The sequence below is a fragment of the Nonlabens xiamenensis genome, assembly GCF_003865345.1.
GTDB classification, from domain to species: Bacteria; Bacteroidota; Bacteroidia; order Flavobacteriales; family Flavobacteriaceae; genus Nonlabens; species Nonlabens xiamenensis.
The window spans coordinates 346,030-394,848 of sequence record NZ_RMVE01000005.1; the positions used below are offsets into that span (position 1 = coordinate 346,030).

Sequence of the window (48,819 nt, forward strand, 5' to 3'; positions counted from 1 at the left end):
GAAGGGTTTTGAAATTCTACAGCAATTTTTCTATTTGAGTCCATTTTAGTCGAAATAAAAGTACTTTCAAGTTCTTTAATAATCTTTCTAAACTCAATAGAGTCAATAGTTAAAGGGTATTTTTCAATATTAGCTGTAATAAATGAATTAATTGAAATCTTTAAATCTTCTAGTAATACTGGTGTTCCAAGTGTTGAAAGCACTAATAGAGTTATTTGAGAGCCTTTAGAGATGGTGTTTTCAAATGCGTGAAGCCATACACTTTCTGGATTATCGAAAAAAGAAATAAGCTTTTTCGAAAATTCTTTTGGCTCACAGTTTTCCCAAAATTGATTTTTAACAAACGTTTCAATTATTCTTGGGTTGTAACTTTTATGGTCAATCAGTCTTGTGTAGCTTTTAGTTTCTATTAAATTTCGTAAATGTTGTAATGGAATATTTGCGAAAAATAAATGATTAAATAAGATTTCAGCTCTTATGGTTTTTGTGTACTTTGATAAATCGAGTGTACATTTAACAAGGTCTAAAGAAGGTGTGTTTAGAGATTCAAAAGAATTTTTAGCCTGTTTAAGAATGTATTCTCTAGTTGCTAAAATGAATATCTTATTTTTAGAGTTCTTTATTCTGTCTATAAATTTAATAAGCTTACTATCTTCATTTACTTTCAAGCCAGTTTCCAAGAAATTTTTACCTAGAAAATCATCAAAGAAAAATACTTGCTTTTTGCCATCTTCAAAGTAGGAATAGGCATCATTAATACTGTCCGCTACATAAACAAAATCATCAAAGTCTTCTGCTAGTAATCTATATACTAACATTCTTGATAATGTGGTTTTTCCAATTCCAGGAATTCCTGAAATTATCACATAATTGTTCTTTTTTAAAATGCCAATTGCTTCATTAAAACTTTCATTTTGGACATATACTTTTAATGATTCTTTTATTTCATCAAGTTCAAACTTTGATTGATTGTAAACTGTACTATTTATTAGTTTATTCAGAATGTTTGTACTAGAAAGCCAAAGTTTATAGTATTTCTCTTCGATTTTTGGATATAACCCTAATAAGTTATTTAAATCGTCTCGACCAAGAATATCTTCTGTAGAGTGAATATAAGGTTGAAATAATTGTAGAATGACGTCTTTATTGTCTGGTGTCAGACCAACACTAGTAATTAAAATATAACGTACTGGATTTAATTCCTTTACTTTATCTATTTCCGTATTTAAAGTAGATTTTAAATCATTGAAACGAGTATATCGTTTAGCCTGTACAATAATATTTTCATCTAAATTCAAACTTGCTCGTAAATCAACTCCACCATCTTGTCCGCTTGTAAAACTCTCAAAAAACAATTCTAACTTTTCCTGTAGAATATCTCTCGAAAAATTTTCGAATTCAAATGATGATAGATTTAAGAAATTGTATTCATTCATTCAATTATTTCTCTTTAACGGTTTGTTTTAAATGGTAGCTAACGTTACGTGTATGGTGTCGTAGCATCCCGCAGGGTGCTATGCACTATACAAATTGTTAGCCCCAGTTATTTTAATTCATTTATCGTGTTCAACCAACCTATAACTTCGTCTCTTGTATTTGATTCGACTAAATGATGCATTTCAACAGAATCAATATGAGTATTATTAAGTTGGTTTTTGATGTTACCCGTTTTCCTTTTTATGTTCTCTTTATCTAAATCCTCCCAAGCTTTGGGACTATCCGAATTTGCATGATTATGGCGCGCTACTAATTCGGGCACATCAGTTGTCGGCCAATCAATATCTTCAGGAATTTGAACGCCATACAAATGAGTTATTAATGAAGGTGGATAGATGTTTTCCATTTCTCTTAAATTCGTTTCGAAAGCAACATTTCCCTCTCCTTTGGCATTTATTATGTCGGCATAACTTGAATATTTATTTGGATTTTCTGAACCTATATCACTGTCATAAATATGTACTTGATTTAAATTCAATTTGGCGAGATAATCACTGTTTACCCAAAATTGAAGGGTGCTACCACCCATTGGTAGGAATATAATGGATTCTTCTTCCTCCAAATTGATTATGTCTCTTAGTTCAGGTATGTTTCTGCTTATTCCTTTAAGAAAATTGATGTCGTTTTTACCCTCTAAACAAATTGCAAGTTTGACTTTACTAACATCTTCCAATTCAATCGTTGGGAGAACACCAAGTTCGTCTGCAATTCTTCTTAGAATTTCATCATTGGAGTCAGGTATACTAATGTTTCCATCTTGCTTATCAAGGAAAATAATCTTTTCAGGAGCGATTTGTTTTGCTATTCCTGGACTATGAGTTGTTAAGATAATTTGATTATTGGGCTGTAAAGCCAATTCTTTAAACGCTTCTATGAGCATTTTTTGATGATTTGGGTGTTGGGATGTTTCTGGTTCTTCAAGTGCATAAATAACATGAGGTACATTACGACTATCTCTAACTCTTTCTGCTTCTGCCCTGAAGAAATTGAGCAGAATTAGTCTCCTGACTCCACTGCCTCGTTTGTTTAATGGGATGTCATTGTCACTAAATAAATTGAACTTAAATACACTGTCCCATTTTGGGTCAGAGAATCGAGGAGTAAGTGAATCAGCAATTTCGGGATTCATTTCTCTTAACTTGTCCAAAGTTCTACGCGCAACCGCATTTGAAGCCGTTTCAACATGAGTTTTAATCTCGTTTAAACTCTCCTGTAAATCCTGTTCTTTTAGAATGCTAGAAATTACCGTATTCATTGGATTCTGAACTTCCGAATCTTTTTCTTCATTCTTTCTGTCTGATTGGAATAAGGAATAAACTGGGAAATAATTAAGTATCTGTGTCCAAATCTCTTTTGCTGGATTTTGTGTTTTATCGGATGTTTTGAATATTGTTATAAAATTTGCTTGAAGATTTAATTCATCTCCGAACGAGTTCCAAATAGCCTCTCGGATTGATGATGATCTTGTACCATTATAATTATCTTCAGGTATATTTAATTCTTCCGCTCTCGCTCGTAATTCCGCTATCTTGAGTTTTAATAAGTCGTTGCCATTTTCAATTGATGGATGATTTGCGTAAACGTCTATTAGTTTGACACCAGTTGCTCCGAAAGTTTTTCTAATTTCTAAGAAACCATCTTCTCGAAGTAGGTACTCGGATGCTAGGGTTGTTGTTGCGGCAGCATCTACAATAAGTTCTTCTGGTAAATCTGAAAACACGAGAGATATTTTACAATCATTTCCGCCATTGACATTTAAGTCAGCCTTTTCATACGAACTGACAGCTTTTTTATCATTTATAAAAATATCAATGGCTTCTAAAACTGTAGATTTCCCAATATCATTCTTTCCAACGATGACGTTGAAGTCTTTAAATTCAATTTGAGTTCTTGTGCGATATGCACGAAAATTTTCTAGAATGACGGATTTTATTTTCATAGTGTTTTATTGGGGCTAACGGTCGTGGCTATAAGTAGTGCGGGCGCAAACACGCACTTTCATTCGGTTGAGCACAGAGCCAAAACCTTGTTTTCTGGTTTTTAATTTTAATATTTCAAAAAGCCAAAACAAGGTTTTGGTGGTCATTGCAAATTAGCGATTATTTTCGGGTTAAGCACCTAATCCCGCATTACTTATAGCCGTTGTTGTGGTGCCGTTTTTTATCTGATTCCTTTGGTTTTCAATTCAGCATAAACTTCTTGGGTCCCGTGAATTTCTTTTCCGAACGAAATGTCAATATCATATTCAATTCGGTACTCATTAAGCACTTCGTCAATTTTATCTTTTTTGTTTTTCGCTAACGACAGGTCTTGTCGATGTTTGTTTAGTGTTCCAAAAGCCATTCCGAGTGGTGCAAGTCCTACTGCCATAATTATTATAGGAACAGTTGAAATCACACCGCTATCCAATGCATATTTTCCCAATAAATATCCTCCTACAATTACCGCTATTCCGATTACCAGGAAAACTACGAAGTACGTATAAGTCAGCCCTTTTTTCCGCTTAAAGTTTTGGTATTCAATATTGACTTTTTTTAGCTTGTTCTCAAATTTTTCATTCAGTTCAATTTTAGCACAAGTTTTATTGAATTCAGGTTTTCGGTCAGTCAATCCGCAAGTTGTGCCAATTTTTAAGTCAGTTTTTTGGTTATCGCACAATTCGCAATGTCTGGTTAAATCCATTTAATTGAGTTGGTTTTAATTCAATTCGAGTTTGAGTGGTAAATGCACCACAACGATCCAAGCCATGATTTCGTTGCGATGAAAATCCGCCAGGATTTTCGCTCATCACCAAGCCTTTGCTGGCAAGATAGGAATTTTCGGCAGAAAATTCTGCAACAATGAATCATAGGCCTTGTTACCATCTGCAACGCCCGCGACGACATTCAGGACGTCTTTTTGAGTGCCGCGTACTCTTCACATGAGTTGACAGATTCGTTGCCAACTCTAAAGTCCGCAGATGCATAAACACTGGATTTGTATTCGCTATTAACGTTTAATTGTTTGTCTTGGTTCGTTTTGTTCGCTTGCTGATTAGCGGGTCCACAAATGCCGCTGATAGCCGTTAGCAACAAGCTCCTCAGACAGTGCTTTGCAGTGGGCAAGAGTGGTATACTCTGGGACCCAGAATTTAAAAAGATCTGGGCAGCCTAAAACATAGTGAGAATAAGGAATTGAAGAACCTTGGTTGGATCAATCTTGGGCTGGCAAACTATTGGGTAACTTAAAATTGATTAATTGCTTGTTTTTTACCTCAGTTCTTTGATGGCATTTCGTTGTTATTCATCCTTTACTTCTCCTTTACATGAAAATCTTCTCAATTTTTCTATATCATTATTCCAAATAAACGGAGAATCAGCACCATCTAGTTGCTCTGCTTTGCCATCTCTAATTCTAGTTCTGCATGTACTCGATATTAAAATACAAGCTTTAATTGCACGAGTAATACCAACATAATGCAAATTAATATCTTGAGCTGGGTCTTCATTGTATTCATTTGGTAATATCCACTTATATAAATCAAGATGTAAGACTAATTCAAACTCTAATCCTTTGGATTTATGCAATGTCATTATCTGTACTTCATCGTCGGCAGCAGGTTTGTAGGTTTCTAACAATGAAGTATTTGAGACAACTCTATTTAACAAATCAATAGATTCCTGACTCTTTGAATTTGGAGCAATGATTTCAGCAATTTTTATAAAACACTGTACAAGCTTACTTGAATTAAATGATGAAGAGTTAAATTCTTGTATAAGTTCTTTTTTACGTTTATTCAATGTCTCTAATTCTTTTTTCTTAAAGCTATCATATAGTTTAAATGCCTCTACCACCTCAATAAATCTTATTTTAGTGTCATGCACAAAAAATAAGAGATTAGAGAATATTCCAGACCAGATATTAAGATTAGAATCAAGCTCATTAGTTGTTGAGTATTTGTGGGGAATAGTCAAATTATCATTTAGAATATTCCCAGTTCTTTCGCCCCTTACTAAAAGTGCTATTTTATTTTTTTTTGATATCTTAAATTCATTAATTAGAGCATCAATATTTTGGTCTATCCACTTTGATATACTGATTTCATTACCCTCAATTCTAAAAAAGCCAACATTATTTTCTTCCGTTTCAAGAAGGTTAGTATTCGTATTTAAAAAATAATTCGAGTAATTAATAATTGAAGAGTGACATCGATGGTTCTTACTTAAGGTAAAGCTTTTAAAGTTTTCACTTTTATTTAATTCGTCGAGGTATTTTGAACTTTTACCTGAAAAAGCATAAATAGATTGATTTAAATCGCCAACAGCAACAGAAGTAATTCCAAGCTTAGATATTTTTAAAAATAAGTCATGTTGAGCATAACCAGAATCTTGGTATTCATCAATGTATAAATACCTATATCTAGCTTTTAAATATTTTTGGCATGCTAATGAATTATCGAAAATATAATTTGCGAAAACTCCAGTTGTTTCCAATAAAACTATCCCTTTTTTAAAGTAGTAACCAAGTATATCAATGTTTTCAGAGGTTAGTTTGTCAAGCGTTAAATCTCGATTAAACCAACTGAAATTATTTTGGTCTTCTTTAGGTAATTTATCTATAGTTATAACTTCAAAATCTTTTTTAGGTATTCCAAATATATGCTTACCAAAAGGTATTATTATTTCTGAAATGTAGAATCTATCAATAGTTCCAAAGAATGAAGATAATGGATTTTCACCATTCGAAAGGCTTCTGTTTCTTAATTCATTACTTGCTTTATTCGTATAGGATATTGCAATTAATCCTTGATGCTCGCTCAAGCAAGTCAAGTTTGCTTTAATCATATGAGAAAGAATAAATGTTTTCCCACTACCAGGAGTAGCAATTACGACACTGTTTCCAGTGTAATTCAAAATTGCTTCTTGCTGTTTAGTTGGTTCCATAAATTTTCTTTAACGCAATTTCCTGACAAGCAACAAGTGGTTTTGCAATATCTTTATCTTTCAAAATGCCTAATTTTTCTTTTCTTGATTTTAAGAAGGAATACATAAATGAAGCTTTCCTTTTTTGCATTGCAGGAATAATCTCATGAGATTCTAAATCAACAAAATAATCAATTAAGTCTTGCTTTAATTCACTGTTGAATATATCATTTTCCAAATCAACAGAAGAAATGAACATATTGTATGCTTCTAAGTCAGCTATGATTTTTTCACTTCCTTTTACGTTTTCCTCAGGAGGGCTTTGAGCTTCAAAACCTTTTAATAGAGCTTCGTTCTCTTTTAAAATTTCTTCTGTTTCATCGTCACTATTGAAATACATTTTATACAAACTAATACACCTTTGAACACCAGCAAATCTATATTCATCATTTCTCGGTATTTTAATGATATCGTTATCAGTTCTAAGTACCCAATCAATCTCCAAGGCATTAAGTATCTGGACATATGTCGAGAATCCTATGCCATCGACCATTAGCACACTTATATTAAGTTTATCTAAATCTATTCCTATTTGCTTTGATAAAGTTTTATAAAATAAATCTTCAGAAGGCCCTTCTATAAGAAGTACAACATCTGAGAAAAATGCTTCAGCAGGAATAATACTTAAGCGATAGCCAAAGTCTTCAAATGCATCGTCGATTATCTTAGAACAACCATTTGAAGCTACATTCGTTTGCTTATCTTTTGAGTAGAGTCGAACAATTGAATTAGGATTATATTCGCAAGCAATCTGAGGGGAGTGTGATGTTAGTATAACTTGTCCTAATATTTTTGAATTTAAGTATTCAGCTAATTTTCTTTGTTGATGTGGGTGTAAATGGGCTTCAGGCTCCTCAATACAAACAATGCTAACTTCTTTTAAATTCTCCTTTGAAAGTTCATTCTTAGATGCCCATAAGGCTAGATAAATCTGATTCAGTCTACCATCACCTCCAATAACTACATTTTCATCATTATTATTTGACGCTATAGACACATTGTTGATAAAACTGTCAATATTTGACGTACTTGTATCAAATACGACTTTTTCTTTTGTGTGATGAAGTGAAAGTTTCTTTAACTCTTCATTTATTGCAACAGTTGCGTCTGATATGAAATTCAACTTAGGTATTTTAGTATCAATAGATTCTAAATCACCTTTTATTTCAGAATAAAGTTCTTCATCTTTTTTTAATTCATCTTCGCTTCGATTATCCTTGGCAACTTCAAACAAATTTCGTTTCTCCCGATTAATAAAGCTATGAAAGTCTCTGCGACTACTTATATATCTCAGGTTTAAAACTTTTCTATAAAACCTATCTTCTATTTCCTCTAATTTGTCATTTGATTGACCTGCATAAAGTTCGAAAGATTTTACACCTGAAGATTGATCTCTAAACGCTTCATATGCTAATACTAACTTATCATCATTACTAATACGTCCTTTAAGTTTTGAAACGACACAATCTTCAACAACATTTTCAAAAAATAGCTTAATACTAAAAGAATTAGTTTCTTCGAAAGCATAAAAATCAGAATCCTTAGGCTCAATCTGATAGTCATTCAGGCTTCTATCTAATAAAAGCCTTATAGCCCAAATTAAATTAGTTTTTCCGATATCATTCGCTCCAATTACTAATGTTTTAGGATTTACATTAACTGTTATATTCTTAAAGTTTCTAAATCCTTTTATTTTAACTTTCGATAAGTTCATATTTTCTAGATTTTATGTTCGGAGCTTTTTTTAATGAATGCCAACGTTCTCGGCTATGAGTAGTTGCGTGGTTTATCACTTAACTTTACAAGTACACACCAGACTGAAAATCCGCGTCCCGATAGCTATCGGGATTCAGAAGTAGGCGAGAACAAGCAATTACTTATAACCATTGTTGTACATAGTTATTTTTGCACTAGTTTCTTTCTATAATTATCGATTTCCTTATCCATTTCAATAATTATGTAATAGACTTTATTATACTCTTCTATTAAATTATTTGGCGATTTCCTATCAAGTTTTGAAATATTATTTATGCTTGTTTTCAATTCGTCTTTATGTTCTGAAAAATTTCTAAAGCCATCTTTTTCCAAATCAGAACTAGTTCTAACTGTTTTCTCAAAATAGTTAGTCAGACTATTCAAAATATCGTCAATATTTGTACCTGATGGTATTTTTGTTTTGAAAGCTATTTTTTTTATTTGCTTTATTGTAGTTTCGAAATTGTTACTGACTTCTGAATATTTAACTATCTTAATTGCAGAAAATATTTGTTCTTTGGCTTTCTTAATTTCATTCCAATTATACAGTGTCCAAAGCGCACCAAGAATGGAAACAATCGAAGTTGTAATATTTAGTATATCCATTATTAAATCAGATATAAATATTCACTCTTAAAATCAGATGTTATTCCTCCTGCTTCAACAGGATATTTCATAGGTTCCAAAAGAGTGTTCCAAAATTTATCATCAAATGCATTTCTCAAAAACATATATCTAAAAACTGCAATTAACGTATGCCTTGAGATACCTTTAACAGGTTCAATTCTACATTTATAGTAATCTTCATATTCATAAAATGTATAATACCTTTTTTCAAGCCATTCTGTATCTGTATAACTAGTAATTTCGTCTACTTGCTCTCTAGTTATTGAAAAATATGGCTCTAAATCTTCGTGTAAATCGTTTTCGTCTACAATCGGATACAGTTTTTCATACCAAGCATATACATAGTCATTTGGTAATAAATGAGAAGTGTTCGGGTTCAGTTTAGTTTGTAAAATCTGAAATCTCTGCAAATTAAATAATGCTTTTCCAATGTTTTTAATGTCACTCATTTTTCTTGATAATTAAGCCCAACAATTATATACCCCTACAAGTTACTATATTTCTCTTTGGTGTCCACTTCTCCAAATTGGATTTTTAGATCGGTGAATGGGTGATGGGTAGGGGATTAGCTCAGGAATAGTTAGACATGCGATCATGAATAATACGCATTTTAGAGATGGATCATTGTATTTTAAAAATTCGATAAAAAGCAGTTGAACCATCTTTTTGTACGTATCATTTTTTGGTGATAGGGAGGAAGCTCTACCAGGATGAGCTGCCCATGCTTATGGGTCTGCGCTCAATCCTGCGCATAAAAAAACCCTGCGCAAGGCAGGGTTGATATACATGTTGGGGGTTTTGATTATCCCAAATATGATTTAAGGATCTTGCTTCTTGAGTTTTGACGCAATCTTTTAATTCCTTTTTCCTTGATCTGGCGCACGCGCTCACGGGTCAGGTCAAAGGTTTCGCCGATTTCTTCCAGACTCATGGGCTGCTGATTTCCTATACCGAAGTACAACGAAATAACATCAGCTTCTTTCTGAGAAAGTGTTTCCAATGCACGGGTGATCTCAAGGGTTAGAGATTCATGCAATAGATCTTTGTCTGGGTTAGGGGACTCTCCACTGCGCACTACGTCATAAAGGTTAGAGGTTTCTCCTTCCTTCAAAGGTGCATCCATGGATACATGTCTCCCAGCGTTTTTCAAGGATTGCTTAACATCACTCACCGTCATATCTAGCTCTTTGGCCAGTTCTTCTGGTGATGGCGGACGCTCATGCAATTGCTCAAGATGTGAAAATGCCTTATTAATCTTGTTAATGGATCCGATCTTGTTCAATGGAAGTCGCACAATGCGTGACTGCTCTGCTAGTGCTTGTAGAATCGACTGGCGTATCCACCATACCGCATAGGATATGAATTTAAATCCGCGAGTTTCATCAAATCTTTTGGCAGCCTTTACGAGTCCGGCGTTTCCTTCATTGATAAGATCTGGAAGCTTAAGCCCTTGGTTTTGGTATTGCTTGGCAACAGACACCACAAACCTTAAGTTGGCAGTTGTCAGTCTTTCCAGGGCTCGTTGATCACCTTTTTTGATTCGTTGTGCTAGTTCTACCTCTTCCTCTGCGGTAATCAGGTCGATCTTTGAAATGTCCTGAAGGTATTTGTCCAGCGACTTCGATTCACGGTTTGTAACCTGTTTGGTGATTTTGAGTTGTCTCATCTAATAAGTTAAGATTAAAATTTGCATCTGACAGCTCTTGTCAGACAGTTTAGCACATAGCAAAAATCATACCAAACACTTATAAGCTGACACCTATTCAGGCTAGTAATACTGCGAGATTCGCTACGATTTATTAGTCGGGAAAAGTACATTATCGTTACAACTGGATGCCTGGTGATATCGCTTTCGCGAAAGCGAAAATACCCCCAATGCCCAGTAATACAACGTTATAGCTCCCCATCAAAAAAAATGAAAAAAAATGGCTCAGAACCTGGCTCTATCGGCAGATTTAATATTTATAAAGTATTTTCGGCTGACCAAAAAATAATTTATGCGTTATCTGACCCTGTACCTTGTCCTCATGATGTCAGTTCACTTCTGTCAGTCTCAAACCGGGATATCTGACACTGGATTGTGGTCTCAATATATTTTTACCAAGTCTTTAAAAAACCAATGGTTCATCACTGGTGATTTGCAATATCGTACCTACGAACTTACCTCAGACTTTCAACAGTTTATCGCCAGGGCAGGAGTGGGTTATCGTCCCAAAAACACGCAACTGGATTTGGTGGCGGGCTATGCCTATTTTCTCAGCGGCCCGTTTGGGGAAAGCGAAACGACCAGTGGCGAACATCGTTTTCACCAGGATATCTGGTGGGCGAGCAATGTGGCGACTTGTTTCGAACTCAAACACAGGATTCGTATTGAAGAGCGTTTTGTGGAGGACCAGGATTTTAGAAGCCGATTCCGCTATACGCTATTTTTGAATATACCATTGAACCAAAAAACCATTACCGATAAGACCTGGTACCTGGCGTTGTGGAATGAGGTGTTTATCAATGGAGAAACCAGTACCGGACAAGGACAAGTTCAGTATTTTGACCGTAATTGGGCTTTTGGCGGCTTGGGCTATCAACTCAATAAGGCACTTAAATTTCAATTGGGTTATATGCGAGAGGTTACACCAAACATCAGCAAAGGCCAACTGGTCCTGACTGCTTTTCATAAGCTATAACCCATGGTGCCTTCGTGAATCTTCCAGCATTTGACTTCAAAGAAAGCATGAATTACAAATTCTCAAAAATCCGAATGCTAAATCATCTTAAGCCAGCCAGATCATCAACGTTCTCACAACCAGGCGGTATACCCGGCAATAAAGTTGCCCAGTAAGATCATCGCATAAACGATGATGCGCAGAAAATTATAAAACTTGATTTTCCGGATGTGCGCCTCCAGGTTTTGGGCAGTCTCCATCTCTGAATGTAAAGGAATAACGATGGTGAGCAACATGGCCCAGGTGGTCAGCACCAAAATCATGTTGACCAGATTATAGATCAATGCATCGGCATGAACGCTGAATAAAAGGATGCTGCATATAATTTGCGCAATCATCAATGGAACACCTATATAAGCCATGTTCACACTGTACTGACTGTGCCATTCGATCAAGGCTTCTCTTTCGAAATATTTAAATCCGGGATAAACACCATATTGAAAGATGATGACGATAACAAATAGGCTACCGTCCAATGCAAGCTTGATATGATCGATCAGGGTCCAAACCATTGTGCAATGATAGAAAAGAAAAAGTAAGAAAACTCGCTAATTATCGTGGATAAGGATTTCCGCACCACTTTTATCGTTTAAAGGCTCAAAAAATAAACGAGTTGTAGGAAAAAAACGAGATTCCATTGGAGCACCCGCCACCAATTCTGCTTCACCAGGTTTAGACATTCACTCGTATTGTCCTCTTGGGCATCAATGCGTTGGTGTAAAGGAACGAAAACCATCATCGTCAATAACCAGGTGGACAACACCAACAGTCCATGAATAATTTTGATCGTTTCAAAATGATCCATTACAATGATGTTATAAGCCGCTAGGACGATTTGAATGATCATCATTGGTGCAACGATCACAGTTATTTTTTTGGTGTAGATGACGTGCCAATGTCTCAAACCTTCACGTTCAAAATGAAGAAAACTGGGGTAAATCAGCAATTGGACCATCCATATCAATACCAACAATCCAAAATCGACCAACAATTGTAGGAGTTCGCTGAGATGATGTGGACTTACAATCATTACAAGATTATTTTTGGGAAGTTAATTGAAAAATTATTATTCCGTAAAATGCTGTTTTTTTACATCGGATTTTAAGTAATGATACGACAAGAATTTTGGAGGTGCTGCGACTTTACTAATTATTCTTCAGTGCGATCCATCTGAATAAATGTTCAGCTTATTCCAAACGCCCCACCGCATAAGCCCACCAGATCAGCAATGGGTGAATCAAAACCAATCTTACCCATCCTATCCAGGCGGGTATACACATCTCTCCCGCACAATGACCTTGTTGAATAAAATAAATATGTGACCAAGTAAAAGCTGCCAACATCAGGATACATAACCAGCTCCCCAGGCGTCTGTAGGTAGGAATGTAGCGATATAACACATGTTCTGACCCCTTTCGCGACCAAAGGGAAGCGGGAAACAAGACCAAAACAGCGACCAGTAATTCTAACCCACCAGCCAGCCAATTGATAAAATAAGGATAAGGAATGGCAGTTGGGATGACTTCTAAATAAACCGCTGGGGTAAGAAAGTGCATCAGCCCGGCAATGCTATACAATGCCACAAAAGGGTAGAGTAGGAGCCACTTTTTCATGTCAATCGCCAGTGATATTCGGTATGGACTTTATACAGGATAAAACCAAAGGGTATCCACCAAATAAAATCATTGGTGATCAAGGTGTAGAAAAACTCAAAGGGAACGTCTCCTTGTAGATAATTAAAAACAAAACCCAGCGGACCAAAAATCTTCCCTAAAAAACCTACAGCTACAATCGGCCAGTGTCTCATCGGGTCATAACTGGCCCACCAGTATCCCAGGCCATAGACACCTATTACCATTCCCATTCCTTGCCAGATCATAGGATGCTGTAATGGTTCCATTCCTACCCATTCAAAAAAGTGATGGGGAAAGATGACCACCCAGGCTCCCCACAACACATTGTAGATTGCGGCAATTCTTAGGGTCAATTTCATATTTAAATATCTTTGCGATATATACGGCGACGTTTATGTAAGACAGGGTCATAATCCTTCCACAAGGCCTGCACGGCTGTATTATCTTCTAATTCTGGATTGGTCTCGGCCAATTTGATCCCATATCTCTTGAAATTCAGACTGACATTCCTGAACATCATGGCAGTCACCCCTTTTCCTTGTAATTTAGGGTCTATCCCGATCAGATAAAAAGCGGCTCGATCATTTTTCTTTTTTGCTTTTAACAAGTGCATAAAACCAAAGGGAAACATCCTTCCCTTGGCCTGTTGTAAGGCTTTGGAGAAGGAGGGCATGGTAATCGCAAAGGCGACCAACTTACCTTCTTTGTCGACCACACATTCTAAAAAGTCCGGATTGATAAAGGGCAAGTATTTTTCCTTGTATAATTCGATTTGATAAGGTTGAATAGGAACAAAAGTCACTAAGCTAGAGTAGGTTTTGTTCAGTAATTCAAACATCTCATCTACATACGGAAGGATGTCCTTGGTGGAATTGAATTCTAAGGTTCTCAATTCGTATCGCTTAGCGATCAAATCCGCAAACTTGTTGATTTTGGGAGGTATTGGATCCGGTGTGGAGAATTTAAACTCTACCCAATCTGCACTTTTAGTATAGCCTAATTCTGTCAGATGCTCTTTGTAGTAAGGATAATTATACCAGGTAATCATGGTGCTTAATTCATCAAAACCTTCTACGAGCATGCCGGCTTTATCCATATTGGAAAATCCTACGGGACCTTCAACATATTCCAGGCCTTTCTCTTTACCTATACGGTGTACTTCCTCCAATAGTGCTCGGGTTACCTCAATGTCATCGATCATATCCAGCCAACCAAATCGCATTTTTGGTTTCTGTTGCTCATTGATTTCGATGTGGTTGATCAAACCCGCCACGCGACCGACGATTTTACCGTCCTTATAGGCCAAAAACAACCAACATTCGGCGTTTTTAAATACCTGATTTTTGGACGGATCAAAAACAGCCAATTCATCTTTGATAATAGGAGGGACAAAATATGCGTTGTCCCGGTAAAGGTCCATTTGAAACTGGACAAACTTTTTGATATCCTTTGAAGAGGAAATTTGTTTTACTTCTATCATGTCTTAAAGTCCGCGACCATCGTCACCTTCTGTATTCAATTTGTTTTTCTTCTTTTTCTTTTTCTTGGGTTCACCTGTACCATCCCAATCTTTTGTTTGCTTGATCTCTTCATCTTTGTGAAAGTCCAGGCGATAAGACATACCCGCATTGACCTGAAATAGACTGGGTGTATCTTTAAAATTAAGCGTACCGCTCACATCCACTTGCCAGTCTTTATTGATCAGATAGGCAACACCGCCACGACCCAGGTCATCACTGTAAAAATCGGATTTAAAGCCTTGGTACTCTCCAAAAATGGCCCATTTCCCGTTGATACTATGGGTCATGGTCAGGATCCATTCATAGGAGGGAAAATCAGTGGTCACCCTATCGACTATAAAATTCATGACAAATACCCATCGGCCCCAATTGTTCTGCGTGATCAAAGCAAACTTTGGCGATATGGTCGGATCCAGAGGTGGCGTGAATGGGTTGTTTTCACTGAAATTGAGGTTGGCACCAGCATAAACGGACACTGCCGGAATAAGATCACGCCAATCCAGGCTGTGATTGGCTTTCCAACTCAGTAGATTCACTTCTTTTTCTCCAAAAAATACCAGCGGGTCAAAAACGAGGTACTTGGCACCCAGCGTACTACTGGAAAAATTTGAAAATGAGGTTTCTGTGTTTAAGGATCCCAACTGATCCGTTTGGGTAGCTGCATCAAAACTCCCTATATAGGAAAACTCCAGCCTTTCGTTTAAAGCGCCGTAACGCAATTGAAAGCTAAATCCTGCAATATCTCTTTCGTACAACTGTAAATCGTGTTCCTCGGCACGGTAAAAAAGCGAACCTTCTACTTGGGCTACATTTTTACCTACTGCAAAAGCACCTTGAGATCTACCAGGGTTATTGGTATTGATGGTTTCTGTATATTGAGCCACAGACCATTGGGCTGATACCAACAATATAACCAGAAGACTGATGCGTTTAATCGCTATTTCCATAATCACTGAATATGAACCAAATTTAGTATTTCTTATAGAGTAACCTTGAAGCAACTTAGTATTTTTACCAAAACTATTGACAATTGCAGTTTCTTAGAACATTACTTATCATTCTCATCGTATTGGTTGGTCTACGCTTACTCTGGAAAGCTTTTGGCAAACAAATCCTCAGGTGGTTGGGAATGAAGGCCATACAACGCGTTCAAAAAAGTTTTGAAAAGCGTACTGGATTTTCTGGATTTTCTGATCAAGGCCAAGCCTCTTCTTCGGCAGAGCCTGCTCCAAGGATGAAGTCGCGTCCACGTGAAAAGAAAAAGGTGGGAGAGTACATCGACTTTGAGGAAATTGATTAATTTTCGGGTTTCATCGATTCCAATCTTTCATGAGTTTTAATGTCAAAAAATTACTGCCACACCTTGCCGTGTTCGTGGTATTTATCATTGCATCCCTTGCTTATTTCCATCCCGTTCTCAGCGGAAAGAAATTATTTCAAAATGATATCGTTCAGTACAAAGGAAACGCCCGCCAGTTGATCGATCATCGGGAACAAACTGGTGAGGAAACTTATTGGACGGATGCCGTATTCGGTGGGATGCCTACCTATCAATTAGGCGCCAGGTATGATTATGATTGGATTGACCAGCTGGACCGTGGTCTGAGGTTCCTGCCCAGACCGGCAGACTACCTTTTTCTTTACTTTTTTTCCTTTTATGTCCTGATGTTGGTCATGCGCGTGGATTGGAAAATTGGTTTATTGGGAGCCTTTGCCTTTGGATTCTCTACCTATCTGATCATTATTCTCGGTGTCGGCCACAATGCCAAAGCCCATGCCATCGCTTATTTCCCCTTAGTGCTTAGTGGTATCATTCTCGTATTTCAGAAACGCTACCTGCTCGGTTTTGTGGTGACTGCCCTGGCCATGGCGCTAGAACTACAGGCCAATCATCCGCAAATGACTTATTATTTGCTCATTGGCGTTGTTATTCTAGGCCTTGCTTATCTGGTGGACGCCATCAAGAAAAAATGGTTGCCACATTATTTTACGTCTATCGGAATCATGGTGGTAGCAGTGGTACTTGCCTTAGGCACCAATGCGGCTAACCTGATGGCTACTAGCGAGTATTCCAAAGAAAGCACGCGTGGCCCTTCTCCCATTAGTATCAACGCTCAAGGCGAAAATCTAACCCCTACACCTGGATTAGAATACGATTACATCACCCAATATAGCTATGGCCTTTCAGAAAGTCTTAATCTTATGATTCCTAGATTTGCCGGTGGAGGAAGTGGTGAAACCCCAGGTGAAGATTCCCAAACCGTGGAGTATTTGCAAAAGATGGGGCTGCCCAAAGCGGATGCCGTTGACTTTGCCAGCCAAATTCCAACCTATTGGGGCGCGCAACCTATAGTAGAAGCACCAGCCTACCTGGGCGTCAGTGTAGTATTTTTAGCTTTCCTTTCCTTATTTCTGTTACGAGGTCGGCTGAAGTGGTGGACCTTAGGCACGATCGTTTTGGCTTTATTGCTTTCATATGGTGACAACCTGGCCTGGCTGACCAAGTTTTTTATCAATAACATTCCGTTTTATAACAAATTCAGAGCGGTGACCTCCATTCAGGTATTGATCGAACTCTGTGTTCCTATACTTGCTGCGGTAGGACTGTATCAGTTTTTTAATGAACGTAAGGATGACCGTAAAAAAGCCAAGGCCCTGATGCTGGCTGCAGGTAGCTTCTGTGCCTTCTTATTGATATTAGCTGTTGGCGGCCAACTTTTCTTTGATTTTGCGGGACCAATTGATGCTTACCTGTTGAACGATGAACAACTGGGTAGTCCCTTTGTGGATGAGTTGCGCAGGGATCGATTCAATATGATGCAGGAGGATGTCTTTAAAGCTTTATTGTTTATAGGAGGTATCTGCCTGGGGTTATGGCTATATCTTAAAGGTAAATTTGCTCAAGAGTGGACGCTCTTATTGGTTGGGGTAGTAATTCTGGTCGACCTGGTAGGTTTTAATCTGAATTATGTCAATGAGGAAGATTATGTCACTGCCAGAGAATATGCTTTTCCATATCAAAAAACATCCGCGGACGATATCGCGTTGAAAGATGATGGACATTTTAGGGTTTACGACCAACTGGCTGATCCTGTCAACAGCGGTCGTGCTTCCTATTTCCACAATGCATTCGGCGGGTATCACGGTGCAAAACCACACCGCTTCCAGGATATTTTTGATTTTTACATGTTGGATCCGCAAGGACGATCTGCCGGAGTAAATGCAAGAAACATTGAGGTGTTAAGCATGTTCAACGTCAAGTATTTTTTAGGAGCCAATGAGCAGGGCACCATTGCGCAAACCAATCCACAAGCCATGGGCAACGCCTGGTTTGTAAATAAAGTAAAAGAGGTGCCAGACCAAAATGCCGAGATACAGGCTTTAGAACAACTTTCAGGGGATTCGCTGGCGGTCATTACTCGCCAACAAAAGGAAAAGTTGGGATTAAAGCAGGTCAGTAAGGACAGCACTGCCCAGATACAATTGACTTCTTATGATCCCGAGCGCTTGGTATATAAGACACAGAACTCCCAGCCAGGCTTGGCGGTATTTTCAGAAATGTACTACCCACACGGTTGGAAAGCAACGATTGACGGTCAAGAAGTACCAATTGCCAGAGTCAATTATGCCCTACGCGGATTGAATGTGCCAGCCGGTACGCACGAAGTTACCTTTAGCTTTGAACCAGAAGTTGTTGCTACTGGTAGCCTGGTGATGTTATTGAGTAATATTTTACTGCTGTTGGTGATATTGGGAGGTGTGATTTGGTTGTTTAAGAAAAGTTCATCGCCAAAAGTATCTTGATATGAAAAAGGACCTGCTGGTTGTTGCCTATTATTGGCCTCCTGCTGGTGGGCCTGGTGTGCAGCGCTGGCTGAACTTTTGTAAATACCTTCCTGATTTGGGCTATCGACTCACCTTGGTCATACCAAAGAATCCTGATTACCCGATCACCGATCTTAGTTTAAACAGTGAAGTGCCGACTGATATCAAGATCATACAAGTTCCCATTATGGAACCCAGCCGTTGGTTGAGTTCGCTTTCGCGAAAGCGGACCAAAGACCTGCAACGCGGTTTGATCCAAAAAAAGCAAGGAGCCATAGAACGCTTATCCTTATGGATCAGGGGAAACTTCTTTATTCCAGATGCACGTGTAGGCTGGAAAAAGGCAGTGATTAAAGCTACTGAATCTTACGTTGAGCAGCATCCATCTGCCACCGTGATTACTACTGGTCCGCCGCATTCTTTGCACTTGATTGGTTTAACGCTCAAACACAAACATCAGGATATCAAATGGCTGGCAGATTTTAGGGATCCGTGGACGACGATTGGATATCATAAACAACTCAAATTGGGTACAACTGCACGTAAGAAACACTTGCGTCTTGAACAGCAGGTATTGGACCAAACAGACCGATTGATTGTCACGAGCACACACACGGCCAGAGAGTTTGCTTCCAAAACCAGTACTCCGGTGGATGTGATTACCAATGGATTTGATATCCCCATCAATACCGCCAGTGCTCAACCTGAAGGTGATTTTGTTCTTTCACACGTGGGCACCCTGCTTTCTGAACGCAATCCAGAAGTGTTATGGGAATGCCTCAGCGAATTGACAGCAGAAAATGAGGATTTTGCTTCAGATTTTAAATTGAAACTGGCCGGTAATCTGAGTGATACAGTTATTGATAGTATAGGTCAACATGGATTGTTTAAATACGCAGATTTACTGGGCTACCTGCCCCATACCGACTCAGTGCGACTGATGTTTGAATCACAGGCTTTATTACTGATAGAAATCGATTCTGAAGATACCAAAGCCATTATTCCAGGTAAAATATTTGAATATTTGGCGAGTAGAAGGCCCATCATTGCAATTGGTCCTGCACAGTCAGATATGCAAGCAATGATAAAGAACACAAGCAGCGGTCAGTATTTTGGCTATGAGAATAAACAGGGGTTAAAAGCCTTCCTTATTGATATATATAAAGCCTACAAGAAGGGAAAAAATGATCCTGTAACGGCTTCTTCTTTAGCACCTTTCCACCGAAAGAACTTGACCCAACAACTCAGTCAAAGCATCCAGCAAACATGGGAATAGTGATGAAGCATAGCGCCTGGAATCTTGTGATCACTGCCGTAGGCTTTGTATTGGGAGCGATCAATGTGCTTGTTCTTGCCACCACTTACTTAGATGATGAATATTATGGACTGTGGGGCTATATTTTATCTACGGCGTTTCTGATTTTTCCGTTGATGTCCTTTGGGATACATAATACTATTATCAAGTACTACTCAAAATATCCAACCAAGGAAGAACGTGATGTTTTCTTGACCCAAATGTTGTGTTGGCCATTAGGGGTTGTCCTCTTTATAGTGGGGCTGATTTGGATATTTCAAACTGAGCTGCAACTGTTTATATCTTCCCGCAACCAGATGGTAGGTGATTACTTATGGTTGATTGTGGTGATCGGATTCTTACAAGCGTATTTTGAGATTTTTTATGCCTGGGTCAAGGTACATATGAAAACCATTGGCGGTAATTTTCTCAAGGAGGTTTTCTATAGATTTGGGGCAACGATCCTGCTTTTATTAGTCATGTGGGAACAAATTACCCAGGTGCAATTTATATATGCGCTAGCCTTGATCTACTTGTTGCGTATGCTTTTGATGATGTGGTTGGCTTTAAAGACTTATCGACCCCAATGGCGTTGGGGTAGGCTACAGGCGAGAAAGGATATTTTGACTTATTCCATGTTGATGATCGTGGCTGGTTCTGTGGCGACAGCCTTACTGGATTTGGATAAAAATATGATCAACCAATTCAGAGACATCGAATTGATTAGTTACTTCAATGTAGCGGTGTTTGTTGCCACCGTTATTGCAGTTCCAGCCAGGGGAATGGCCCAGATTACACATCCATTGACTGCAACGCACTACAATAACAATGATAGAGCTGCGATGGAAGATCTTTATAAACGCAGTTCGCTCAACTTGAGTATCATTTCAGGCTTTTTGATGGTGATCATTTTATGTAACGCGCAAGAGTTTTACCAGTTACTACCACCAGCATTTGAGGTCGGCATACCTGTGCTATTCTTAATTAGCGTAGTCAAATACACTGAAAATCTATTGGGAAGCAATAATGCCATTCTTTACAATACCGATTTATACAGAGTAACGCTTTGGATGGGATTGGGGTTGGCCTTGCTGGCTTTCCTGCTCAATCTATGGTTGATCCCGCTATATGGAATCATTGGTGCAGCCGTTGCAACTTGTGCGGCTTATGTGGGTTATGCCGCAGCCAAGATTGGTTATGTTAATTATAAACTGGGGATGCATCCATGGACTTCCAAAACCACTGCTTCGGTGTTATTGATTCTGATCAGCTTAGGAACCTTTTATTTTTGGGACTTTCCATGGAATCCATATATCAACATTGGAGCAAAAAGTTTACTCATCTGTTTGTACTACGGGATACTGATGTACTATTTCAATCTCTCTACCGAAATTAACGCCATCATTTTACAGCTATGGCATAAAAAAAGCCGATTTCTTTAGCGAAATCGGCTTTATAATTTGACTACTTGATAGTTTATCCACGGCGTCTGCTGCTGCGTTCTGTTCTATTAGAAGAACCTCTCGAACCACTGCTGGCTTTACTGCGTGACCCTCTTTGCGAACTAGTAGCTCTTGTATTTCCTCTAGGGTTAGTATTTCTTGACGCCCTTTGGGTATTTCTGGAACTATTGGTTCTGGTCGCCCTTTGCGTATTCCTGGAACTAGTCCTATTGGTAGCTTTAGGCGCTCTGGAAGATCTGTTAACTGTCCGCGCTGTGGTATTTCTACTGGTGCGGTTCGGTCTGGATTCTACCCGACTACGAGAATTATCTCTTGAGGTTCTGGCAGATGGTTTATAGACTTCACTTCCTCTGGTCGTATTGGCTCTAGGCTGACGCACCGTTCTGTTGGACTGTGCAGCGTTACCACGATCATTGGTCATTCTAGAACTTCTAGAGGTACGTGCCACATTATTTCTGTTCGCCGTAAGATTATTGTTTCCGACACTGGTCCTGTTACTATTCGTACGAGTAGATCGAGTTGCATTCTCATTTCTGCTACTGGTAGCACGCCCCATTCGGTTGTTGCTACGTCCGGCATTGGACCTGGCACTGGTATTTCTACTGGCCAAAGCTGACCTATTACTCACACTACTTCTTCCACTGTTGTTTCGGGTAAGGCTTTGTCTACCTCTAGAGATGGCTCTGCGGTTATTTCTGACAGAGTTGTTCGCTGCAATAGCACGACCTCTTGAGTTACGACGACCTCTTTCAAAACTACGGTACTGTACCCTGTCATAGGGACGGTAGAAATTTCTGCGTCCTACAGATGTATAACATCCATTATAATAGGTAGGTCTATTCCAGTAAACTCGGTGGTAAGACCATGAATATCTAATCGGATTATAGAACTGTCGGTAAGGCGTAGTATAAACTACACAACGATTAAATACAGGTGGATTGTAGTACACATGCCATGGTCTGTACACATAAACCCTGTTAAAAGGGTTTATGTAACCTACACAGTAATCAATATATCCAGGAGATCTGTAAAAGACTCTCAAATCACCCAATCGGTGAACATAACCATTTCTATAATTGATATTTACGTTACCAATCTGGTTGACCCTACCATAAGCATCATAGTAGATAGGTACTTCTTCTACTTGAATAACAGCTCCATAGGTATCATATTGAACGTAAGGATCATAATCATAGCCCGTATTAAAGGATAACTGCACATTGGGCGTATTGATTGACACGCCAAAATCAGGTCCATTCTGTAGGTAGTTAAAGTCAAACTGCCCATCAGGGAATACGGCAAACTCAATTCCGCCTTCGGTAAAAATAAAATTCTTAGTATAACCGCGGAATCGTGTTTCTTCAGTTGGTGTCTCTGCATAACTGGTGCTTAGTCCAATCAAAAAGACAACCAGTAAGGTAGATAGCTTTTTCATAATTAAGGTATTTATGCAAGACATCATTGTCTAACACTAAATACGAATCAATCAGCGTGCCAAAACACGAAAACGTTTGAGTTTGGTTATAATTACTTTGTTCGAAGAGGTGTTACAACTAATTGTTATAAAGTATTTTAGATAGTTTTATTGAAGTAATTATTGAAGCTTAAATTTTAAGGACAAAAAGAATGAGTATACGTATTCTGTTTGTTTTTATAAGATCTCAGGTCGGACTTTAGTGGTAAATGGATTGGTTTTATCATCGACAACAGCTTTACTAAATAATAATACGATAGTTTTTATCTATAATATTCAAGACAAAGGCAGACAAAAGCTTATTAATTTTAAGGAAATAATAGACCCCACAAACTTTATTAAAATACGCATATGAACAGATCTTCAGAAACAGACGGAAATGTTTGGGATATCAATGATTCCGAAGCAGCAGCCAAATGCCCTTTTATGGGTGGACCTGCCAGCAATACAGCTGGTAAAGGCACGCGCAACAGAGACTGGTGGCCTAACAGCTTAAAATTAAATGTCTTACGTCAAAATGCACCTAAGTCCGACCCTATGGATCCGGATTTTGATTACGAGGCCGCTTTCCAACAATTAGATATGTCGGCGCTGCGAAAAGACCTAACCGATCTGATGACTGATTCACAAGATTGGTGGCCAGCAGATTATGGTCATTATGGTGGTTTGTTTATACGTATGGCCTGGCATAGTGCTGGTACTTATCGCGTAGGTGATGGAAGAGGAGGAGCCAGTATTGGTAATCAGCGATTTGCACCTTTAAACAGCTGGCCAGACAATGGTAACCTGGACAAGGCACGACTGCTTTTGTGGCCAATCAAAAAGAAATATGGTAAACATATCTCTTGGGCTGATTTAATGATATTGGCTGGGAATGTGGCCATTGAGTCCATGGGCTTCCCAAAATTAGGTTTTGCTGGAGGTAGAGTAGATGCTTTTGAACCAGAACAAGATATTTATTGGGGAAGTGAAACCGAATGGATGGGCAATGAGGCTAGATATAGTGATAGTGAGCTCGAGGGAATGTTGGGTGCTACCCACATGGGGTTGATTTACGTGAACCCTGAAGGTCCCAATGGCCATCCTGATCCGCTTGGTTCAGCCAAAAATATCAGAGAAACCTTCGGTAGAATGGCAATGAATGATTACGAAACCGTTGCTTTGGTTGCTGGAGGTCATACTTTTGGAAAAGCACATGGAGCTGCCGATGGGGATCAATATGTAGGTGCTGAACCAGCCGGTGCCACTATGGAAGAAATGAGCATGGGTTGGAAAAACACCTATGAATCTGGCCGTGGAGATCATACCATTACCAGCGGACTTGAAGGTGCATGGACGCCTCACCCCAACAAATGGGATCATGATTATTTCAGGGTGTTGTTGGATTATGAATGGGAATTAACCAAAAGTCCAGCTGGTGCACATCAGTGGAGACCGACGGATGCTTCCAATCCAGATAAGGCGCCGATGGCTGGAGACCCATCAAAAACACAAGATTTGATGATGTCCACCGCAGATATGGCACTAAAAAAGGACCCTAATTACCTTAAGATTTCCAAGCATTTTAGGGAAAACCCAGCGGAATTTGAAGACGCTTTCGCGAAAGCGTGGTTCAAACTTACCCACAGAGATTTAGGTCCGATTTCGAGATATTTGGGTGATGAGATTCCTGAAAAGCAGGAGTTATGGCAAGATCCGATACCTGAATTAGATCATGACTTGATCCATGAAAGTGAGATTGAAGACCTTAAGGAGAAAATTGCTGAGAGCGGGCTGAGTGTAGAAGAAATGGTAACTACTGCATGGGCAAGTGCTTCTACTTTCAGAGGATCGGACAAACGAGGTGGCGCCAATGGAAGTAGAATCCGTCTGGCACCACAAAGCCATTGGGAAGTCAATCACCCAGAACTATTACACCCAGTGCTGAATAAGCTCAAAGACATACAAAAAGAGTACAATGACTCCTTAGGCGGTAACAAAAAGGTGTCTATGGCAGATCTTATTGTCCTTGCCGGAAGCGTGGGGGTTGAGAAAGCAGCTGCCGATGCCGGACACCATATCAACGTACCTTTTACACCCGGAAGAATGGATGCCACCAAGGAAATGACCGATGTAGAGTCGTTTGGCTATTTAGAACCCAGAGCTGACGGATTTAGAAACTTTTTGGGTGACGAGCAAAAGGCCAAAGGAGAAGATTTGTTGGTGGACAAAGCCAACCTCCTCACCTTATCGGTACCAGAAATGACGGTTTTGGTAGGAGGGATGCGTGCAATGAATGCCAATTATGATGGTTCAGACTACGGAATCTTTACCGATCGACCTGGTCAATTGACCAATGACTTTTTTGTCAATATCACGGATCTGAGTACCGTTTGGAAGTCTAAATCTTCGGCAGAACTATTGTTTGAAGGGAAAGACAGAGCTACAGGCGCTCACAAATGGACAGGAACCCGTGCCGATCTGATTTTTGGATCTAATTCTGAATTGCGTGCGATCGCTGAAGTATATGCCAGCGATGATGCCCAGGAAAAATTTGTAAAGGACTTTGTTTCAGCATGGTCCAAAGTGATGCACCTGGACAGATTTGATTTGAAAGATCAATTTTAAGTCACACATAAACTGATAGAAGAGCCTCTGATCATCCTTCAGGGGCTTTTTTATGGCATATCCTTACCGCGGGAGGCAATGTAGATCTCAAACCATTGCTGCAGACTCATATCTACCTCAAAGGATTTGACAGCTGATCTGATGCGCTCGATTTTGCCTGTACCCAAAACCGGAATAATCTGGGATGGGTGCATCAATAACCATTGTAAGAGCAGCTGATCCAATGCCTCTATGCCAATTTGCTCCCCTAAGGCTTGAAGACTTTGATGAATGCGTTTTTCTTTTTCAGTAGAGGGGTTAAATAGTTTTCCTCCTGCCAATGGCGACCAGGCCATCGGTGGTATGTTCTTGCTGATGAGATAATCAATATTCTGGTTTTCAAAATGTTCCAGTTCCAAAGGCGATATCTCAATTTGATTGGTCACCACTGGTTCGTCGCATGCCGACTCCAGGGCTTGTACCTGCAACGGAAGAAAGTTGGACACCCCAAAATGCAATACTTTTCCGCTGGATTTAAGTTGGTCAAAAGCTTTGGCGACTTCTTCTGGCTGGAAAAAGGGTGAAGGTCTATGCAATAGCAATAAATCGATGCGATCGGTTTGTAGCTGTCTTAAGGAGTCTTCTGCTTGTTGAACAATATAGTCAGCACTATAATCATAATATTTGACTCGGCGATCAGGAAACTTATCGGTGGCCAGTTTGATTCCGCATTTGGTGACCAGCTGCATTTGGTCTCTTAGACTGGGTTGCAAGGCTAAAGCTTTGCCGAAAGCGGCTTCACAGGCATGATTGCCATAAATATCTGCGTGGTCAAAAGTGGTGATTCCAGCTTCCATTACCTCTTTTACATAAGATAAAAGCTCCTGGTCGGTCATTTTCCAATCCATCAACCTCCAAAGGCCCAACACCATTCTAGAGATGACAAGCTCTGGGGCCAGTGCAATTTTTTCCATGCTGTTCAATTTATAGCCTGCAAGATAGGGAGGAATTTAGAATGCAACATGGATCAGTGAATTTGATCGCTGACTGAAATGAAAATCAATCCAGTTCATTGTTTATACTCTTGATTGCTGAAAAAGAAAGATTACAGAGTTACATTTATCATATATAAAGCTGTATTTTTGCAGCGCATTTAAAAAAGACAAACAAGAATGGCTAGCAATAGAACATTTACAATGATCAAGCCTGATGCCGTAGAAGACGGACACACAGGTGCTATACTTGAAAAAATCACAGCCAGCGGTTTTAGAATCGTTGCTTTGAAAAAAACACAGATGACTGTGGCTGATGCCCAGGAGTTTTACGCCATCCACAGTGAGCGTCCGTTTTTTGGCGAATTGGTGGAATTCATGACCCGTGGACCAATTGTGGCGGCGGTATTGGAAAAAGAAAACGCTGTAGCCGACTTCCGTACGCTGATCGGCGCTACCAATCCTGCTGAGGCAGCCGATGGCACCATTAGAAAACTCTTTGCTAAAAGTGTTGGTGAAAATGCCGTACACGGTAGCGATAGCGATGAAAATGCCGCAATTGAAAGTTCGTTTCACTTTTCAGGACGTGAGATGTTCTAAATTCAATCGAACTAACTTACAACAAAAGCCCATCTGTGTTCAGGTGGGTTTTTTTATTTCTAGTTGAACTATTGAGTCAAAATGATGGCCATACGATCAAATTGCCGTCTAGAAAGCAATGTTCTATTGTCCAATTCGACCTGTCAAAGTTCTAAACTTATCGGTCTTCAGTGCTTATCTGGCAAGCTCAGACGGACAATTTATTTTTATTGATATGTTGGGTTGTTGGAATTGATTATTGTACCACCAAGGAATTCGTCCTGTGTTTACCAGATCTGCTTCAGCCATTTTCACAGTAATTTTTAAAGCAATCGAGTATATACTGCCATCCCTCTGGACTGTCCATCATCTTATGGTAATTTTCGTATCCTTTTCCGTGGTTTTCAAAGTTGGCGTGTTCCAAGTCCATTAAGCAATGCTCATCCACACTTGAAAATCGAATATGCACTACACTTGCCTGATCAGCATCAGGTACAGGTTCACGCTGCGGACTGATCTGCCAGGTAAAATGAATTGAGCTGGGGGTGTTAACTTCCAACACCCTACCCCAATCACATCTAAAGCCATGTGGGCCAATTTCAGTACAGAAACCATTGGTGACCGGGTCAATAAACATTTGCTGCAAGTGATGCTGGGACCAAGAATATTCCTTTGGCCACCAATCCATCATATTTCCAACGAATAGTTCAAATACTTGATCCTGGCTACGATCGATTTGAATTGATTTCTTAAGTTCCATAAATGTAACTATTTGGCGTGACCCAGCTCTCTGTGTCCCATAGCAGGGAATAGGGGAGCCATTGACTGAATAAAATTAAAGCTCCAACTTTCTTTAAAAATAAATCAAATCTTCGTTCACCTTTAGACGGTCTTCAATGGTTTTGATCTTTAGGTGCATTTTATTAAAAAATTGAGTGCGATCCCTTTCTCCAGCATTGATCAATAACTTTGAATTTTTCATTTGTTTTGCGAAAAATTTGTCCAGTCGCTCGCAAGTAGGGATATGTTCGACTTTAAGATAAGTCAACACAGTAAAAGGGCAGAAGAACAGCTTTTGATTTTTAGTTTTGATCATTACCGTATTGCTCATCGTCAATAAATCGCTTTTATACAAGAGGTATTGGGTTTGATTTTGAGTGCCAGTGATGCTCTGCTCAATACTTTGTCTTTCTACACGATGAATAATTTGTCTCAAATCCTCGCAGATGGTTAGGGCCATTTCCCTGCTCAACAATCCAGCTTCATAAAAGTAAAAAACCTGTTGTAAATTTCCATTGATGGTATTGTCATTCCAGAATTCTATGATATCAATATTGTTGTAAACATCACCCAGGGCTCTTGCACTTTCAAAGAGAGAAGTAGGGGCTTGCTCTGTAAACTCTTGAAAACTCATTTTGGACATCTTTCCATCATCGTCCAAAAATTTGAGCCAGACATAACATTTATACTTTGTCAAATGAGAATCGGATAAAGTGTAAAACAAGGGAATATCTTTGGCTGAATACGTGATGCTGGAACTGCTGAGTTTAGTTAAGGGCTGTAGTTGCTCAAGCGAATTCCTAAAATAGGCCTCAAGCCCGTCTACATCTTGAATAGGAGGGGAGACATCTGCCAAGATGGAGTTTTGCTCGCCTACCTCGTATAACTTATTCAACGAAAGTTTAAAATGTTTGGCCAGATGTACGCTTTCCTCCAAACTCAAAACAGTTTTGCCATTGACTCTTCGATAGGCGGCATCATAACTGATGTCCAACACGTGCGAGATCTCATCGATCACTGAAAGTGTAGGTGGAAGTATTTGACGTATTTTACCTATGAGTAGTTCTTGCATTTTTCAAAGATAAATCGATAATCGTAAAATCGATTTGTGATTTTCGCAAAAAACTGAAGTATAGTGTTGTGTGAAATACAAGACTTGTATTATTTGAAATAATAAGCAGGTGTTTAAGATGGGTCACCCGCCATCCAAGAATGCCTAGACCTTATCTACCAGTTTAAATCTGATAATTTTTGAGGTAATGATAGACCTTAGGCAGCGGTAGCCCCATCACATTATAGTAACAGCCTTCTAGTCGCTCAACGCTAGTATAACCCAGCCAATCCTGCACTCCGTAAGCACCAGCCTTATCAAAGGGTTTGTATTGTTGGATATAATATTGAATTTCATCAGAAGAAAGATCGCCAAAATAAACTCTGGTCATGTCGTGAATGGTCTCCTGATGTTTTGTGCTGGTAAAGCACACCGAAGTAAATACCTGGTGTTGCGCGCCACTCATCGTTGACAACATTTCGGCGGCATGCTCAGCAGATGTAGGTTTTTCCAGTGCTCGACCGTCCATCCACACTATGGTATCGCTAGTGATCAACAATTGATTTTCTCTCAAGTCATGAAAAGCATCGGCTTTTAATTTGGCCAGATAATCGGTGATCTCATGGCCTGTTAATTTGTGGCTATATAATTCCTCCACTGGTCTTGTTTCAATCCTGAATGTGAGATCTAAACCTTTCAGCAATTCCTGACGCCTGGGGGATTGAGACGCTAGAATAATTTCTATATTTTTAAATTTCTCTGCCAGCATCTATAAGTAATATTTGATTCTAAAAATTCCCATTGACAGAATACCCAAAAGCAATATCACTTTCAGCACCACTGATAAGATCTTAAAATCTCTTACCTGGGACGCACTCAATAGTTTGATCCCCACAAATAACAACGGACCAATAATTAGAAAAATAAAGTAATGGGTGGCCCACTGATTCTCGTACAAGAATTCATAGACAAAAAATGCCAGCAGAATAACGACCAGAAATGTAAAGACAGCGATCCACTGCGCAGCTCTGGTTCTCCCTAATACAATCGCAATGGTTGTTCGACCTCCTTTATTGTCCCCATTAACATCCTCACAATCTTTGACCCATTCCCTGATCAGGTTGATCAAAAAGGCCAATACGGCAAATTCCAGCAATCTGGCCAATAAAAATTGAAATAAGCCTTGGGTTTCAGGTGATATAACTGGGTAGAGCTCAAACACTCCAGTAATGACAACGACCAACCCCACCAATAAGGAAATCAAAATATTGCCAATCAACAACATTGCCTTCAGGCTACTCGCATACGTATAAAGCAGGAAAGCCACCACAATGAATACGCTAGCCAATACAGGTTTCCCCAAACTATTGGCCAAAACAAAACCTAAAACTACAGCCAGACTAGTGAATACAATGTACAATCCAAAAGCATGACGCTCGCTCATATGGCGTCCGACAATAATTTTTTCAGGTTTATTGACTTGATCAATCTCCACATCATAAATATCATTGATGATATTTCCACTGGCCGTCAGTAGGGCAGTAGATGCAATGAGCATAAAGAGTTGCCAGTCCGCTAAGCCTAATTGGATACCAGAAGGCACCAATAAACCATACACCACGACCAATTGTGTAAGAATGGTCATAAGCACATTGGGCCAGCGTATGATATTGAGATACTTCTTCATGCGTTTGTGATTCTTTTATATCGAGGGAAGCTTGTTCCCATCTTGTGGATTCCACTTGCCTTGCACTTTAAGTACTTGTTCGATGATATCCCTGACACAGCAATCACCTCCTTTACGGTGGGAAATATACTGGCTTACGGCCTTAATTTCGGGAATAGCATCCTGCGGGCAACAGCCCAAACCGGCATAGCGCAGGGCAGGTACGTCTGGCATATCATCGCCCATATAAACAATTTCCTCAGGTTTTAGATCATATTTGGTGACGTACTCCGTCAGTTGTACCATCTTGTCATGAGCATTGAGAAATACATCTGTAACACCCAACCCCATCAATCTTGATTTAACCCCATCGTTGCGTCCACCAGTGATGATACAAACCTTGTAGCCTTGGTGCAAAGCTGCTTTTATCGCATAGCCATCTTTTGCATTCATTGTACGTAGGAGTTCGCCACTCTCAGAAATGAGCAGGCGACCATCCGTCAGCACGCCATCCACATCAAAAATAAAAGTGCTGATGTCGTGCAGTAATTCTTTATAGCTTTTGGGCATGGGTTTCTTGTATGGATTGGGTAATAGTTTTGTACATAGGGTGGTCAGAAGGTGGTAATAATGCCAAATGGGCCAAGATGGTGGATTGATCTTGGCGCAGTGCCGGTCCAGTTTGTGCATTTTTGGCCCCTAAATTCAAGGCTTTTTGCAAAGTTTCTTCCATCAACGGTTGCAGGAGTCCGCTGGGAATCTCAGCCTCTTGTAAAATAGTTTCTGCTTTGGTGTAGCAATGATTGACAAAATTATTCACATAGACTGCAGCCAGGTGTAATTGACGTCGTTGAAGTGAATCCAGGTGGAATCGCTTTCGCGAAAGCGAACTGGCCACTCGTTCCAATATTTTCATGGTAGATGAATCACTGGCTTCTAAACATAGGGCCAATTGACTGAAATCCACCGAACGCTTTTTGCTAAAGCTCTGGGGTATATAAAAGACTCCATGATTTTCGTGATCGGAAAGCGCTTGCATAGCTACGCTACCACTGGTATGAGCAATTATACTGTTTTGATGACTTAAACTGCTTGATACAGCGGGAACCTGATCGTCAGGAACGCATAATAAAATAAGATCCGCGTCCGGTAGTTGATCCAGGTTTTTGATCAAAGGGGCAGATACGAACTCCAATGGACGACCAGATCGGTTGTAGTAACCTACTAATTCCACTTCGGACACATCAGCCTTTGAACTTTCCGGAATTCCAGAGGCGTCAAACGCCCTGCAAAGATGGGTTCCCAGATTACCGGTGCCTATGACAACTATCTTGATCATCGTGTAAAAATACACATTGAAGGCCGACTCACAAGCTATGGCTGTACGGCTTTTGTGAAGTATCTTTGCAACCTGTAAAAAAGACCTATGAAACAACGTATTGTTGACCTGCTTTTTGGTACGAGAACCATGGCGGTTTTATTACTGGTTTTTGCCGCCAGTATGGCTGCAGGAACTATTATCGAAGATAAATACGATACGCCCACATCGAAGATCTGGATCTACAATACTTGGTGGTTTTCCCTGTTGATGTTGTGGCTCATGCTGAATTTTATAGGCAATATCAAACGTTACCAACTGCTGCAATGGAAAAAATGGGCTACGCTTACCTTGCACCTTTCATGGATTCTAATCATTATTGGCGCAGGAATCACCAGATATATTTCGTTTGAAGGGATGATGTTGATCAGAGAAGGTCAAACCGAAAACAGCTTTTTAAGCGAAGAAACCTATTTCAGCGCTGTGATTCAGGGCGAAGACCCTAATGGCAGACCCATGCAGCGCAAGGTGAAAACACCAGTCCTGTTATCCCAATATGATTACGAACGAGACTTGAGCTTTGATTTTTACGATCAGCAAGTTGAAGTCACCGTGGATAGTTTAATCTTTGATGCAGTAGAAGGCCTGAAGCCTTCAGAAGGTGATCAAGCTGGTCGATATCTCAAAATCGTTGAAGCAGGCAGTGGTACCCGACATGATCACTTGATCAAAGATGGAGAAGAAGCCAGTATTCACAATGTACTATTTGGCGTCAATATCGATCCAGAAGTCGCTGCGCAAAAAGGATTGATCAATATTACTGAGAATTGGAATGGGTATACCATACAAACGCCTTATGAAGGGGAGTTTTTACGTATGGCCGACCAAATGAAAGGTGAGGTCACTAAGGACAGTATTCAACCCCTGCAATTGCGATCCCTATACACGCTGGCAGGAATGCAGTTTGTTATACCAGAACCTATTAAACAAGGTGAAGTAGGGATTGTCAAAAGTCCTGAACCCACAAAAGCCCAAGCACATGGAATCCTGGCCACCATACGCAGTGGAGGAGAAGAAAAACAAATCGAACTTCTGGGTGGAAAAGGGATTATTTCAGACTTTACCGATCTGGAAATAAATGGACTGAAAATTTACTTGAAGTATGGGTCTATTGCCAGAGAGTTGCCTTTTGATATCCGCTTGAACGACTTTATTGCCAAAAAATATCCTGGAACTGAGAAAGCCTATGCAGCCTTTGAAAGTAAAGTCACCGTGATTGATGACGGGCAAGAGAAGGACGAGCATATTTATATGAATCATGTTTTGGATAAAGAAGGATATCGTTTTTTTCAGGCAGGGTTTGATCCAGATGAGTTGGGTACGCACCTCTCTGTGAATCACGACTTTTGGGGAAAGACGGTTACCTATACCGGTTATTTCTTATTGTATCTCGGGCTCATGGCGCTTCTGTTTGACCCCAATACAAGATTCGGCGAACTTAAGCGCCTGATTGATCGTGTAGAAAGCCGTAAGGCCAAGCAAGTTGTTCTAAGTTTAGCCATATTTTTAAGTTGTAGCATAGGGATTGCTCAAGAGGAATTGTCAACCGATCACTCTGGCCATGATCATTCCCAGCAAGAGGCACACTCCACAGCCATCGACAATCGGGAGTCAGTGAGCACTAATCAAGATGCAGCAACCTTGGAACAGCCTGCAACTGATCCTGGTGAAATTGATTTTTCTACCCAAAAAATGCCACCGATTCCAAGAGCATTTGCGGACAGTATCATCGTTGCTAATATGGTACCACTCGCTCAGGCCGAACAATTTGGTAGAGTAGTCGTCCAGGATGAAGGAAGGATGAAACCCATGTCCACTTTGTCCAGCGAGATATTGAGAAGACTCTCTGAAAGGGATTATTATGAGGCTAAAGTAGGTGATAGCGTTGTTCAACTAACACCTGAACAAACCATAATTAGTATGATGCAGTTCAGGGACTTATGGTTTGATGTACCCCTTATAAAATTGAATTACAAGAATGATTCGCTTAAAACCATTTTGGGTGTCGATAAAAGCACCAAATATGCGAGAGGTATGGATTTTTGGAGGAGGGCAGACAGTACGTTGGGAAGCTATAAAATCAGCCCCTATCTGGATGAAGCCAACACAGCTGATGTCAAGACCAGTATTCAGCAAGGATTTATAGATATCAATTACAGTGTAGGTTTATTAGATCAAGTGATTTCTGGATCTATTTTCAAGATTTTCCCTAAGCCAGGAGCTGAGAATAATCGTTGGTTTTCCCCATTGGAATTTGAGGAAGCGAATTACGAGCGAGAGATGGATCGCAATTTCGTGAGAGATTTTATCCCAGCCTACAGTACCTTATTGATCAGAGGGAATGCCACAGATGATTATGTAAATGCTAATGCAGCGTTGAACAGCCTATTTGAATTTCAACGTAATTATGGAGCAGAGGTTATTCCTAGCAAAGAAAAAATAGAAGCAGAAATATTATACAACAAATACAATATATTTAAAAACCTGTTTAAATGGTACGACTGGTTTGGGGTGATCATGTTGATCCTCATCATAGTGGAAATCATACGTCCCATCAAGCAAATGAAATGGATCATCGTCTTTCATAAGTGGGTGATTGTAGGCTTGTTTCTCGTGCATACAGCGGCATTGATCATGCGGTGGTACCTCAGTGGACATGCACCCTGGTCTGATGCTTATGAATCCCTGATTTATGTAGCGTGGGCCACCATGGCTGTTGGATTGATGCTTGGACGAAAGAGCGAAATGACCATAGCGGCTACTGCTTTTGTGGTGTCTATCATTTTATGGGTAGCACAGTTAAATTGGTTGGATCCAGCCATCGGAAACCTACAGCCCGTATTGGATTCCTACTGGCTGATGATACATGTGGCGGTGATTGTGGGAAGTTATGGCCCCTTTGCCCTGGGTATGATCTTAGGTTTGGTGAGCTTTATTTTAATGATATTTTCCAACCGTTCCAATGCCAAAATTATGGATTTGAACATCAAGGAACTTACCTATATTAATGAAGTGGCTCTAACTATTGGTTTGATCATGTTGACCATTGGGAATTTCCTGGGCGGTATGTGGGCCAATGAATCTTGGGGGCGTTACTGGGGTTGGGATCCAAAAGAAACCTGGGCCCTGATCACCATATTTATTTATGCCTTTGTCTTACACTTGAGGTTGGTACCCGGACTGAAAGGTCGGTGGACTTTCAACTTATGGTCTATCCTCGCTTTTTATAGCGTTTTGATGACCTATTTTGGAGTCAATTTTTATTTATCAGGCCTACACAGCTATGCCAGCGGAGATCAGATCATCAGTTACAAATTCATAGGTATATCCTTATTGGTTATCGCTGCTCTGGCGATCACTGCATATTTTCGCGAAAAGCGAGTGTACTCCAGGCGTAAAATTAAATAAGATGCTGCTTTGCATCTATCAAAATAAAAAAAAGGCTGTCCAAAAAAGTTCCTGAACATTATTATGGTCAAGTTTTTACTTGGACAGCCTCATTTGAATAGTGGTTGATCGATCAGATCAATTTAGACCCATCTCCTTTGAAATAAGAGAAATCATGATTATTCTGGATGCGTAACAAGCTTTGATAGATCATTCGGATGACATTCTCTACATCATCTCTGTGTACCATTTCTACGGTCGTATGCATATAACGCAAAGGCAATGAAATCAAGGCGCTAGGCACACCCCCATTGGAATAAGCAAAAGCATCTGTATCTGTTCCAGTTGACCGCGATGTAGCACGTCGCTGAAACGGAATATCATTGTCCTGTGCAGCTTCAATGATCAAGTTGCGCAGTCGGTTTTGTATGGCTGGCGCGTAGGCGATGACAGGCCCTTTGCCGATGGCAGCATCACCATTGGATTTTTTGTCAATCATAGGTGTAGTCGTGTCATGCGTCACATCAGTAACTATGGCTACATCAGGTTTGATAGTTTGTGTGATCATTTCGGCACCTCTCAGTCCGATTTCTTCCTGCACCGAATTGGTCACATATAGCCCAAAATCCAGTTGTTTGTTGTTTTCTTTGAGCAAACGAGCCACTTCTGCAATCATAAATCCGCCCATTCTATTGTCCAGGGCCCGACACACAAACTTATTCTCGTTGAGAATAAAGAATTGGTCAGGATAAGTAATAACGCAACCTACATGCACTCCTAGTGCCTCAACACCCGCTTTATCTTCTGCACCCACATCAATAAATATATTATCCTGTTTGGGAGCTTCCTCTTTATTTTTATTGCGTATATGGATCGCCGGCCAACCAAATACCCCGGTAACTATTCCTTTGTCTGTATGGATGTCCACACGTTTGGAAGGGGCGATCTGATGATCAGAACCACCATTACGCACCACATAGATCAACCCATCGTCTGTAATATAGTTGACATACCAAGAGATCTCGTCTGCATGACCCTCAATGACCACTTTAAACTTGGCGTCAGGATTGATGACTCCCACGGCACTACCGTAGTCATCCGTGATAAATTCATCCACATAAGGTTTGAGGTAATCCATCCATAACTTCTGCCCGTTCCACTCATAGCCAGTCGGAGAGGCGGTATTGAGATAGGATTCTAAAAAATCAAGAGATTGTTGGTTTAAAATATGCTTATCTGCCATTGTTCAAATTTTATCGGTGAAGATAATAATACGACCTGAAAATCGCTTAGGTAGGGGAAGCTTTCTTATTTTTGGAACGCTTTTGGTAAGCTAAATAGGTATGAAAAAGTCAATTGTGTTTCTCTTGTTGGTGGTCGTCGCTTTCGCGAAAGCGCAAAGCCCACAAGTTCCAGTACCTAAGGATTCTCTTAAAGTCGTCGATCCTGAATATTTTTACCTTGATGGCGACTCGATCAAAGCTATCGAGCTGGATGATGTGATGTTGTTGCAAGACTTGAAATTTACCAGCAAGTACGAGCGTATCAAGTATTTGATTTTAAAACGAAAGACCAAAAAAGTTTGGCCCTATGCCAAGATGGCGGCAGAGCGATTGCAGGTGCTGGATGAACGTTTAGCTTCTCTAGAAACTGTGAACGACCGTAAGCGATATTCTAAGATGGTGGAAGAATACATCGAAAAGGAATTTACGGCCGAACTAAAGAAATTGAGCAGAACCGAAGGACAGATCCTGATCAAGCTGATTCACCGACAAACTGGTGACACGGCCTACGATTTGTTGAAAAGGCTACGTAGCGGTTGGAGTGCTTTTTGGTTTGATAAGACGGCCAGTCTGTTTGATATCTCATTAAAGGAAAAATACGATCCAGAACACGTGATCGAAGACTTTTATATTGAAGATATTATTCTCAACCAAATCATAGAAGATCAACTCGAAGAGCAGCCACCAGCCATTAGTTTTGATTATTTTAAAGCGAGGGAGCAATGGAAGACTTATGAAGCCTCACTTCCTGAAGATTATGACAGTATCAATCTGGCTGCACGTGCGAAACGCATCCAGGAATACAAAGAAAAAAAGGCGCGTAAAGCACGTAGAAAAAACAAGTAAGGTATGGATGAGTTAAGGCGATGACCAACTCATCTTTATCCATAAAAAACCCTGGTATAGATTTTCTCTATATCAGGGTTTTTAATTTTTCAAAAACTTTAGTTATCAGTTGTTTATATTAAGTTAACTAAAGCACATCTTTATATTATTGAACCGCTTGAAGGGCATCGATATTTCCGTATCCAAAATTGGAATTACGATAAGGATAGAACTCACTGGACTGCTTTAATTTTTCCAACACCTGCGAACGGCTCCAATTGGGGTGACGACTCCAAACCAAGGCAGCGATACCTGCCGTAGTTGCTGTGGCTACTGAACTACCACCTACGTATTTGCGATCACCAGCATTGAATCCTAAGGTAGGAACCGTACGAGAAGCATCGCTAGCCCGCTGCATCACGATGGTAAAATCTATCGCATCTCCCTCATGGCAGATATCGCATCGATTGTAACCATTGTCCTTTACTCCGGTTACAGCCACCGTTTCACTCATACTGGCAGGGAAAATCACTCCATACCAATTGGTAAATGTTGTAGAAGTCCCACCGGCAGCAATGATCAATTTATTTCTGGAATAGGCGTATTTAACAGCATCTTTGATATTTCCGATACTCCACAGGTAACCTATGGACATAGAAATGACCCGTACATCACTGCGGTCACCCAATTGTCGCAAGGCATCGCTCACGCCTTTGCGTTCATGATAATCATCTAATAATACATCTTCTGTCCCTCTAAAAGCAACCATATTTGAATTGTAGGCTACCCCCACAGGCATGGCTTCATCATTACGCGGACTCGCGATAGCAGAAGCCATGGTAGTTCCGTGCCCGCAACGATCGTTGGGTCCGTCTAGATTATTGCTCCACCACCAACTTGAATCAATAAAAGTTCCGTGCTTTTGGATACTGCGTCCGTTGGAAGCTCCATCGTTGAATCGGCTTCCTAACAACGGCTGGTTGGCAGAGATTCCAGTATCGATCAAACCAACGGTAATGCCAGCTCCAGTAGAGTAGGCCCAAGCGTCATCGATGTTGTGCAGATCATAATTCCAAGGCCTCCAGGCGTTAGGGGAGATTACAGTGTAATCGGCTGAATTGATGGACTGACCGCTCTGGTCACAACCTGAACTAGATTTTTGAAAAGCTAGATCTGGATCCTTAAACTGTGCGTATCCGATCGGCTCTAAATACCGAATACCAGCTGTGGATTGTAATTCTTCAATGGTAGACAATTGAGATATTTTAAGTTCTACTACATTGAATAATGGATCTTGCTGGAGGAGAATCTCCTTTTTATCTGTAGTACCTTCATTGTCCATAGCCACTGCAATTGCGTTTTCTCTGGCCTGGATCAAGCGATCTGATCTTTTTTCAGAGAAATATTCTTCAGGTTGTCCATAGCCTAAACTTAGAATACCATCACCGTGCATAATAGCACTATACAATACATTGCTGGGCGCATGCGTCCAATCTACATCGCCTGTTTCTGTTAATTGAGTTTTGATAAAAGCATTGACTTCGGTTACACTGAGAAGTTTCTGGTCTGTCGAACTATCTTGCTCGGTCAATTGGGCTTCTTCATGTGTACAAGCCACAACCAAAAATAGTCCCATAAGTAAAAGAGATATTTTTTTCATGTTATAAGGGTTTTAATTGATGTTCTGAAATTATCAATTTTTTGGGACTATTTTAGGGATTTGTTAAGCAATACTGTTATAAATACATGATTTCACAACTGAGATTCCTAAGCGATCACATAATTATCCGTAAATCAATTTAATAGCAAGTGTTATAACTGATAATCGATTTATTATGCATTGCATTACATCAGAAAAAGTATAGATGACAGGTAAAAATAACCGCTCATTTGTCTCCATCTTCCCGACAGCCCAGGGGGAGGTTCATTATCAATTGTGAATTTTTATCCGTATCACCGTTAGATTTTAGCCATGTTCAATAGAAGAATGCATCTCGTCTTTGGAATTGATTAGCTCTTCAAAAATCAAGCTCGCAATGTGGTGAAATGATGAGAAGGAATGAAATAAGGGCCAAAGTCAGCCGAAAAAGGCTTGAACTTATTTTTTGTCCTCTTTCTTAGCTGCTTTGATCATGCGTCGTATTTGCAACCAGAAAACCTTGGTAGATTTTGATGAAGTCAGATCATAACTCAACAGCTCATTGACGTCTAAATCGAGATCATAGTCTATTAATTTGTTTCTAAAGCTACCAGTAGGTGAGATATATCCTAAACTCCAGTCTTTAAAAAGTCGTACCGACTTATCACCTTTCCAAAGTAAACTGACTTGATTATGCCTTTCATCTTTCAGAATGTTGTCATATAATTGAAGAATATCGCGTCGTTCACCTTCCAGAATTTGATAGAAACTGTCCTGATAGTATACTAGACAACCAGTAATTCCAAATTTAGCATTGTTTTCCCTGCTTTTTTCGACAATTTCATTGATCGCTTTTTCATCCATTGTCTTATTGGCTCTACTTGTATAATTAAGTTCAAAAATCAGCTTTTTCCTTTTGTATTGTGATCGATAGTCTGAAGGTGACATTTGGTATCGCTCCCTAAATAGCTTGGAGAGATAACTCTTACTGGAGAATCCAATCTCGTAAACAATTTCAGAAATGCTAAGCTCATCTTCAATCAATAGAGTTTTGGCCCGTTCTAATCGCAAGTATTGTACAAAATTGTTCACACTACTGCCGTATAGGTATCCGAAACCTATTTGTAGTTTTTTAGCAGTTAATCCAGATTCCAGCGCCAACTCTTTGATGGTATGTTCTAGTTCAAGGTTCTCACGGATATAGTCGTAGAGATTAATGATTTCGTATAATTCATCTTTACTGAGCGGACTCTCATTTTGATCGGGATTGTCTTGATTGCGTAAATGATCATCCAATTGAGATGCGATGATATTGTAGACGTTGGCCTCTAACATCAACCTGCCGATGATATCATTTCTCTTAAGATTCAATAGCTGGGTAGCAAAGACGGAAGTCTCTGGAGTAAAATCACCAATGTATTTAAACGATGCTTTCTCATCGAGTTCATCGGTGATACGTTTAATGGCCAATCTAATTGACTCCCCTTGTTGTGTGCGTTGAAGTTGTTTTTGATCAATAAAGATCACGCTAAGTTTAATCGGTGTGTCCGACGGGATGGTAACCTCACTTTTATCTGATTCTGAAGTAGATAGAATCACATTGTGCATGGGCTTGATTAAATTAGTTTCCTCTTCACTTTGGAACTGATGTTCAACTTGACCTTTAAGACTGTACAGCAAGTACAAGGGTTGATGCGACGGGTCATCTTTAATAAACCTTAGCTCCTCCGTCAGTTCAATATCATAAACTTTAAGTTGAAATCCAGGAAGAAACTCATAGGCTTTAACCTCTCCATAGCCTTTCTCATTGTCCAATTTCATCACTGCGCTTTTATCATAGGACTGAAAACTGCCTCCTAATAATTGGCTTAATGCTTTGAGTTCTTCAATAAAAGTTCCTGATTCAAGTATATTCATGGGGTAAGTTGATCGTTTCAAATTTAATAGATTCTCATCAAATTCAGTAAAATGTTGATATGTGTTACAAAAAATTGTATTTGTATTAAAAATTATGTGGTTTGAACTAAGGAATAACCCTAATGTGTTAAAAATCTTACAAAAGCTGGTCTATTTTTGTACATCAAACCCTACAAATTTATGTCAGTCCCTAGATCTACCAAATACCCGAGAGGAAAAATTAGTTTTCCTAGAATCATTCAGTTGTTTAATTTTTTAAAAGTCTTTCGACCAGAAACTCCATCTATGCCTTATCAGGATTGTTATGGAGAGGTTATTGCGCGTGAAAATTTTGAATTTGGTCACTGTATATTTTACAAAGATTTTTTGATTTTTGAGATGAAAGATGTGATGATGTGCGGCGGCCCCATGTTTGAACGTATCCTGACCGTAGTGGATAACTACTATCAAGGCAAGCCTGTATCCATGATCATACATCGTGAACATGAGACAATCATGTCCGTAGAGGCGTTAAGACAGATGTCCAGTAGAGAAGATACAGATTATGCCTTTGTCTCCAGCCACGAAAGATCCCTTGATGTCGCTATTTATGAAAAGCAGAATATTTCCAAAAGATTCAAGTATTTTAATCATATGCAGGACGCAGTAGAATGGGCATTGCGTTCATAAAAAAGCTTTAGCTTACTTTTCTGAATTTGAAAAATGAGACACAGGTGCTGGTGTCAAGTTCAGAAGATCAAATCACAGGCGTCGTTGTTTTTCCAGATGGTTTTTTTAGATGAAAGTAACATTTCCTTCCTGTACGATTGCTTAATTTTAAGGGTGTAATTGGTAGACCTAGTTGCCAAACAACTTCATTTATGCCTTTAGTACTTCAAACAGAATTATTGGGTTTTCCCTGGCCCACTCGTGATCCATTTCTTTTTTGCGTTCATCATCTAGACCACTATCCATCAGGTGACTCCAACATGCAACCGCCTGAGGAAACTAGACAGGGAAGAATTTTAGGTCAGGATTTTAGTCCTCAGCATGATTTCCGTATGTATCACGGCAAATCTTTCCCTGGATTCCCATACCATCCGCATAGGGGTTTTGAAACGATCACGATAAATCGTCAGGGGATCGTGGACCACAGTGACTCCCTAGGAGGGGCAGGTAGATTTGGTAGTGGAGATGTCCAGTGGATGACGGCAGGGAAGGGGATATTGCACTCTGAGATGTTTCCTTTGGTACATGAGGATCGTGAAAATACACTGGAGATTTTTCAGATTTGGCTCAATTTGCCCGCTTCCGCGAAAATGGTAGATCCACATTTTAAAATGCTGTGGAAAAATGACATTCCCTCTTTAGAACAAAAGGACCAAAACGGCCACAGTTCCATAATCCAACTGGTGGCAGGACAATTTGGCGATCATCACTCACCCGATCCAACACCAGATTCTTGGGCTGCTGATCCTAAGAACGGTGTAATGGTACTGGTGGTTGAAATGGAACCGCAGGCCGAACTATTACTTCCAAAAGTCGACTTACCTGAAGTTCATCGTACGTTGTATTTTTATAAAGGTCAGGAGTTAATTATCGACGACAAATCCTTAAAGTCAGGGCTAAGCATTAGTGTGGAACCTAGTCAAGATTTGATCATCAAAAATGGGGCAGAAGCTTCTGAGATATTGGTGCTTCAGGGTAAACCTATCAATGAACCGGTGGCCCAACACGGTCCCTTTGTCATGAATACCCAGCAAGAAATTCAGGAAGCTTTTTCTGACTATCAACGCACCCAATTCGGTGGATGGCCTTGGCCTGAACAAGAGCAAGTTCATGACAGAAAAAGCCCCAGGTTTGCGCTTCATTCAGATGGTAGGAGGGAAGTGCCAAAAAGTAACGACCACCATGACAACTAAAGCCAATTATAGCAGCTATATGATCTAAAATTTAAACGGACTAAATTAATTATGGAAATGAAGAAAATACTATTACTGTGCCTTTGCCTGGTGTTTGTTTTTTCGTGTAAACGAGAAGAAGAAACATCGCCTGAAAAGGAATCATCGATGCCGACCGAAGAGTCAATCTCAACCGAGATGAGCGAACAGCCACCAATTTATGAGTTTACAGCAGCTATTGAAAAGGCGCATAAAAAAATGGATTTTATGCAAAAAGATGCCTTAGTCTATGACCTCAAGGTAGTTTTTGGGGGGAATACCTTGCTGGAGGGAACCACTACCATGCGCACAGATGGTTCGCAAATACGTATTGACAAAAAAGATGGTAGCCAGATTTTTTATAAAGAGGGCAACGTATATGGTAGTTCGCCAGAAGCTATTGATCCCATGGCGAGATTTCATATCCTGACCTGGTCTTATTTTCTAACTGCTCCTTTTAAATTCAATGATCCAGGAACACAGTGGAGTAATGAGAAAAAATTAGCCTGGGGTGAGTCCGAAGTTCCTACAGCCAAATTACAGTTCAAATCAGGAACAGGAGATGCACCAGACGATTGGTATATTGTGTATAAAGATGAGTCCAGCGGCCAACTACTAGGGATGGCCTATATCGTAACTTATGGAAAAAGCCTGGAGGAAGCAGAGGAGGAGCCGCATGCGATCAAATATGAAGATTATGAGCTTGTAGATGGTGTTCCATTGTCAACCCGCTGGAGCTTTCACATGTGGAATGAAGAAGACGGATACACAGAGCCAATTGGGGAAGTTAATCTTGAAAACATCAAATTTGTATCGGCATCTACCGTAGATTTTACCATGCCGCAAAACGCCCAAACCATACCACTTCCTGAAGAATAAGCTATTGCTTTTCTTATTGTAAACGATTTTTAAACAGTATTTTACGTATTGTTTTACGAATTGAAAGCTGCTGAAATGAAAAGTTCAATGGTCCAACAAATTGATCAGTAATAAATACTGGTCATCGTTTGCGTTTTAGAAGATTTATCAAGTAAGGACAATTATTATGCGAGAGCGAACTTTCTCCAGAATGCGATAAAAACCTTCTTTAGTTGCAAATAATCAAATACGCGTTGAATGAGTTACCAAAAAATGCTTGTTTTTTTGCGTGAGTTATATGGTTGGGTATGGTGTGGAAATGAAAGAATTGGTATCGTCAATTTTGGATAGCGTCTAATTGTATTACAAAAAGCGAGATGTTTCTTATTGAGGATTAAACTCGAGCAGCAAATATTTGATGACAACAGTACCTAAGTTTCTAACAAAGAAATAAATATGATGGGATATTTTATATAGTATACCATTATTGATACTGAAATACTGAACGTGTCGCAAATTGACTTTTATAGCATTGCTAGCGATTTAATACACTGGCGTGTTGTTAGATCTGCAATTATGTAAAATGCAAGTCTCCATCAATTTGCTATAGTCAACATTTGAACCATAATGCATATTATGTCAAATAGAAAATATTCAAATAGCTTGGGACGCAATGTTCTATATATTATTCCTCTTCCTTAATTTTATCAACTATGCCTGTATAGCGGATAAAACTATGTGCTGCACTATTGATGTATACCGTGGCAAAATCGCCTGAATAGATTTTCAAATCAATATCCATGCTTTCTGTATTGTTTTGTGTGGTCAGCTCAACCACCAGTACGTTGTTTTCTTCGTCGGTGACCACTTGCAAGTTTTTAACCGGACCTGTAAAATTAAATGGGCCATTGATTTGGTTATATCCTCCACCGCCCAAACGTCGTTCACCATAAAAGGGTAATGCCATTTGAACTTCGTCGTCCTTAATTCGTAAAGAATATCCCTGGCCTTGCAGGTTGATGCGATTGGCATTATCACCACGTTGGATCAAGATATCATTGGCTACGCTGTTATAAGCTGCTGTATTCTGCGGACTCGCACTTACCGCGTCAAATCGAATGCCCTCGTTTGACAAGGCATTTTTTAATGCTAGGCGTTCACTGCTACTTTGAGCATTTGAATAGCTGGATTTACATTGCACCAAAGTCATCAATACCACTAAACAACTTATATAAGAGCCTATTTTTCTCATCGCTTTTTGTTTGGAATTTAAGCAATTTGTAGAAGTATTCCTCTTAATTTACATCCTTATTGGCTACTGATTAACAGAATATTAGGAGTAAAAATCTGATGATTTAATTGAACAATGCCGTCGTCATCGTTTGAGTGCCACGTGACCGGTGATTATTTGGTCATTGTAGTAAAGTTTATACCAATAATCACTACTGGGCATAGGTTGATTGCGATAGGTGCCATCCCACCCCACTACCAATTCATTGATTTGAATCAATAACTTACCATACCGATCAAAGATTTCCATTTTTGCCCCAGGAAATGCTTCAATATTATACACCTCAAATGTATCGTGAAATCCATCTTGGTTTGGAGTGAAAAATTTTGGAATTTCGATACGATTAAACTGTCTTGTAACGATCTCACATCCCGAGGTATCCCTTACGTAAGTTGTGACTTGTAGAAATGTACTGATGTCAAAAACGTTACTACGGGTGTAATTAAAACCATCAATACTGTATAGAAAACTTCCATCATCATTAGCAGTCACCACGGTTAACATGTCTCCTGTCAATTCCAAATTTTCAATCATAGGTATTTCTATGATTTCCACATTGAAAACAGCGGTGCTACTACAACCTTCTGCATTAGTTACCGTACAGGTAAAGTTTCCAGCGCTAGAAACTTCAATGGTCTGCGTATTTGCACCAGTGCTCCAAGCATAAGAAAACCCACTGGCTCCTGGGTTCAAAACAACGGATTCACCTGGACATATTTCAATATCTGCCCCTGTGACAGAAGGAGAACTATTTACTTCATAGGTCAAAGCTGTTCTGGAGGAACTCACACAACCACTCGCTTCGTCCACACTCTCTGCGTAGTACACTCCAGCTGCATTTGGGGAATAGGCATTCGTATCACTGGCCAAAATCGTTCCTCCAGTAGTTGAGTCATACCAATTTATAGATATCCCGTTGGTATTAGCTACTTCTAGGGATAAATTTTCACCATCACAGGCAACTACGCGATCTTGTATAGGCGTTGGTTCTGCTACCACTACCCTTCTGAATTCGAATGCGTTAGAAAAATTGACACATTGCGAATTGTTGAGATTGATAGCATCCTCGGCGACCTTTACCCTGTAAAAACTTGTCGAATTAAGTACAGGCGTTATATAGTTGGGATTGGTTGCGCCTGGGATATCTGTATAATTGACGCCATCGCTACTTTCCTGCCATTGATAGGCTGGCGAAGCATATACACTAGTAGTGGTAGTGGTCATCAATGTATAAGCTTGCCCCTGCTCATTTTCACAAAGAAATACTGTGTCGGCTCCACCTGGTTCGGATACATCGATGGCATCACCACAGGTTCTAAATTCAATGTCATCTATAGCCAGATCATTCCCACAACCACCTGCACCTTCATTAATCAGTTTTAGTATACAACCATTTTGTCCAGGAGCGGTGGTAAAAGTCAAACCGTATTGTACCCAGGTGGGCGAGGGATCTGCCAGGCGTTCCATCATGACTCCGTCTGCCAACAGGTTAGTGTCTGTGATGTCCCAAATTTGAAACCTTACCTGGATGGGGATTTCCGTGTTACCGCAAGGATTATTGGCCCCTAAAACATTGATTACCCAACTACTGAACTCATAAGGTGTGTTCTCACACAATCCGTTGATGGGTATTTGGTAAAAAATACCAGCATTGAAATCAGCATTGACAAGCAACATGCGTCCCTCCTGATCACCCGTATGATCTGGAGCATTCCAAAAAGAATTTAACTGCTGCATGTTACTGGAAATGGTATATTCTCCATCCTGGACAGCACTATTCACATATCTATACGTAGTGACAGTATTAGGTAAAGCTGGACCATTAGTAGATCCTTGTCCGAATGTTTCCTGAAATATGGCATCTCCACTCTGTCCGGTACAGAATCCCAATTGCGCTTTCGCGAAAGCGGACACCATCAACAGGCATAAAAACAGATAAATCTTCTCTTTCATGGTCAAAATATAATACTATACATGACAATACCCACCATTCATTTTTATCATTATCTGACCTAAATCAACATCAAAACGTCGATTAACGGTAAAAACTTAACTTTTATCTAATGTTTCTTAATTAAAAGTAATTAGAATGTAAGATGTTTGTATTCGCACAAAGCTAAAGACTAGTTTTGCAGCAGAATACAACTGATCAATTCTTTATCATATGAATACACTTTTACGCGTAAAACTGATGGGAAGGTTATGCGCCATTTTTTGGGTAGCCCTTCTTTTTCCGATGAGCCAATTTGCCCAATGTCCCGATGTTCCAATTTCTCCTCAGAACGTTTGTGATGCGGCAGGCTTTAATTTTAACGACCTGGAGGCATTTGCCACAGACAATGGCGACGGAATACGTTGGTATCTGAACAGCATGGGTGGAACCCCAATACCGGGAACACAACTTGTTCAACCAGGAACTTATTATGCGGATAACGACTCAGGGGACTGTGCAATGCGTCCTTCGCTTACGGTCACCTTTACGGTTCCTCCTACTGGACAAACCTTAGATGGAATTTTCTGTTCCAATGAAAATCCGACGGTTCAAACTTATATCGATGAAGTATTGGCCAATAACATACCCATGGGCGGAAACGTCGAAATCTATGAAGATTTTGGACTGAGCATGCAAGTGATGCCAGGTACTGCACTGGTGGGGAACGATAATTATTTTATTGTATTTTCCGATGGTACTTGTCGCAGTCAAATTGAAACTGGAAGTTCAGCCGTTTTTCAATCCCCAGCAGCTCCTACTCCACCAGCGACTCAGGAGTTTTGTAGTGATACTAATCCTACCGTAGCGGATTTAGATCCGGGAACCACGGACAATTTCAATTGGTATGAGGCCTTGGATTCTTCCAATGAGCCTATTCCGCCAGCATTATCGCCCACCGAAGCCTTAGTGGACGGAATGACCTATTATGTACAAACGGATAACTTTTTCTGTGATAGCGATATCGCCAGCGTAGTGGTTCAAATTGACGATCCTAGAGATCCTGGAACCGATGGCGCAGTAGAATATTGTGAGGACGGTATTCCCGCCACCGACATAGACTTATTTAGTTTACTAATGGGAACGCCAGAGTCTGGTGGTACCTGGACTGGTCCTTTACCCACATCTAATGGAGATCAGGGGACCGTTAATCTTTCCGGCCAAATGGTCGGCACTTATACCTTTACATATACCTTGATTGGAATGGGAGGTTGTCCGGATGCGACGTCCAATGTAATTATTGACATAGTTCCTATCTTGAGTTCAGGAACGGTTGCTGCGACTAACCCAGCTAGCTTTTGCGAGTCTCAAGCACCAGCTGCTTTTGATCTGTTTAGTTTATTAGATAATGAGGATACTGGTGGTGTATGGACTATGGGAACCGCTTCTACTGACCCTGTTGTTCCTTCGACTGTAGATTTAAGCGGGCTTACCCCTGGCACCTACGATTATACTTATTTTCAGAACCTCAATCCAAACCCTTGTCCAGAAGAATCAACGAGCGTTCAAGTGGTAATTTTGGCCGATCCTAATGCTGGTACGGCGGTACCGACAGAGTTTTGTGAAAATGATTTGGCTGCCAACTCTCCGTATGACTTATTTAATTCTTTAGATGGGTCTCAGGATAATAATATGGGTGTGTGGACAGATGCGATGAATAATCCGATCCCCAATACAGTAGACATTACAGGGTTTACGGTGGCTGGAAGTCCGTATTCTTTTACCTATACCGTTGATAACGGCTCCTGTACTGATATGGAAACCATTACGATTGAGGTCTTGCCAGCTCCAGAATCAGGTAATTACGTCGGAACACCATTCCAAGTATGTGAGGATCAAGCTGCGGCAAATTCGCCTTATGACTTGTTCAACTTACTGGATGGTACCCAAGATACCAATGGAACCTGG

At 39.9% G+C, this 48,819-nt stretch carries 40 protein-coding genes (1 of these 40 only partly in view); 13 read left to right on the top strand and 27 right to left on the bottom strand.

Annotation, left to right across the window (positions count from 1 at the left end; translation table 11 throughout):
* The 8 genes from EGM47_RS14225 to EGM47_RS14260 form a co-directional block, all read right to left on the bottom strand.
* Positions 1 to 1,436 carry the 5' portion of an nSTAND3 domain-containing NTPase gene (locus tag EGM47_RS14225; protein WP_124981492.1) on the bottom strand. It extends 859 nt beyond the left edge of the window, so the window shows 1,436 of its 2,295 coding nt (coding positions 1-1,436); its start codon is at positions 1,434 to 1,436; its stop codon lies off the left edge, out of view.
* A gap of 107 nt (positions 1,437 to 1,543) precedes the next feature.
* Positions 1,544 to 3,436, bottom strand: coding sequence for an ATP-binding protein (locus EGM47_RS14230; RefSeq protein ID WP_124981493.1), 1,893 nt, complete (start codon positions 3,434 to 3,436; stop codon positions 1,544 to 1,546).
* A gap of 221 nt (positions 3,437 to 3,657) precedes the next feature.
* Entirely contained in the window at positions 3,658 to 4,179 is a 522-nt protein-coding gene (locus EGM47_RS14235) for a 6TM ABC transporter family protein (RefSeq protein WP_124981494.1), read from the bottom strand.
* 596 nt (positions 4,180 to 4,775) lie between these two features.
* Positions 4,776 to 6,419, bottom strand: coding sequence for a UvrD-helicase domain-containing protein (locus EGM47_RS14240; protein WP_124981495.1), 1,644 nt, complete (start codon positions 6,417 to 6,419; stop codon positions 4,776 to 4,778).
* Complete coding sequence (locus EGM47_RS14245; RefSeq protein WP_124981496.1) at positions 6,406 to 8,172, bottom strand: ATP-dependent nuclease; 1,767 nt, start codon at positions 8,170 to 8,172, stop codon at positions 6,406 to 6,408. Before EGM47_RS14245 ends, EGM47_RS14240 begins: the two co-directional genes overlap by 14 nt.
* A gap of 185 nt (positions 8,173 to 8,357) precedes the next feature.
* Positions 8,358 to 8,819, bottom strand: a complete 462-nt coding sequence (locus EGM47_RS14250; protein WP_124981497.1) for a hypothetical protein — start codon at positions 8,817 to 8,819, stop codon at positions 8,358 to 8,360.
* Positions 8,820 to 8,821: 2 nt separating this feature from the next.
* Positions 8,822 to 9,289, bottom strand: a complete 468-nt coding sequence (locus EGM47_RS14255) for a hypothetical protein (protein ID WP_124981498.1) — start codon at positions 9,287 to 9,289, stop codon at positions 8,822 to 8,824.
* Positions 9,290 to 9,642: 353 nt separating this feature from the next.
* Positions 9,643 to 10,506 carry a sigma-70 family RNA polymerase sigma factor gene (locus EGM47_RS14260; protein ID WP_124981499.1) on the bottom strand — a complete coding sequence of 288 codons (864 nt, stop codon included), beginning with the start codon at positions 10,504 to 10,506 and terminating at the stop codon, positions 9,643 to 9,645.
* A gap of 331 nt (positions 10,507 to 10,837) precedes the next feature.
* Between EGM47_RS14260 and EGM47_RS14265 the strand changes: the two genes are divergently transcribed.
* Positions 10,838 to 11,521 carry a DUF2490 domain-containing protein gene (locus tag EGM47_RS14265; protein WP_124981500.1) on the top strand — a complete coding sequence of 228 codons (684 nt, stop codon included), beginning with the start codon at positions 10,838 to 10,840 and terminating at the stop codon, positions 11,519 to 11,521.
* 113 nt (positions 11,522 to 11,634) lie between these two features.
* Here EGM47_RS14265 and EGM47_RS14270 read toward each other — a convergent pair whose 3' ends face one another.
* The 6 genes from EGM47_RS14270 to EGM47_RS14295 all read right to left on the bottom strand — a co-directional run bounded on the left by EGM47_RS14270 (position 11,635) and on the right by EGM47_RS14295 (position 15,661).
* Positions 11,635 to 12,072, bottom strand: coding sequence for a hypothetical protein (locus EGM47_RS14270; protein ID WP_124981501.1), 438 nt, complete (start codon positions 12,070 to 12,072; stop codon positions 11,635 to 11,637).
* A gap of 77 nt (positions 12,073 to 12,149) precedes the next feature.
* Positions 12,150 to 12,590: a hypothetical protein gene (locus EGM47_RS14275; RefSeq protein WP_124981502.1), complete on the bottom strand. Its 441-nt coding sequence runs from the start codon at positions 12,588 to 12,590 to the stop codon at positions 12,150 to 12,152.
* 157 nt (positions 12,591 to 12,747) lie between these two features.
* Complete coding sequence (locus EGM47_RS14280; RefSeq protein ID WP_240642488.1) at positions 12,748 to 13,173, bottom strand: DoxX family protein; 426 nt, start codon at positions 13,171 to 13,173, stop codon at positions 12,748 to 12,750.
* A complete protein-coding gene (locus EGM47_RS14285) occupies positions 13,170 to 13,553 on the bottom strand; it encodes an alkyl hydroperoxide reductase (protein ID WP_124981504.1) in 384 nt (127 codons plus the stop codon). Before EGM47_RS14285 ends, EGM47_RS14280 begins: the two co-directional genes overlap by 4 nt.
* A gap of 2 nt (positions 13,554 to 13,555) precedes the next feature.
* The gene (locus EGM47_RS14290; RefSeq protein ID WP_124981505.1) at positions 13,556 to 14,674 is read right to left on the bottom strand and encodes a GTP cyclohydrolase; all 1,119 of its coding nucleotides are present in this window, start codon (positions 14,672 to 14,674) and stop codon (positions 13,556 to 13,558) included.
* A 3-nt stretch (positions 14,675 to 14,677) separates the two neighbouring features.
* Positions 14,678 to 15,661, bottom strand: a complete 984-nt coding sequence (locus tag EGM47_RS14295) for a transporter (protein WP_164510904.1) — start codon at positions 15,659 to 15,661, stop codon at positions 14,678 to 14,680.
* Between the two features lie 83 nt (positions 15,662 to 15,744).
* Between EGM47_RS14295 and EGM47_RS14300 the strand changes: the two genes are divergently transcribed.
* Genes EGM47_RS14300 through EGM47_RS14315 form a run of 4 tightly spaced genes read left to right on the top strand, consistent with a single transcriptional unit; the run spans position 15,745 to position 21,275 of the window.
* A complete protein-coding gene (locus tag EGM47_RS14300; protein ID WP_124981506.1) occupies positions 15,745 to 16,014 on the top strand; it encodes a DUF4834 family protein in 270 nt (89 codons plus the stop codon).
* A 29-nt stretch (positions 16,015 to 16,043) separates the two neighbouring features.
* Positions 16,044 to 18,518 carry a YfhO family protein gene (locus EGM47_RS14305; protein ID WP_124981507.1) on the top strand — a complete coding sequence of 825 codons (2,475 nt, stop codon included), beginning with the start codon at positions 16,044 to 16,046 and terminating at the stop codon, positions 18,516 to 18,518.
* A gap of 1 nt (position 18,519) precedes the next feature.
* Complete coding sequence (locus EGM47_RS14310) at positions 18,520 to 19,815, top strand: glycosyltransferase family protein (RefSeq protein WP_124981508.1); 1,296 nt, start codon at positions 18,520 to 18,522, stop codon at positions 19,813 to 19,815.
* 2 nt (positions 19,816 to 19,817) lie between these two features.
* Positions 19,818 to 21,275: a lipopolysaccharide biosynthesis protein gene (locus EGM47_RS14315; protein ID WP_240642489.1), complete on the top strand. Its 1,458-nt coding sequence runs from the start codon at positions 19,818 to 19,820 to the stop codon at positions 21,273 to 21,275.
* 34 nt (positions 21,276 to 21,309) lie between these two features.
* Here EGM47_RS14315 and EGM47_RS14320 read toward each other — a convergent pair whose 3' ends face one another.
* Positions 21,310 to 22,731 carry a hypothetical protein gene (locus tag EGM47_RS14320; protein ID WP_124981510.1) on the bottom strand — a complete coding sequence of 474 codons (1,422 nt, stop codon included), beginning with the start codon at positions 22,729 to 22,731 and terminating at the stop codon, positions 21,310 to 21,312.
* 390 nt (positions 22,732 to 23,121) lie between these two features.
* Here EGM47_RS14320 and katG point away from each other — a divergent pair, with 390 nt between their 5' ends.
* On the top strand, positions 23,122 to 25,377 hold the full coding sequence (gene katG, locus EGM47_RS14325; RefSeq protein ID WP_124981511.1) for a catalase/peroxidase HPI: 2,256 nt from the start codon (positions 23,122 to 23,124) through the stop codon (positions 25,375 to 25,377).
* Between the two features lie 50 nt (positions 25,378 to 25,427).
* Here katG and EGM47_RS14330 read toward each other — a convergent pair whose 3' ends face one another.
* Positions 25,428 to 26,330 carry an aldo/keto reductase gene (locus EGM47_RS14330; protein WP_124981512.1) on the bottom strand — a complete coding sequence of 301 codons (903 nt, stop codon included), beginning with the start codon at positions 26,328 to 26,330 and terminating at the stop codon, positions 25,428 to 25,430.
* Between the two features lie 198 nt (positions 26,331 to 26,528).
* On the opposite strand from EGM47_RS14330, the gene EGM47_RS14335 reads away from it, so the two are divergent.
* A complete protein-coding gene (locus EGM47_RS14335) occupies positions 26,529 to 26,948 on the top strand; it encodes a nucleoside-diphosphate kinase (RefSeq protein WP_124981513.1) in 420 nt (139 codons plus the stop codon).
* A 280-nt stretch (positions 26,949 to 27,228) separates the two neighbouring features.
* Here EGM47_RS14335 and EGM47_RS14340 read toward each other — a convergent pair whose 3' ends face one another.
* The 6 genes from EGM47_RS14340 to EGM47_RS14365 all read right to left on the bottom strand — a co-directional run bounded on the left by EGM47_RS14340 (position 27,229) and on the right by EGM47_RS14365 (position 31,763).
* Positions 27,229 to 27,687, bottom strand: coding sequence for an SRPBCC domain-containing protein (locus EGM47_RS14340; RefSeq protein WP_124981514.1), 459 nt, complete (start codon positions 27,685 to 27,687; stop codon positions 27,229 to 27,231).
* 93 nt (positions 27,688 to 27,780) lie between these two features.
* Positions 27,781 to 28,779: a helix-turn-helix domain-containing protein gene (locus tag EGM47_RS14345; protein WP_124981515.1), complete on the bottom strand. Its 999-nt coding sequence runs from the start codon at positions 28,777 to 28,779 to the stop codon at positions 27,781 to 27,783.
* A gap of 163 nt (positions 28,780 to 28,942) precedes the next feature.
* A complete protein-coding gene (locus EGM47_RS14350) occupies positions 28,943 to 29,527 on the bottom strand; it encodes a Maf family nucleotide pyrophosphatase (protein ID WP_124981516.1) in 585 nt (194 codons plus the stop codon).
* Positions 29,528 to 30,445, bottom strand: a complete 918-nt coding sequence (locus EGM47_RS14355) for a geranylgeranylglycerol-phosphate geranylgeranyltransferase (RefSeq protein WP_124981517.1) — start codon at positions 30,443 to 30,445, stop codon at positions 29,528 to 29,530.
* A gap of 15 nt (positions 30,446 to 30,460) precedes the next feature.
* Complete coding sequence (locus EGM47_RS14360) at positions 30,461 to 30,994, bottom strand: KdsC family phosphatase (RefSeq protein WP_124981518.1); 534 nt, start codon at positions 30,992 to 30,994, stop codon at positions 30,461 to 30,463.
* A complete protein-coding gene (locus EGM47_RS14365) occupies positions 30,978 to 31,763 on the bottom strand; it encodes a Rossmann-like and DUF2520 domain-containing protein (protein WP_124981519.1) in 786 nt (261 codons plus the stop codon). The genes EGM47_RS14360 and EGM47_RS14365 overlap by 17 nt, the downstream gene beginning before the upstream one ends.
* An 87-nt stretch (positions 31,764 to 31,850) precedes the next feature.
* On the opposite strand from EGM47_RS14365, the gene ccsA reads away from it, so the two are divergent.
* Positions 31,851 to 35,210: a cytochrome c biogenesis protein gene (gene ccsA, locus EGM47_RS14370; protein WP_124981520.1), complete on the top strand. Its 3,360-nt coding sequence runs from the start codon at positions 31,851 to 31,853 to the stop codon at positions 35,208 to 35,210.
* Positions 35,211 to 35,322: 112 nt separating this feature from the next.
* Here ccsA and EGM47_RS14375 read toward each other — a convergent pair whose 3' ends face one another.
* The gene (locus tag EGM47_RS14375) at positions 35,323 to 36,432 is read right to left on the bottom strand and encodes a M42 family metallopeptidase (RefSeq protein ID WP_124981521.1); all 1,110 of its coding nucleotides are present in this window, start codon (positions 36,430 to 36,432) and stop codon (positions 35,323 to 35,325) included.
* 100 nt (positions 36,433 to 36,532) lie between these two features.
* On the opposite strand from EGM47_RS14375, the gene EGM47_RS14380 reads away from it, so the two are divergent.
* The gene (locus EGM47_RS14380; RefSeq protein ID WP_124981522.1) at positions 36,533 to 37,318 is read left to right on the top strand and encodes a DUF4294 domain-containing protein; all 786 of its coding nucleotides are present in this window, start codon (positions 36,533 to 36,535) and stop codon (positions 37,316 to 37,318) included.
* A 145-nt stretch (positions 37,319 to 37,463) separates the two neighbouring features.
* On the opposite strand, the gene EGM47_RS14385 is transcribed toward EGM47_RS14380, so the two are convergent.
* Together EGM47_RS14385 and EGM47_RS14390 are read right to left on the bottom strand one after the other, a co-directional pair.
* Positions 37,464 to 38,957, bottom strand: a complete 1,494-nt coding sequence (locus tag EGM47_RS14385) for a S8 family peptidase (RefSeq protein ID WP_124981523.1) — start codon at positions 38,955 to 38,957, stop codon at positions 37,464 to 37,466.
* 438 nt (positions 38,958 to 39,395) lie between these two features.
* Positions 39,396 to 40,853: a BLUF domain-containing protein gene (locus EGM47_RS14390; protein WP_124981524.1), complete on the bottom strand. Its 1,458-nt coding sequence runs from the start codon at positions 40,851 to 40,853 to the stop codon at positions 39,396 to 39,398.
* Between the two features lie 180 nt (positions 40,854 to 41,033).
* Between EGM47_RS14390 and EGM47_RS14395 the strand changes: the two genes are divergently transcribed.
* The 3 genes from EGM47_RS14395 to EGM47_RS14405 all read left to right on the top strand — a co-directional run bounded on the left by EGM47_RS14395 (position 41,034) and on the right by EGM47_RS14405 (position 43,651).
* Entirely contained in the window at positions 41,034 to 41,522 is a 489-nt protein-coding gene (locus EGM47_RS14395; protein ID WP_124981525.1) for a hypothetical protein, read from the top strand.
* 191 nt (positions 41,523 to 41,713) lie between these two features.
* Positions 41,714 to 42,754: a pirin family protein gene (locus EGM47_RS14400; protein WP_124981526.1), complete on the top strand. Its 1,041-nt coding sequence runs from the start codon at positions 41,714 to 41,716 to the stop codon at positions 42,752 to 42,754.
* Positions 42,755 to 42,811: 57 nt separating this feature from the next.
* Complete coding sequence (locus tag EGM47_RS14405; RefSeq protein ID WP_124981527.1) at positions 42,812 to 43,651, top strand: heat-shock protein Hsp90; 840 nt, start codon at positions 42,812 to 42,814, stop codon at positions 43,649 to 43,651.
* Between the two features lie 664 nt (positions 43,652 to 44,315).
* On the opposite strand, the gene EGM47_RS14410 is transcribed toward EGM47_RS14405, so the two are convergent.
* Together EGM47_RS14410 and EGM47_RS14415 are read right to left on the bottom strand one after the other, a co-directional pair.
* Positions 44,316 to 44,882, bottom strand: coding sequence for a DUF4251 domain-containing protein (locus tag EGM47_RS14410; RefSeq protein WP_124981528.1), 567 nt, complete (start codon positions 44,880 to 44,882; stop codon positions 44,316 to 44,318).
* Positions 44,883 to 45,005: 123 nt separating this feature from the next.
* Positions 45,006 to 46,874 (bottom strand): T9SS type B sorting domain-containing protein, encoded by a 1,869-nt coding sequence (locus EGM47_RS14415; protein WP_124981529.1) that lies wholly within the window; start codon positions 46,872 to 46,874, stop codon positions 45,006 to 45,008.
* Positions 46,875 to 47,085: 211 nt separating this feature from the next.
* Between EGM47_RS14415 and EGM47_RS14420 the strand changes: the two genes are divergently transcribed.
* On the top strand, positions 47,086 to 48,819 hold a 1,734-nt coding region (locus EGM47_RS14420), incomplete at its 3' end, for a hypothetical protein (protein ID WP_164510905.1).

Coding starts and splice junctions, on each gene's coding strand:
- EGM47_RS14310 (WP_124981508.1), top strand. CDS start 18,520: ATGAAAAAGGACCTGCTGGTTGTTGCCTATTATTGGCCTCCTGCTGGT.
- EGM47_RS14235 (WP_124981494.1), bottom strand. CDS start 4,179: ATGGATTTAACCAGACATTGCGAATTGTGCGATAACCAAAAAACTGAC.
- EGM47_RS14335 (WP_124981513.1), top strand. CDS start 26,529: ATGGCTAGCAATAGAACATTTACAATGATCAAGCCTGATGCCGTAGAA.
- katG (WP_124981511.1), top strand. CDS start 23,122: ATGAACAGATCTTCAGAAACAGACGGAAATGTTTGGGATATCAATGAT.
- EGM47_RS14375 (WP_124981521.1), bottom strand. CDS start 36,432: ATGGCAGATAAGCATATTTTAAACCAACAATCTCTTGATTTTTTAGAA.
- EGM47_RS14385 (WP_124981523.1), bottom strand. CDS start 38,957: ATGAAAAAAATATCTCTTTTACTTATGGGACTATTTTTGGTTGTGGCT.
- EGM47_RS14290 (WP_124981505.1), bottom strand. CDS start 14,674: ATGATAGAAGTAAAACAAATTTCCTCTTCAAAGGATATCAAAAAGTTT.
- EGM47_RS14410 (WP_124981528.1), bottom strand. CDS start 44,882: ATGAGAAAAATAGGCTCTTATATAAGTTGTTTAGTGGTATTGATGACT.
- EGM47_RS14255 (WP_124981498.1), bottom strand. CDS start 9,289: ATGAGTGACATTAAAAACATTGGAAAAGCATTATTTAATTTGCAGAGA.
- EGM47_RS14260 (WP_124981499.1), bottom strand. CDS start 10,506: ATGAGACAACTCAAAATCACCAAACAGGTTACAAACCGTGAATCGAAG.
- EGM47_RS14280 (WP_240642488.1), bottom strand. CDS start 13,173: ATGAAAAAGTGGCTCCTACTCTACCCTTTTGTGGCATTGTATAGCATT.
- EGM47_RS14320 (WP_124981510.1), bottom strand. CDS start 22,731: ATGAAAAAGCTATCTACCTTACTGGTTGTCTTTTTGATTGGACTAAGC.
- EGM47_RS14265 (WP_124981500.1), top strand. CDS start 10,838: ATGCGTTATCTGACCCTGTACCTTGTCCTCATGATGTCAGTTCACTTC.
- EGM47_RS14355 (WP_124981517.1), bottom strand. CDS start 30,445: ATGAAGAAGTATCTCAATATCATACGCTGGCCCAATGTGCTTATGACC.
- EGM47_RS14345 (WP_124981515.1), bottom strand. CDS start 28,779: ATGCAAGAACTACTCATAGGTAAAATACGTCAAATACTTCCACCTACA.
- EGM47_RS14350 (WP_124981516.1), bottom strand. CDS start 29,527: ATGCTGGCAGAGAAATTTAAAAATATAGAAATTATTCTAGCGTCTCAA.
- EGM47_RS14230 (WP_124981493.1), bottom strand. CDS start 3,436: ATGAAAATAAAATCCGTCATTCTAGAAAATTTTCGTGCATATCGCACA.
- ccsA (WP_124981520.1), top strand. CDS start 31,851: ATGAAACAACGTATTGTTGACCTGCTTTTTGGTACGAGAACCATGGCG.
- EGM47_RS14395 (WP_124981525.1), top strand. CDS start 41,034: ATGTCAGTCCCTAGATCTACCAAATACCCGAGAGGAAAAATTAGTTTT.
- EGM47_RS14330 (WP_124981512.1), bottom strand. CDS start 26,330: ATGGAAAAAATTGCACTGGCCCCAGAGCTTGTCATCTCTAGAATGGTG.
- EGM47_RS14415 (WP_124981529.1), bottom strand. CDS start 46,874: ATGAAAGAGAAGATTTATCTGTTTTTATGCCTGTTGATGGTGTCCGCT.
- EGM47_RS14315 (WP_240642489.1), top strand. CDS start 19,818: ATGAAGCATAGCGCCTGGAATCTTGTGATCACTGCCGTAGGCTTTGTA.
- EGM47_RS14340 (WP_124981514.1), bottom strand. CDS start 27,687: ATGGAACTTAAGAAATCAATTCAAATCGATCGTAGCCAGGATCAAGTA.
- EGM47_RS14270 (WP_124981501.1), bottom strand. CDS start 12,072: ATGGTTTGGACCCTGATCGATCATATCAAGCTTGCATTGGACGGTAGC.
- EGM47_RS14295 (WP_164510904.1), bottom strand. CDS start 15,661: ATGGAAATAGCGATTAAACGCATCAGTCTTCTGGTTATATTGTTGGTA.
- EGM47_RS14305 (WP_124981507.1), top strand. CDS start 16,044: ATGAGTTTTAATGTCAAAAAATTACTGCCACACCTTGCCGTGTTCGTG.
- EGM47_RS14365 (WP_124981519.1), bottom strand. CDS start 31,763: ATGATCAAGATAGTTGTCATAGGCACCGGTAATCTGGGAACCCATCTT.
- EGM47_RS14275 (WP_124981502.1), bottom strand. CDS start 12,590: ATGATTGTAAGTCCACATCATCTCAGCGAACTCCTACAATTGTTGGTC.
- EGM47_RS14250 (WP_124981497.1), bottom strand. CDS start 8,819: ATGGATATACTAAATATTACAACTTCGATTGTTTCCATTCTTGGTGCG.
- EGM47_RS14240 (WP_124981495.1), bottom strand. CDS start 6,419: ATGGAACCAACTAAACAGCAAGAAGCAATTTTGAATTACACTGGAAAC.
- EGM47_RS14400 (WP_124981526.1), top strand. CDS start 41,714: ATGCCTTTAGTACTTCAAACAGAATTATTGGGTTTTCCCTGGCCCACT.
- EGM47_RS14405 (WP_124981527.1), top strand. CDS start 42,812: ATGAAGAAAATACTATTACTGTGCCTTTGCCTGGTGTTTGTTTTTTCG.
- EGM47_RS14360 (WP_124981518.1), bottom strand. CDS start 30,994: ATGCCCAAAAGCTATAAAGAATTACTGCACGACATCAGCACTTTTATT.
- EGM47_RS14390 (WP_124981524.1), bottom strand. CDS start 40,853: ATGAATATACTTGAATCAGGAACTTTTATTGAAGAACTCAAAGCATTA.
- EGM47_RS14245 (WP_124981496.1), bottom strand. CDS start 8,172: ATGAACTTATCGAAAGTTAAAATAAAAGGATTTAGAAACTTTAAGAAT.
- EGM47_RS14380 (WP_124981522.1), top strand. CDS start 36,533: ATGAAAAAGTCAATTGTGTTTCTCTTGTTGGTGGTCGTCGCTTTCGCG.
- EGM47_RS14285 (WP_124981504.1), bottom strand. CDS start 13,553: ATGAAATTGACCCTAAGAATTGCCGCAATCTACAATGTGTTGTGGGGA.